This window comes from Candidatus Polarisedimenticolia bacterium (assembly GCA_036004685.1).
In the GTDB taxonomy this organism is placed as follows: Bacteria; Acidobacteriota; Polarisedimenticolia; order Gp22-AA2; family AA152; genus DASYRE01.
In genome coordinates this window covers 1-57,671 of sequence record DASYRE010000043.1, presented here as the reverse complement: position 1 = coordinate 57,671, position 57,671 = coordinate 1, and the positions used below count along the sequence as shown (strand labels likewise).

The window sequence follows — 57,671 nt, the reverse complement described above, 5'->3', positions numbered from 1 at the left end:
TGAAGGTGTTCGCGAAGAGGGTCTCGCCGCCCAGGACGGATCGCGTGATCGCCCCGAGGATGCCTCCCTTCATCGAGGTCGCCACCTCGATGTTCGAGGTCATGCTCACCATCGCGCCGGCTTCCGCCTGAATCGACTCTTCGGCGGCCAGGGCCACCAGGGCGAGCGAATAGGCGGGCTGATAACGCACGTCGATCTGCATGGAATCCTCCTGTCAAGCGAAGAACGGGCGGTAATCTCGGACGAATCGCTCGAACGGCGTCGGCTTGCGCCCCGTGATCTCCTGCACCGACGCCAGCACGTCGGCAGCCTGGCCGTCCAGGGCGTAGCGCATCAGATCGTTGACGGCGTCGGGCTGCCACTCCGGGGCCCCGAGCCGGAGCATCGCTTCCTTGAATTGCAGGTCGGAGACCCCTGCGCAGGTGATCTTCTTGCCGGCGACGACGGAAAGCGTGTTCGCGACCTGGTGGTAGTTCAGCGCTTCCGGCCCGCTGAGATCGTAGGCGCGGCCTTCGTGCCCGTCCCGCGTCAGGGCCACGGCGGCGGCGGCCGCGACGTCGCGCGCGTCGATGTGGCTCACGCGGGCCGCCGGGGCCGGGATCCAAAAGGTTCCGTGCTCCTTGATGCCCGCCGAGAAGACGTTCACGAAGTTCTGCATGAAGCTGTTGGGCCGCAGGAAGGTGTAGGGGATCCCCGCGGATTCCACCTGTTTCTCGCCTTGCCGGTTCCAGCGGGCGAACGTGAAGGACTCTTCCGAAGCGCGCCATACCGAAAGCTTCACCAGACGCCGCACGCCCGCTTCCCGGGCCAGCTCGACCCACGCCGCTTCCTGCGCCGGCATGGCCGGCGTCGCCGGAACCACCAGGAAGAGGCCATCCGCTCCCGTGAGCGCCGAGCGCATCGTCTCGGGTTTTTCGAAGTCGACGGCCGCGGCCTGCCAGCCGTTGGCGCGGGCCGCCGCGGCTTTGCCCTCCGAATGATAGGCGGCGCGGAACGGCGCGCCCTCGGAGGCGAGCCGCTTGGCCAGCTCGCCTCCCACCGTTCCGCCGGCGGCGGTGATGAGGATCATGCCTCTCTCCGGGGCGTGAGGCGGCGGCGCCGGCTCGGCCGCTTCACCGGGCCGTCTCCGCCACGACCCGGTAGAGCATCTCGTTGCCCCAGGTGAACGCCTCCAGCGAAATCTTCTCGTCGTTGGCGTGCATCGTGCGAAGGTCCTCCTCCTGGATGGGAAACGGGAGCACTCCGTAGGCGACCATCCCCCGCTGCCGCAGGACCTGGGAGTCGGTGCCTCCCGGCGACATGTAGGGAACCACCGGAGCGCCGGGGGCCATCTGCCCCGCGACCTTGCGGATGGCGGCATAGAGCGGCGTGTCGGTCGTGGAAGGGCCCGCCGGAGGATTGAACTCGCGCGCCGGGACGACCTCCACCTTGGGATCGCTCACCGCCTTGCGGAGCTCTTCCGTGAAGGCCTTCACGTCGGTTCCCGGCAGGAGCCGGCAATTCAGATTGGCCCGGGCCTCGGCCGGGATCACGTTCTCTTTGTAGCCGGCCTTCAGGATCGTGGGCGTGCAGGTCGTCCGGAGCATGGCGTTGAAGTTGGGGTTCCGGGAGAGGATCTCGGCGCAGCGCAGCGCCGCCCGGGAATCCTCCAGCTTGGGGACGCATCCGGCCATCTCGCCCGGGAGCGTGGAGGCGATCCCCCGGAAGAACTCTCGCGTCTGCGCGTTGAGGCGCGCCGGGAAGTCGATCGCCGCGATCCGCCCGAGCGCCGCCGCCAGTCGGGAGACGGGGTTCTCGCTCGTCGGGATGGAGGAGTGTCCGGCGACTCCGCGCGCGATCACGTTGAAATCCTGATAGATCTTCTCGCTCGTCTGGATCGCGACGTATTGGACCTTCCCGCCGCTCCAGATGACCCGCCCTCCTTCGTTCAGGACCAGCTCGGCGTCGAAGAGATCGGGGTGATGCTCCAGGAGCCAGTCCATCCCGTAGGTCCCGCCCGCCTCCTCGTCCGCCTCGGCCAGGAAGACGACGTCCCGCGCCAGCCTCATCCGGTTGCGGGCGAGCGTGAGGATCGTCGTCAGCTCCGCGGCGGCCATGCCTTTGTCGTCCAAAGTGCCGCGTCCCCAGAGGAATCCGTCCCGGATCACGGCGTCGAACGGCGGCACGCTCCACAGGTCCTTCTCCACGGGCACGACGTCGATGTGCGACATGATCAGGAGCGGCTTGCCGCCGCCGGTCCCCTTCAAGCGGACCATCAGGCTGCCGCGCGAGGGCGCCGACTCGAAGAGCCGCGGCTCGAGGCCGGCCGCCTTGAGCTGCTCGGCGAGGTAGGCGGTCACGCGCGCCTCGTTCCCCGGCGGATTGCTCGTGTCGAGCCGGAGGATGGCGCGGAGATGCTCGAGACCTTCCGCGCCCATCTTCTTGAAATCGATCGGCTCGGCCGCCGGCGCGAGACCGGCGAAGCCGCAGACCAGGAAGGCCGCGATCGCCGCGCCGCGCAGCCGCTTCCGTCTTGGCCTCGAATCGCTCATCGCGCCTCCTCCAGGAACGCCGCGGCGAAGTAGCCCGGCGGAATCGATCCCTGCATCAGGAATCTCTCGTGGAACTCCCTCGGGGAGAACTTCGCCCCGCCTGCTTTCTGGGCGGCGGCCCTCAGATCCTGGATGGCAGATTTGCCCAGACGGTAGGTGATCGCCTGCGTGGGCCACTTGGAATAGCGATAGATGGCCCGCCGCGCCGTGTCGCACGACGCTCGTCTCACGTCGTCCTCCTTCGGCGCCCGGCAGGCGTGCGGCAGGAAGTCGACGTTCTCCGTGTAATAGTCGACCGCCTCGTCGAACGTGAGACGCCCGGTGTGGAGGCCCGTGTCGAGCCGCACCCGCGCGTCGCGCAAGAGCTGGCCCTGGAGCTGATAGAGGCGCTCCTCCGGGGTGTAGAAGCCGTCCGGCGCGCCCGGCTGGGGCTCGGCCATCAGCGCCTCGGCGTACAGCGCCCAACCCTCGGCGGAAATGCTGTCTTCCCACATCGACGAGGAATCTTCCACCGCCCCCGGAGTCAGCCAGCGAATCGGGGAAATCGAGGCGCTGCGCGGCCGCATGAACTGATAGTACCAGTCGTGCCCCGGGAATCCCTCGTGGGCGCAAAGATCGGCCATGGCGTGATAGTTGTTCTCCTTCAGACGGCCGGCATCGTTCCCCGTCGGAGTGAGATAGAAGCGGCCGACTCCGGTCTTCTTAAAGGGCGGGGCCGGGTAATAGGCGGCGTCGACGCTGTCCCGCAGGACCGGCGGAGTCTCCACGATGTCCAGGCGGTAATCGGCCGGAAGGTCGAACATTCCTTTCTGCCGGGCGAACTCGACCAGCTGCAGGGCCTTCTCCCGATAGCCCTTGAACATCTCCTCGTCGGATCGAGGAAAGTCGCCCGACAGCAAGTCCATGACCTTGCGCACCGCGGCGCGCTCCGCGGTGGGATTGGAAAAGTCGAGCGTCAGCCGGCGCTTCTCGCCGATGCGCCGCGCCGTCCTCGCCATCAAGGCCTGGGTCTCGGCCACCTTGCCGGCGGCGTCGTCGAAGAGCTCCCGCGCCGTCTTGTCGACGCGGAGGTTGTGGGCGACCGCCCAGTCGTACTCTTTCTCCCCCAAGGCGTAACGATCGGCGCGGAAAGCCTCCTTGAAAACGAGCTGGTCGCCGTCCTGCCGGTCGACGAACATCTGAGAGAGCTCGTGCGCGAAATCGGCGTAGGCGGAGGCGGCTTCCAGCGCTTGGGGGCCCACGAGGCTCTCGATCGCCTCCTGGTACGGCTGCCCCGAGAGATAGGTCTTCACCTGCTCGGGAAGCTTCTTCTCGAAATACTCGGCGTTGGCCTGCGCCGCTTTGATGCCGTCGGTTTCGATCATGCGGTGATCCGGAAAGTCGCCGGCCGCGACGCCCGAGCGCAGGTTCTCCAGCGCCTGATCGAGATACCTCGGGATGCGATCCAGGCGCTCCCCCAGGGCTCTCCATTCCTCCTCCGTGCCGTAATTGCCGCCGCCGAGGTCGGTCATCTGCTGCATCTGCCAGTCGACGGCCCGGAAAGGCTCCACCACGTAGGTGTCCAGGCTGCGGCGGTGATACTTCCGGTCGACCGTCTGATGGAGAAGAAACTCCAGCTGCGATTTCATGACGGCGCAGTCGATCTTCTCGGCCGCGGAGAGCGAGTCGAGCGGGACGCTTCCGAGCTCGGCGGCGATCTTCCGGTAGAACGCGACCTCGTCCGAGATTCCCGCTTCGGAGTAATCGCGCAGCGTCCGGAGGGTCCGCGAGAGCCGCGGGTTGTAGGCGTCGCCGCCCAGGTAGGTCGAGGTCACGGGATTGCGCTGCAGGAACCCGACGAAGTACTCCTCGCGAAGCGCCTGGAAGCGGGGCGGCGGGGGGGCCTTCCGAGCGCAGGAGGCGAGGGGAAGCGGAACGAGCAGCAGCGCCAGCGCCGTGATGCGTGCGACGGGAAGTCGGCTCATGCGGTCTCCGGGAAGACGTCAGTTGCGCGCGCCGGACATCTCCAGGATCGCGTCCCAGTGGGCGGGGCTCACCGGAACGAAGGACAGGCGCGGCAGGCGCAAGAGATCGAAGCCCTTCAGCTTCGGATTCCCTTTCATCGCGTCGAGGCCCACCGGACGGGGCAGGGCCTTCACGGGCTCGATCTCGATCGCGTGCAGGGCCGGATCGCCGCGCTTCGGATCGGGGTAGCTCTCCCCCAGGATTCGGGCGATCCCGATCGCCGCGCGCTCGCGTCCGGTATGGTAGATGAGGGCCAGATCGCCGCGGCGCGCCGCGCGTAGGTGCTTCAGCGCCAGCGCGTTCGTGATCCCGTCCCAAATCTCCCGTTTCCGGCGAAGCAGGTCGTCGAAAGAATAGACAGTCGGCTCGGTCTTCAGAAGCCAGTGCTGGATGGGCATGGGGCCGCCATTCTCCGCCAGCCGCCGGAGCGTGTCAAACGCTCCGGCCGGCGCGCGGGGAAGGACTCCGGACGGCCGCGCGGAGGCGTTGTCAGGGTTGGGGAAAGACGATATCATCCGACCACGCGCGGCGTTTCGGCGGGAACGCGCGCCTTCGGGGCATTGCATGAGCGGTGAGCGGGGGAAAATGGGCGGTGAGCGGCGGGAGAACCGTCTGGCGCGCGAGACCAGCCCCTATCTCCTGCAGCACGCGCACAATCCGGTCGACTGGTATCCCTGGGGAGACGAGGCGCTCGCCCGCGCGCGGGACGAGGACAAGCCGATCCTCCTGTCGATCGGCTATTCCGCCTGCCACTGGTGCCACGTCATGGAGCGGGAATCGTTCGAGGACGAGGAGACCGCGCGCCTGATGAACCAGCACTTCGTCTGCATCAAGGTGGATCGCGAGGAGCATCCCGACGTCGACATGATCTACATGAACGCGGTCCAGATCATGACCGGATCAGGAGGCTGGCCCCTGAACGTCTTCCTCACGCCCGATCGCAAGCCGTTCTACGGGGGAACCTACTTCCCGCCCGAGGAGCGCCACGGCATGCCGTCGTTCCGCGCCGTGCTGGAGCGCGTGGCGCGGGCCTACCGGGAGCAGCGGACGAAGGTCGAGTCGAGCGGCGATCAAATCACCGGCTACGTCACCCAGATGGGCCGCGTGACCGCTTCCCGGGAGATGCTCGACGAGGAGCCTCTGCGCGAGGCGCTCTCCGACTTCAAGGTCCGGTTCGATGGGCGCTTCGGAGGGTGGGGAGCCGCTCCCAAGTTCCCCCACGCCGCCGGCATCTCGCTGCTCCTGCGCCTGCACCGCCGGCGACACGATCCGGAGGCGCTCCACATGGCCGAGCTGACCTTGGAGAAGATGGCGCGGGGCGGGATGTACGATCAGCTTGGCGGCGGGTTCCATCGATACTCGACCGACCCGCGCTGGCTCGTCCCCCACTTCGAGAAGATGCTCTACGACAACGCCCTGCTGGTTGGCGCCTACCTGGACGGATTCCAGGTCACCGGCAAAGCCCTGTTCTCCCGGATCGCACGGGAATGCCTCGACTACGTCGAGCACGAGATGACCTCCCCGGAGGGGGCGTTCTACTCCGCCCAGGACGCCGACAGCGAAGGCGTGGAGGGCAAGTATTACGTCTGGACTCCCGCGGAGATCCGGGAGGTGGCGGGTGAAGAGGCGGGCAAGGCTTTCTGCGCCTTCTACGACGTCCAGCCGGGAGGGAACTGGGAGGGGAGTTCGATCCCGAACGTCCCGCGCGCCATCGACGAGGTGGCGCGCGAGCTGGGCTCGACGCCGGAGAAGCTCCAGGCGACCCTGGCGGAAGTCCGCCCGAAGCTGCTCGCCCGGCGCGGCCGGCGGGTGGCGCCGGGGCTCGACGACAAGATGCTCACCTCCTGGAACGCCCTGATGATCTCGGCCTTCGCGCGCGGCTATCAGGTCCTGGACGAGCCGCGTTACCTCGAGCGCGCCCGGAAAGCGGCGCAGTTCCTGCTCTCGACGATGCGGGCACCCGACGGCACCCTGCGGCGCACCTTCCGCAAAGGGACGGCGCGGCTCGACGGCTGCCTGGATGACTACGCGTTCGTGACGGCCGCCCTGCTGGATCTCTATGAGAGCGATTTCGATCCGGTCTGGGTCGTGGAAGCCCGCGCGCTCGCCGATCGGATGGTCGCCCGGTTCTGGGACGAAGCCGAGGAAGGGTTCTTCTTCACCCCGGAAGGCCAGGCGGATCTGATCACCCGCTCGAAATCGGGCTACGACGGGGCGCTTCCCTCCGGGAACTCGGTCGCGGCGCTCGCCTTCTACCGCCTGGCCCGCCTCACGGGGGAAGAGGGCTACGCCGCCCGAGGGACCGCGATCCTGCGCGCCTACCGCGATCTGATCGGACAGATGCCGGCCGGATTCAGCGCCATGCTCTGCGCCCTCGATTTCTACGTCGATCGGGCGCGCGAAATCGCCCTGGTCGGCCGCGACGCGCAAGGCGCGCGCCAGATGCTCGCAACCGTGCGCCGTCTCTTCGTCCCCAACAAGGTCGTCGCCTTCTCGGAAGAAGGGGACGCGGGAGCGGGGGAGCATACCGCGATCGTCCCGCTGCTCGCGGGGAAGGTGGCGAAGTCGGGGAAGGCGACCGCCTACGTCTGCGAGAATTTCCAGTGCAAGGCGCCGGTCACCGACACCGAGATGCTGGAGAAGGTCCTCGCCGGCTCATAGGCCAGCAGCGCGTCGCCTCGAGGAAGGTCGTCATGGCGGTCAAGCGGGCCGAGATCAAGGTCGGTTCGGAGCGCCGGGTCCAGGTCCTGAACGTCACCCTGAAAGTGGCGGAGGCGTGCGCCAAGCTCCGAGTCCGCGAGGGGATCCTGCTTGTCAGCTGCCGTCACACCACCTGCGCCCTTCTGGTCAATGAGGACGAAGAGGGGCTCCGGCGCGACCTCGAGCGGCTCGGGGAGAGCCTGCTCGATCCGTTCCGCGGCCGCGACGGCTACCGCCACGACGCCATCGACGACAACGCCCAGGCCCACCTGACCTCCGTCCTCCTGGGCCACTCCCTCACGCTGCCCGTCGATTCCGGCAAGCCGGTCCTCGGGACTTGGCAGAGCCTGCTGATGCTGGAGATGGACGGACCCCGCTCCCGAACTCTCGACCTGACGCTTCTCGGAGATTGAGGTCGTCAGGGTTGCCTCTGCGAAATCGCGCTAACATCGAGGCCGTTGAGGCGCCCGGATCGCAAGACGCGGCATCGCGTGGCTTACCCGAAGCGGTACGTGAGCGAGGGCGCAACGCGGCGAGCCGGGATGGATCGACGGCCGAATTGGGACCGGCTTGGACCCGCCGGCTGCAAACCGCCGCGGGTCAACCCGGGTCTTTGGACCCGGCTCGAGCCCGCCGCGGTACACCCGCCGAAATGTAGAAGTATTCTTGGAGACCCGACCCTAGTATTTCGCGAGGTCCACGATCGCCTTGTGGATGTCGGAGATCTGCGGCAGCGTCACGTCCTCGAGAAGCGGCTGGTAGGCGCAGAACACGTCCGCGGCGCCGACCCGGCGCACGGGGCCGTCGAGATCCTCGAAGAGGCGGCTGGCGATCAGTGCGGCGATCTCGGCGCCGAACCCGAACGACAGCCAGTCCTCGTGGACGATCAGGGCCTTCCCCGTCTTCTTCACCGAGGCCTCGATGGCGTCCCAGTCGAACGGCGAGAGGCTGCGCAGGTCGATCACCTCGACGCTCGCTCCGATCTCCTCCTGGGCCTGCCGCGCGGCGCGCAGCGATCGCTCCAGCGTGGCGCCGTAGGTGATCAGGGACAGGTCCTCGCCCTCCTGGACGACGCGCGCCTTGCCGAACGGGATGCAGAAGTCGGGGCCCGGATAGGGGGACTTGTTGTAGGTCTGGCGGTAGAGGTGCTTGTGCTCGAGGAAGATCACGGGATCCTCGCAGCGGATGGCGGTGCGCAGCAGCCCGTTGGCGTCCAGCGCCGTCGCCGGCATCACGACGCGCAGTCCCGGGTTGTGGGCGAACAGAACCTCGCCCGACTGGCTGTGGTAAGGAGCGCCCCCGCCGAGGTAGCCGCCGGCGGCGGTGCGGATGACCACGGGGCAGGCGAAGCCGTTGTTGGAGCGCCAGCGGAGGACCGACAGCTCGTCCCGAATCTGCATGAAGGCCGGCCAGATGTAATCGAGGAACTGGATCTCCACGACCGGCTTGAGCCCGCGGGTCGCCATGCCGATCGCCCGGCCCACGATGTTGGCCTCGGCCAGCGGCGAGTTGAAGACCCGCTCCTTGCCGAAGCGCCTTTGCAGATTGTGCGTGACCTTGAAGACGCCCCCTTTCCCCTTCACTTCCTCGAGGACCTCCTCCCGGGTGGCGTCCGCGACGTCCTCCCCGAAGATCACGATTCTCGGATCCCGCTGCATCTCGTCGCGCAGGCAGGCGTTGAGGAGATCCACCATCGTCTTGGGATCCCCCTCGAGCGCAGGCTCGGTGTCGAACCGGCCGGAGGTCGGGTCGACGTCGGGGGAATAGACGTAGTGGTAGATGCTCTCGACCGCGGGCGGCGCCGCCGCCATCGCCTCGTCCGTCGCCGTGTTCACCTCGTGATCGATGCTCTCCTTCATCCGGGTGAGGAAGGCCTGATCGGCGACCCCCTCCTGGAGCAGAAGCTTCTCGAAACGGGCGATCGGATCCTTCTTCGCCTCCTCCTGCCGCTCGCGCTCCGGCTTGTACAGGCGCTCGTCGTCCGACAGCGAATGCGAGTAGGGGCGGATGACGTGGGCCTGGACCAACGCGGGCCCTTCGCGGCGCTGCCGCATGTCGGAGACGATTTCGGAGAGGACGCGGTGGCATTCGATCGGATCGCAGCCGTCCAGCTCCTCGTAGCGGAGATTCGGCCACTGCTTGACGAGCCCGCCGATCGTCCCGCCCGCCGTCTGGACCTCGACCGGCACCGAGATGGCGTACTTGTTGTCCTCGATCATGAAGAGCATCGGGAGCTTGAGGTTGCAGGCGGTGTTCAGCGCCTCCCAAAACTCGCCTTCGCTGGTCGAGCCCTCGCCTCCCGAGACGTAGGTGATCTCGTCGTCGGCTCCCTTCAGCCCCCGCTCCCGGCACTCCTTCACGATCGAGAGGTAGCGCCCCGCGTGGGCGCAGCCGACCGACTGGAGGTACTGCGTCCCGGTGCAGGACGACTTGGAGACCACGTTCAGCCGCGGATGGCCCCAGTGGGAGGGCATCTGGCGCCCTCCGGAGTTGGGATCGTCGGCGCATCCCAGCGCCTCCATCTGGATTTCCTTGGGGGTCATGCCGAGCTGGAGCATGAGCGCCATGTCGCGGTAGTAGGCGTAGAACCAGTCGTGGCCCGGCTTCAGGACCATGCCCGCCGCCGTGAGCACCGCTTCGTGCCCGGCCCCGGCGATCTGGAAGAAGATCTTGTTCTGCCGCTTGAGCTGAATCTGCTTGTCGTCGATCCGGCGGGAGAGGACCATGTTGCGGTAGATTCCGAGGAGAGCCTGCCGGTCGAGGCCGAGGTCCTTGACTTCCGCCCGGCTCCCTTTTCCCTTGTTCTTCATTCCATCTCCTTCGTCACGCCGCTCGCGGCCTCCTCGGGCCGGCCCGGATGCTCTCGGAGGCTTCTCAGAGCCTCCTCGGCCGCGGCATCGATTTCCTGGATCACCTTGGTCTCGATGGACGTCAGCTGACCTGGCGAAATTCTACCATCGCGCGGGGAGTTTTTCCCTTGCTTCAGGAGCCAGGCTTCATAGCAGCCGATCGGATCGCGCTTTCCCCAATGCGCGAAGGTCTTGGCGGGGAACAGGTTGCGGGCCTCCTGCTCGTCGTGCGTGGCGTGCCCTCCCATCCGGAAGGTCTGGGCGGTGAGGAGGACCGGCCCCTCCCCGCGGCGGCAGAGGCCGGCGGCGAGCCGGGTGGCGGCGAAGACGTCCAGAACGTTGTTGCCGTCGCAGGTCAGCCCGGGCGTGCCGTAGGCCTTCGCCAGGTGGGTGAGGTCGCCCCGCTGGTGCTCCGACAGCCGCGTCCCCAGGGCCACCTGGTTGTTCTGCAGGACGATCACCAGGGGAAGACGCAGGGGCGCGGCCAGGCCGTACCCTTCGTGGAACTCGGCGGTGTGCGAGGCGCCGTCCCCCACCCAGGTGAGGGCCACCCGCTTCTCGTCGCGCATCTTGAAGGCGAGGGCCGCCCCCGCGAAGACCGGAACGAGCGAGGCGACGAAGGAGATCGGCGGAATCACGCCGCGCTCGAGGTCGCCCGTGTGCAGGTCGCGCCCACGCGTGATTTGATCGCTCGTTCCGAGGTAGGCCTTGAGCATCTCGGCCACCGGCATGCCGCGCTCGTGAGAGGCGCCGGAGTTCCGGATCATCGGACCGACGAGATCGCCCGGCTCCAGGGCATGGGCGTTCCCGACCGCCACCGCTTCCTCGCCCGTTCCCAGCCAGGCTTTGGAAAGCACTCCCTGGCGGACCCAGCGCTTCAAGGCGATGTCGTGGAGCCGCGCGCGCAACAGCCCCTCGTAGAGGCGAAGGAGCGCCTTCCGATCCATCGCCGCGATGATCTTCCGCCGGCGCGGATCGCGCTTGGTGGCGCGGTCGAATTCCCGGAGAACCCCGGGATCGGGCTTCCAGCGCACGTACTCGGGCGGATCGTAGGCCGGATATCTTTTCATCGCGGCGATTATAGCTTCCCGGGGGAATTCGAACGCGCCACCTCGCGCAGCGCGCCGAGGAAAAGGTCCAGGTCGGCGAAGGAATTATGGAGACCCGTCGAGATCCGTATCGCGTCCAGCTCGGGGACCGGGCGCACGACGAAATGCGCCCGCCGCGCCAGCGCCGCGGCCACCGCGTCCTGCGGGATTCCCTCGACCCGGAACGCCGTGAGCCCCCCCGAAGCGCCGGGCGCCGCCGGCGTCAGGATCTGCACGCGCGGCAGCGCCAGCAGCCCATTCCGGAGATGCGCCGAGAGCGACCGGATCCTCCGGGCGGCGCGCTCCGGGCCGATCCTCCGATGGAACTCGGCCGCCGAGCCCTGGGCTAGGACTTCGGCGAGGTTACGCGTGCCGAAGTCGTCGTAGCGCCGCGCGGACGGCTGGGTGAAGCCGGTGCCGGTGAACAGCCTGGGGGCGATCCGGGCGCGCGCCCCGTCGCGCACGACGAGCAGTCCCGTTCCCGGCGGGGCGAGGAGCCATTTGTGGGAAGACGAGGCGTAGGTGTCGCATCCGAGCGCCGCGACGTCCACCGGCAGCATCCCCGGAGGGTGCGCTCCGTCGACGCAGAGCAAGGCGGAACGGGCGCAGGCCAGCGCCGCAATCTCGCGCAAGGGGAGCAGGTGCCCGGTTCCGTACGTCATGTGAGGCAAGGCGAGCACGCGCGTCCGGGAGGAAAGGGCCTTCTCGAGCCTCTCCAGGAGAAGATCGGGAGGATCGGGGGGAAGGGGCAGGGCGACCTGCGTCCTGAGGATTCCGAGAGTCTCGAGGTACTGCCAGGCGCCGGCGCCGCCCGGATGCTCCTGATCGGTCGTGATCACCTCGTCTCCGGGCTTGAGCCCGAGTCCGAGCGCGACCGTCCCGACTCCCTCGGTCGTGTTGCGTGTCAGCGCGAGATCTTCAGGCGGGACGCCGACCAAGCCCGCCAAGCTCTTGCGGACCGCCTCAAGCCGCGCTCCGAGCGGCCCCCACATCTTCTCCGAGGGGGAGCCGGCCAAATCGGCGGCAAAAACCGCAAGATCCTTCAGGACCGGAAGCGGCGTGGGCCCCAGCGATCCGTCGTTCAGGTAGACGACGCCCGGGTCGAAACGGAAGCACCGGCGCACCGCTTCCCAGAAGGGCTCGTCCTCGCGCTCCGCGAAGCCCGACAGGTCGGGGGATTCGTCCCCTCCCGCCGGGCCGGAGGCCGCCGCTCGCCGGATCGCCGGAAGCGCCGCGAGCCCAGCCAGACCCCATTTCAAAAGGCTCCGGCGATCGGCCGTCACGTTGGCAGCCTCTGCTTCGGCGAGCCGGAGGTTGCCGTCATGAGCCCGGCTTCTCCGCGACGTGCGGCGCCCCGTCGCGCGGGCGGCTTCCCGCATAGGTTTGGACGAGGCGGTGCATCTCGTCGAACCCTTCCACCGAGTCGATGACGAACCGCGGCCCGGAGGCGATGTCGAGGAACAAAGCGCTCGGGGCGCTCTCCCGGACGCCGTGCGCGAAGGCGCGGTGCGTCCGGACCGCGACGATTTCCTCCCAGCGCACGCGGCGATCCAGCCGCACGCCCAGCCGCCCGAGGACGGGGTTGGCGTAGGAAATCCCCTCGTCGTCGATCCGGAATCGATCGCCGAGGTTGAGCAGGCTGGCGCAGCCGCCGAGCAGGAGCAGGATTCCCAGGGCGATTCCCGGAAGGGACCAGAGCCTTCCCCCCGCGAGCAAGTGATACGTCCAAAGCGCGGAGAAAAGGAGAAGCGAGCCGACGCTGAGAATCCGCATCCCCAGGGATCGCCGGAAGACTTTCAACGCTCTATCCGGGAGGCCAGGTGAAGGTCCGGCCGCCGAGGAGGTGGATGTGGACGTGAAAGACCGACTGGCCCGCGCTGGCGAGGCAGTTCGCCACCAGGCGGTAGCCTTTCTCCTTGAGCCCCTTCTCGCCCGCCATCTTCGTGGCGACGAGGACCATGTGGCCCAGGAGCTGCTGCTCCTCGGCGGAGACGTCGTTCAGCGTCTCGTGATGCGCCTTGGGAATGATCAGGACGTGGACGGGGGCCTGGGGATTGATGTCGGAGAAGGCGAGCACGAGCCGATCCTCGTACAGGACGTCGGCGGGAATCTCCTTGCGGGCGATCTTGCAGAAGAGGCAGTCTGCCATGGGTGGCTCCTGGTTTCAGCGAATCCGTTCCACGTCGGCGCCCACGCGCCGCAGCTTCTCCTCGATGCGCTCGTAGCCGCGATCGATGTGATAGGCGCGATCGATCGTCGTCTCGCCGTCGGCCACCAGGCCCGCCACGATGAGGCAGGCGGAGGCGCGCAGATCGGTGGCCATGACCTCGGCGCCCGCCAGGCGCGTGCCGCCGCGGACGAGCGCGGAGCGTCCCTCGACGCCGATGTCGGCCCCCATGCGGCGCAGCTCCCCCACGTGCATGAGCCGGTTCTCGAAGATCGACTCGGTGATCCTCGACGTCCCGCGCGCCTGGGTGACGAGCGCCATGTATTGCGCCTGAAGGTCGGTGGGGAACGCGGGATAGGGGGAGGTGACGAGATCGGCCGCCCGCAGCTCGCCGTCGGGGAGGACTTCCACGAAATCGTCGCCCGTCTTCATCTTCACGCCGATCTCCTGGAGCTTCTCCAGGACGGTCTCGAGGTGGGCCGGACGGCAATGCTCCACGCGCACCCCGCCGCGGGTGATGGCGGCGGCCATCACGAACGTTCCCGCCTCGATCCGGTCCGGGATCACGCGATGCATGGCGCCGTGGAGCGCCGCCCCTCCTTCGATGCGGATCGTGTCGCTGCCGGCCCCCTCGATGCGCGCCCCCATGGCGTTGAGCAAGGCGGCGAGATCCTCGATCTCCGGCTCCCGGGCGGCGTTCTTCACGACGGTGAGGCCGCGCGCGCGGGTGGCGGCCATCATCACGTTCTCGGTCCCCGTCACAGTCTTCGGATCGAAGGTGATTTCGGCGCCGCGCAGATCCCGTCCTTCGGCCAGGATGTAGCCGTGCTCCACCCGGAGCCGGGCGCCGAGCTTCTCCAGCGCGGCGAGGTGGAGGTTCACCGGCCGCGCGCCGATGGCGCACCCTCCGGGCAGGGACACCCGGGCCTCTCCGCAGCGCGCCAGGAGCGGGCCCAGGACGAGCACGGAGGCCCGCATCGTCTTGACCAGATCGTAGGGCGCCACGGGCGAGCGGAGCTCGGGAACCCGGAGCACCATCCGGCCGTCCTCACGAACCGGATCGGTCGCTCCCATCCGCTGGAGCACCCGGATCATCGTCGCGACGTCCCGGACGGCGGGCGTGTTCTCGAGGACGACCGGCTCGGGCGTGAGCAGCGAGGCGGCCATCGCGGGCAAGATGGCGTTCTTCGCGCCGCTGACGGCGAGGACGCCTTCCAGGCGCCGGCCTCCACGAATCCTTATCTTGTCCATAAGCGGGGAGTCCAGGAGTGCGTTTGGAGCGAAAATCGAGTGCGCCGGATTATAGGAGACGGGATCGGGGCGGTCAAGGCGGAAGGCGCGCCGAGCCTTGACAAGGCGCGATCCGGGAAAGATAATCCCCGCGCCGGAAAGCGATTGCGGCGCTCTTTCCGGCGGAATCGGCATCCGGGAGACGTCGTTGCCTCTCTACGAATATGAATGCGAGAAGTGCGGCCACCGTTTCGAGAAGATCCAGAAGTTCTCGGATCCCCCGCCGAAGGGCTGCCCCCGCTGCAAAGGGCGCGTGAGGAAGCTGCCCTCGGCGCCCGCGATCCAGTTCAAGGGGTCGGGATGGTACATCACCGACTACGGGCGCAAAGGCTCCTCGGGGGGAGACGAGAAGGGGGGGAAGGGATCCAAGGACACTTCCTCCAAATCCGAGGGCAAGGAGGCGTCGAAGTCTTCCGAAGGGAAGGAGAAGTCCGGAGAGAAGGACAACAAGAAGAGCTCCGAAGCGCCGAAGAAGAGAGACTCCTCCGACTGAGCCCCGCCGCCGAAAACCCCTCAGAGCTTCAGCGATCTCAGGTATTCGCGAAAATCCGTCCCCAGATCGCCGCGCTTGAGCGCGAACTCGACGGTCGCCTTCAAGAACCCCAGCTTGTTGCCCGTATCGAAGCGCTTCCCCTTGAACTGGTAGGCGCCGATGGGCTGCTTTTTGAGAAGCGACCGCAACCCGTTGGTCAGCTGGATCTCCCCCTTGGCGTCCGGCCCGGTCTTTTCGAGGTGGCGGAAGATCTCCGGCGTGAGAATGTAGCGGCCGATGATCGCGAGATCCGACGGCGCGTCCTCGGGCGCCGGCTTCTCCACGAGATCGGTGACCCGGTAGACCGAGTTTCTGGGGCGTCCGTCGTGCGCGATCACCCCGTAGTCGCGGGAGCGCTCCCGGGCGATCTTCTCCACCGCGAGCAGGCTGGACTGGCGGCGCGCGAAGATGCTCATCATCTGGCGCATCACCGGCGTGCGCGCGTCGATGATGTCGTCCCCAAGGAAGACGGCGAAGGGCTCGTCTCCGACCAGGTTACGGGCGCACAGGACGGCGTGTCCCAGGCCGAGCGGCTCCTTCTGCCGGACGTAGGAGATCTGGATGAGATCGGAGATCGAGCGGACCTGCTTGAGCAGGTCCTTCTGGCCGCGCTCCGCCAGCGTGCGCTCCAGCTCGAACGCCACGTCGAAATGATCCTCGATGGCGTTCTTGCCCCGGCCGGTGACGATGATGATGATCTCGATGCCGGAGGCCACCGCCTCCTCGATGACGTACTGGATCACCGGCTTGTCGACGAGGGGGAGCATTTCCTTCGGCTGGGCTTTCGTGGCCGGCAGGAAGCGAGTTCCCAGCCCGGCGGCGGGGAAGACGGCCTTGCGGATCTGCATCGGGACGTGACCTCCGGGAAATCGGCGCGATTATACCATCGCGCCGCGCGTTGACCTCGCCGATCCAATTCGATAAACTCCGGCGCCTGCGTCACATCGGCCACGTTCGTCGGGAGCCCGATCGCCATGCTGGACATCGGCCGCGTCCGGGCGCATCCGGAAGAGCTGGAAGCGGCCCTCAGGAACCGCGGGATGGCGGCCGACCTGCAGGATTTCCGCCGGCTGGACGAGCGCCGCCGCGCGCTGCTCAGGCAGACCGAAGACCTGCGCGCCCGGCGCAACAAGTCCTCTGAAGAGATCGCCCGCCTCAAGAAGCAGAAGCAGGACGCCGGCGCGCTGATCGCCGAGATGCGCGCCGTCGGCGACGAGATCGCAGCGATCGAAGCGGAGCTCGGCACGATCGAGCAGTCGCTGCGCGAGCTTCTCCTGGCGATCCCGAACATTCCCCACCCCTCCGTGCCGGTCGGGCCCGACGCGTCGTCCAACCAGGAGATTCGCGTCTGGGGGAAGCGCCCGGAGTTCGGTTTCGCGCCGTTGTCCCACGACGAGCTCGGGACGCGGCTCGGGATCCTCGACTTCGAGCGCGCCGTGAAGATCACCGGCGCCCGCTTTTCGCTGTCGATCGGCGCCGGCGCGCGCCTCGAGCGGGCGCTGATCAATTTCATGCTCGACGTCCAGACCAAGGAGAACGGCTACACCGAGGTCCTGCCGCCTTTCATGGTCAACTCCGCGAGTCTCGTGGGGACCGGAAACCTCCCGAAGTTCGCCGCCGATCTGTTCCACGTCGAGGGGACCGACTACTACCTGATCCCGACGGCCGAGGTGCCGGTGACCAACATCTACCGCGACGAGATCCTGGATGGGGAAACGCTTCCCCGGCGATTCGCCGCCTACACCCCCTGCTTCCGGAGCGAGGCGGGATCCTACGGGCGGGACACGAAAGGGCTCATTCGCCAGCACCAGTTCAACAAGGTGGAGATCGTCCGGTTCGCCCGGCCCGAGAGCTCCTACGACGAGCTGGAGCAGCTGACCCGGGACGCCGAGTCGATCCTCCAGCGCCTCGGCCTCCACTATCGCGTCGTCTGCCTCGCCACCGGCGACATGGGCTTCTCGTCCGCCAAGACTTACGATCTCGAAGTCTGGCTGCCGAGCCAGCAGGCCTTCCGGGAGATCTCCTCATGCTCCAACTTCGAGGACTTTCAAGCGCGGCGCGCCAACATCCGCTTCCGCCCTCGCCCCCAGGCCAAACCCGAGTTCGTCCACACCCTCAACGGCTCCGGCCTGGCCGTCGGGCGCACCCTCGTCGCCATCCTGGAGAACTTCCAGGAGCGCGACGGCTCCGTCCGCATCCCGCCCGCGCTCGTTCCCTACGCGGGGTTCGAGCGGATTGCCTCTACATCTTAAAAGGCCACGTCAAAGCGGCTGATTACGCCAAGACCTTCCGGAATGGCACTTTGCGGGGAATCGAGTGTCGATTGGGAGCCTAGCCGTTTTGACTCTAGAGCGCCGGGGTGCGGGCAGGGAGGACCGCTTCCATCCACTTCCGGATGCGGTTAGCGTCACCGAGGCGGGTGTATTTTCCCCAGGAGTCGAGCAGCACGATGATCACGGGCCGGGCGGCGATGTGCGCCTGCATCACCAGGCAGCGGCCCGCCTCATTGATGTATCCGGTCTTCGAGAGGCCGATCGTCCAGGTGGGGTTCTTCACCAGTCCATTCGAATTGTGGAACTCAAGAAGCTGCCCGTCGGGCATCAACACGACGTGCGAGGGGGATGTCGTGAACAGGCGGATCTGCGGGTAGCTGTAGGCGGCCCGGACCAGCCGGGAGAGGTCTTGGGCAGTGGAGACGTCCTCGCTTGACAGGCCCGTGGGGTCGGCGAATTGAGTATGGCGCATCCCCAGCCCCTTGGCCTTCCGGTTCATCGCGGCGACGCACGCGGCCGTCCCTCCCGGAAAGGTGCGGGCCACCGCGGCGGCGCCCCGGTTTTCCGAGGCCATGAGGGCGAGCCACAGAGCGTCCCCACGCGTCAGCTTCGTTCCCACCCTCAGCCGGGAGGGGGTTTGCCGGGCCCCCCTCGTGTCTGCCGGCTGGATCGAGATCATCTGATCGAAGGGAAGCTGGGCGTCGATCGCAACCATCGCCGTCATCAGCTTGGTGATCGAGGCGATGGGGACGACCTGCTCGGAGTTCTTGGCATAGAGAGTAACCCCGAGCGCCTCGTCGATGACCAGAGCGGCGTTCGACTTGAGATCCAGGCGGAACCTTTCCCCGTGCGAAGGATGGTGGGCTTTCGTCGAGGGGTGCCTGGGCTTAGGAGGCTCGGCGGGCACGGGGGGCTCGGAGGGCGGGGCGACATGTGGCTCGTCCGGCCGTTGGGATGGTTCGTCCTGAGGTTGCGCGGGTTCTGGGGGCGGCTCGGCCTGATCGTCGGGCTGTGCCCCAGGATCGTCCGGCTGATCCGCCTGGTCGCCGGGCTGGTCCTGGGGCTGGTCTTCAGGTTCATTGGAGGGCTGGTCTTGCCCCGCCGGCGGATCGGGCTGATCCTCTTGAGCGAAGAAATGTCCTCCGCTGACCGAGAGGACCAGAATTGCCATCAAGATTGCCGCCGCCCGAAGCTTCAGGAGACCCTCCTCGCGCCGAAATCTAGTGTCCCGTCACGCGCCCTCGCAACAAGATAAAGGAAAAACGGAGAAAAGAAAAAGGCTGCGTCGGCCCGTATGATTCGGCAAGGCCGAAGACGTGGGCCCGATGCGAGGCTCCGCGGAAGCACCGGCCGTCGGTTCGCGGCTCGAAAGAAACGGGGCGATAATAGGGGCTGATCCTTTGCACGGGAAATACCGAGATCGAGCGACGAAAAAAGCGACAAGCGGGCCACCCGCGAGATGATGGCGATGGACCGGATGATCAACGAGGAATTGAAGAAGATGAAAAACCTCGAGGACAAGCCCGAGGATCGGGCGAGCAACTGCTCCACCTGACATCGCGGCGCGGTGAATCCGATGGAAAGCGATCGTTGAATTCCTCTTCCTGCATCGGCAGGGCATCGGGCTCTCCGACGGGCAGGGCACGGCCGACGGCGATCTCATGGACCGGGCGTTCGCCGCGGAGGGCCAGGAAGGCCGGAACCGCGTGCAGCTGCAGTTGCTGGAGAACGACGAAATGAACGAAGCGCTGGCGGCCCTCGCGTTCCTGCGGAGCCTGCCGGAGGTCGACGCCCAGCGGATTGCCGTCGCCGGGCATTCGTTCGGCGGCTCCCTCACGCTGCTGCTCGCCGCACGCGATTCGACGCCGCGCGCGACGGTCGTGTACGCCGGCGCCGCCTACAGCTGGGAGCGCTCGCCGGCCCTGCGGGAGCGGCTCCTTGCCGCGGCCGGCAAGATCGCAGCCCCCGTCCTTTTCATGCACGCCGCGAACGACTATTCGACGGTGTCGGGCAAGGCGCTCGCCGAGGAGAGGCAGCGGTTGGGAAAGCCCCACGAGCTGAAGGTATATCCCCCTGTGGGGAAGACGACCAAAGAGGGGCACAACTTCTTGTTCCATAGCGTGCCCACGTGGGAGGCGGACGTGTTCACGTTCCTCGATCGTCACGTGAAGCAGGGAGCGTCCGTTCAGACGCGCCCCTGATTTATGGAATCGACCTTAGACTCAAAGGAGACTGCATGCCCTACGTCGATGGTTTCGTCTTGCCGGTGCCGAAGAAGAATATCCCGACCTATCGTCGGATGGCCGAGAAGGCCGGAAGGATATGGCGCGAGCACGGCGCGCTGGAGTTCCGGGAATGCGTCGCGGACGACGTGAAGGTGGGGAAGCTCACCTCGTTCCCCCGCAGCGTCAAGATCAAGCGCGGTGAGACGGTCTTCTTCTCATGGATCGTGTTCAGGTCTCGGGCTCATCGGGATCGCGTCAACGCCAAGGTGATGAAGGACCCGCGCCTGGAGGCGATGATGGATCCGAAGGCGGTGCCTTTCGACGCCAAGCGGATGATCTATGGCGGATTCAAAGTGCTCGTCGACCTCTAGAGGGTCGCTGGCGGCTGCGAGAGGGTATTCCCGAAGACCGCGAACGCGTTAAGATGCCTCAATCGGCCGGGCGGAAGGTCAAGGAGTCTGACGCTCCAGAGTTTACCGTCAGTCGTGACGCCTGTCTCGAGTAATCCTGAGCCGACGTCCCGGAGAAACCCTCGGGGGAAGCTGCATGCACATTCTGCGATCGCGCGCCGCCAGCCTCGTCTTCACGAGCGTTCTGTCGATGGGGCTTTCGCTTCCGCCCCTCCCGGCCCAGGACTCCGCGCCCGAGGCCGGCAGCGAGCAATACACCATCGACCGTTATCTGAACATACGCACCTCGTCGTCGCCGACTTTCTCCCCTGGCGGGGAGCGGGTCGCTTTCCTGACCAACATCAGCGGGACCCCCCAGGTCTGGATGATCGACGCGGCGGGCGGCTGGCCGGAGCAGATGACGTTCTACGCCGATCGCGTCGATTTCGTCCGCGGGTCGCCCCGGGGCGACGCCCTCCTGTTCGCCAAGTCCTCCGGCGGCGATGAAAACGCGCAACTCTTCTGGCTCTCGACCGACGGCTCTCGCACCAGGGCGCTGACCAACGCCCCTGGCGTCCGGCACAATTTCGGCGGCTGGTCGCACGACGGCCGCAAGATCAGCTACGCCTCGAACCAGCGGAACAAGGACTATTTCGACATCTACGTCATGGACGTTGGCACCGGGCGCGAAGAGCTGGTCCGCCGGCAGGACGGCTCGAACAGCGCCTTGGCGTGGTCGTTCGATGACCGCAGCCTGATCGTCTCCCATGCCAACGAGAAGCTGAGCCTGGACAATGATCTCTATCTCGTCGACACGCAGACGAAGCGGGAGACTCATCTGACCCCCCATCGGGGGGCGGCGCAGTTCGGCGACGTCTACTTCACCCCATCGGGCCGCTCGATCCTCTTCGGTACGAACGACAAGCGGGAGTTCTACTCGCTCTCCCGCATGGATCTGGCGACCAAGAAAGTCACGCTGCTCGACGACGCGCCCTGGGACCTGGCGGCGACCGCGATTTCCCAAGACGGGAGCCGGTTCGCCTACACGATCAACCGGGAAGGGTTCAGCGAGCTGTACGTCCGGGAGGTGAAGGATTTGGAGGGGCCGCGGGCGAGGTCGAAAGCCAGGGCAGCGCCCCTCGAGCTGCCCGGCAAAGGCGTCGTCACCGGCCTCGATTTCTCCGCGGACAATCGACAGCTGGCGTTCATCTTCAGCGGCTCGCGCTACAACGCCGACGTGTGGCGCTACGATTTGGAAACGAGGCGGCTCACGCCGGTGACGCGCAACTCGACGGCGGGGATTCCGCGGGCTTCCTTCGTCGAGCCGGAGCTGATCCGGTACAAGACGTTCGACGGCCGCCAGATTCCCGCCTGGTACTACCGGTCGGCCAGGCGGCCGGTGGGCGAGGCGAACCGGCCGATGCCCGTCATCGTCAGCGTCCACGGCGGACCGGAAGCGCAGGAGCAACCGGGCTTCAACGCCGTCTACCAGTACTTCCTGTCGCGCGGCTACGCCATCCTCGCGCCCAACGTGCGCGGCAGCACCGGCTATGGGAAGACCTACACCCATCTGGACGACGTGCAAAAGCGCGAGGATTCGGTCAAGGATCTGGCGGCGGCGGTCGGGTGGCTGAAGAGCGAGGGAGGGGCAGATCCGCGCCGCATCGCGGTTTCGGGTGGATCCTACGGCGGCTACATGACGCTCGCGGCGGTCACGCTCTACCCCGATCTGTGGGCGGCGGCCGTCGACACCGTCGGCATCGCCAGCTTCGAGACCTTCCTGAAGAACACCTCCGGCTACCGGCGCAAGCTGCGCGAGGTCGAGTACGGGTCGCTGACGCGCGACCTGGCCTTCCTGCGCTCCGTCTCGCCGCTGGGCAAGGTGCAACGCATCAAGACGCCGCTCATGGTGATCCAGGGGAAGAACGATCCGCGCGTGCCGTACACGGAAGCCGAGCAGATCGTCAAAGCCCTGCGCGACCGCGGAGCCCCCGTCGAATACAAGCTCTTCGACGACGAAGGGCACGGCATCGTCAAGCTCTCGAACCGCCTCGTCGTCTACCCCCTCGTCGCGGACTTTCTCGATCGGCACATGAGGTAGCCGCCAGAGCGCCTCCGGAAGGGATCGCAGGCCCGTCTCGGCCAGGACGGCGTCGTGAGAGGGATGCAGGAGATCTCACCGCTGGAGACGATGTTCATGCGTTGCGCTGTTGCTCTGCTCGCGATCGCCTTGATCGGTATCGTTCTCGGAGACGCTTTCGAGACGATCGTCCTGCCCCGGCGAGTAGCCCGCCGCTGGCGCCTGGCGCGTTTGTTCTACCGGCTGACCTGGACGCCCTGGGCGGCCGTCGCGCGTCGGATCGGCCCGGGCGCGCGACGCGAGTCCTTCCTCGGCATCTATGGACCCCTCTCGGTCCTGTTCCTTCTGGCGATGTGGGGCACGAACCTGATGCTCGGGTTCGGAGTGCTGCACTGGTCTCTCGGCACGACCATGAACACGCCCGGCGGACCGCCCTCCTTGGGCACCTATCTCTATCTGAGCGGCACGACCTTCTTTACCCTCGGGCTGGGCGATGTGACGCCGCGCGGGCCGCTGGCGCGCGGCCTGATCGTTCTGGAGTCCGGGCTCGGCTTCGGCTTTCTCGCTTTGGTAATCGGGTACTTTCCCGTTCTCTACAGCGCCTTTTCCAAGCGCGAGGTGCCGATTACGCTGCTTGATCTCAGGGCTGGCTCTCCCCCGAGTGTCGGCGAGTTGCTGCGTCGCCACGGCCGGGACCATCTCCATCACTTGGACCAGTTTCTGCGCGAGTGGGAGCGTTGGACGGCGGAGCTGATGGAGAGCCACCTTTCGTACCCCGTCCTGGCCTATTTCCGCTCCCAGCACGCGAATCAATCGTGGCTCGGGGCCCTGACGACGATCCTCGATGCTTGCGCGCTGCGCATGGCCGGCGCCCGGGATGGTGAAGACTGGCAGGCGGGCGCTACGTTTGCGATGGTCCGGCACGCGGTCATCGACCTGGCCAGGGTCTTTCACCTCGATCCGCGGACGCCGTCCCCGGATCGTCTCTCGTCCTCGGATCTTGCACGGATCTTCGATTTGCTCTCCGAAGCTGGCCAGCCCCCTTCCGACTCCAAGGAGATGGCGCGGCGCCTGTCAGACCTGCGCCGGAGCTACGAGCCGTACGTCAACGCTCTCGCCGATCGCTTTCTCATGCCTCTCCCCGCGTGGGTCCACATCGGTAGCCACTCGGTGGACAGAGATGCCCCTCCTTCCGTAGGATCTGGCAAGGGTGCTCAATCCTCAAGTGACTGAAGGGACAAGAAGCGCCCTATCGTGGAGGGATGGCCGAGCGGTTTAAGGCGGTGGTCTTGAAAACCATTGAGCGAAAGCTCCGCAGGTTCGAATCCTGCTCCCTCCGCCACTTTTCGCGGAGGTCCTTCCGGGGAAAACATTGAGTGAGAAGCTCCGCAGGTTCGAATCCTTCCGCAATCCGAATTCTCAATCCATGAACTAGCCGACACGCTCGAGGTCCTCCTCTTAGGCAGGGAACGGCCCTAAGCCGCATGGCCCAAGGCCATTGCCGTGCTCCCTCGGGAAAGCCATCGGAGAGAGGATCTCGAAAGGACCCAGCCGCGTGCCGATTGAAAGAGGCCTGGCGCGGCGACATTTTACGGTCGTTTCCCAAAGAAACTTCGCGTTCGGTCGTAACCTTCGGCCCGGTCAATCCGACCGTGCTGGCATCGGGGCGGTCCGCCCCCGTCTCGAACACCGATGCGACAGGAGGGTGTGATGCGATCGAAGTCGCGGCTGTGGGTCCTGGTGTTCCTTCCGCTCTTGCTGGTCCTTCCCATCTCGACGCTGGGGGGCATCGGGCCGAACAAAAACAAGGATATTGTGCCGGGCGACGGCCCGAAATTCGTAGCGGGCGAGCTGATCGTCAAGCTGAAGGAAGGGGTCGAACCGGCCGCCTCCGCCGCGCTGCGCGCCCTGGAGACCCGCCATCCCGGGACCCGGACCGACCGGCTCTTCCCCCTCCTCCTCGATCGGGCCGAGATTGACCGGCGCAACCCGGCGCGGGCCGCGAGAGCGCCCGGTCTGTCGCGCCAGCCGGGACTCGACCGGATCTATAGGGTCACGCTCGGCGGCCAAGCCGACGTCCTCCGCGCGGTACACGATCTGCGGCAGGACCCCGGGATCGAGTACGCCGAGCCCAATTTCCTCATGCAGGCCAGCATCGTGAACGATCCCTACTACTCGTCCTCGGGATCTTGGGGCCAACCCTATGCGGACCTCTGGGGGGTGAAGAAGATCCGTGCCGACGTGGCATGGAGTCAGGCGACCGGCCAGGGTGTCGTCGTCGCCGTGATCGACACCGGCCTCGACTACAACCACGAGGACATCCGGAACCGCGTCTGGGTGAACCCGGGGGAGGATCGGAATCATAACGGCGTCGTCGACGCCTCCGACTTCAACGGCCGGGACGACGATCACAATGGGTACGTAGACGACTTGCGCGGTTGGGACTTCCAAAATCTCGACAACGACCCCGCCGACGACCACTACCACGGGACCCACGTTTCGGGGACCGTCGCGGCTGAAGGGAACAATGCGCTCGGCATCGTCGGAGTGGCGCACCAGGCGCGGATCATGCCGATCAAGTTCCTGGACGATCAGGGTTTTGGCTCGACGGCGGACGGAGCGGCGAGCATCATCTATGCCGCCGAGAACGGGGCCGACGTCGTCAACATGAGCTGGGGGGGACCCGCGAACCAGGTGACCGCCGACGCGGTGGCCGATGCCTACGCCCTCGGGGCCGTCCTGGTGGCGGCGGCCGGGAACAGCAACACCGATGCCGCCGGGTTCTCCCCGGCGACGCACCCGGAGGTGATGGCGGTCGCATCGACCGACCAGAACGACGTCAAGTCCGACTTCTCCAGCTGGGGCGAGGTGATCGACGTGGCTGCGCCGGGAGGCGGCAGCTTCGATCCGCTCGACACGCAGGAGACTTACGTCAACATCCTGTCCCTGCAGATATTCGGCGGCTATTCCCGTCTGCGTGGAACGAGCATGGCATCGCCGCACGCCGCGGGAGTGGCGGCCCTGGTCCTGTCGCGGCAGCCGGCGGCGAGCAACGGCCTGGTGCGCGCGATCGTAGAGGGGACGGCCGTCGATCTCGGCGCCCCCGGCTTCGACGTCTATTCGGGGTACGGGCGGGTCAACGCGGAGCTTGCGGTCAATGCCGCCGGGAACGCCCAGACCATGCCGGAATTACGCGTCCAGGTCGCCCCTCAGAAGCCGGTGGCGGCGGTCGGCGGCCCGGCGGCCGTCGACGTCAAAGTGGAGAACCTCGGATTGGTCGGAACCCAGAATGTGAGCGTGGAGTTGTTCGACGGCGACCCAGCGCTCGGGGGCGTTCTGCTCCGCGCCTGGTCGGTGGCCTCACTGCCGGCTGGAACGTCGCAGACCTTCACGGCCTACCCCACTTTCCCCAGCGCGGGCGTGCGCGCTCTCGTCGGCTTCGCCGATCGCGCCGGCACGATCGCGGAGCTCACCGAGGCCAACAACCGGCACGCCGCCCAGCTCGGCATCACGACGCGGACCTCGTTCGCCGAGAGCCCGCTGATTACCGCCGCCGGGCAACAGCTCAATCCGTCGATGTCGGGCGGCATCGTCGTTTGGGAAGACCACCGCAACGAGCTGACTTTCCCGAACGGCGACATCTATGCCTACGACTTCGCGACCGGAGTGGAGAGGGCGATCTCTTTCGACGCGGTCCTCACCGCCAACCCGAACAATCAGCTCAACCCGACCAACTCGGGAACCCAGATCGTCTGGCAGGACACGCGCAACGGCAAGCTGGACATTTATCGCTTCGACACGGCGACGATGATCACGGGCCAGGAGGAGCTTCTGACGCCCTACCCCGCTTTCACCCAGCACTATGTGTTTCCGGTCATCGGGGGCAATCGCGTGCTGTTCAAGGCGCCGGCCTCGTACTACGATTTTAACAACCCGTACGGTTCCGGCGAGCTGAGCCTGATGGATCTCACCACGCGGCAGGTGACGCCGCTCGGCACCGCGAGTCAGTACGATATCGACGGTGATCGGATCGTCTATGCCGGAGCTGGAGGGATCCACCTGCGCGATCTCACGACCGGGCAGGACCTCGTCATCGGGGACGGTCGGGATCCCGCACTTTCGGGAACGCGGGCAGCCTGGATCGGGATGGATGGAGCGACCGTGTTCGTCCACGACCTGGGCACGGGTCTTGAGAGCGTTGTTCCGGCGGGACCGGGAGAGATGCGCATCGACCTCGACCTATCGGGCGACCTCGTGGTCTGGACCCAGCGGACCGACTTTGGAGGAGGCTACTTTTCCAACTGGAACATCCGCGCCCGCGACCTCTCGGCCGGGCTCAGCTATCAGGTGTCGAATGGGGAGGTGGCCCAGTACCAGCCGGCGGTTTCCGGAGATCGCATCGTCTGGCAAGATTGGCGCGGCGCGACCGACCTTTATGCGGCGACGGCGAAGCTCTTCCCGGTGGCCGTCGCCAACCTGACCGGCGCGCGCGCCACGAACAAGAGCGCCCGCCTCAACTGGAGCGCGAGCCCCGAGCCGGACGTCGTGGACTACGTCGTCTACCGCAGTCTGGCCCCAGGAGGTCCCTATGCGCGCATCGGGGTGGCGAACAACCTCACGTACCTCGATCAGAACCTGACTCCTGGAGGGACGTACTACTATCGCGTGGCCGCCCGCAACCAGGGCGGCTGGGAAGGCGCGTTTTCAGTGGAAGTGCGCGTGAATCTCTGAACCGCTCCACTGCGACGTTGCGCCTTCCAGGCGTTGACGGTACTCTGATGCTCACCGATTTCTCTTCTCGCCGCGCTCGCGGAGGAGTGGTGAGTGTCGATGCCGCCCGACGCGGATCAGGCGCGTCTGATCGAGGCCTTCCTGCGAGGGGATCGCGAAGCCGCGCGTGTCGTGGATGGCTGGATCGAATTCGCCCTGCGAGACGGCTTCCGGTCGCTGCGCGAGGAGTGGGAGGACCTCAAACAGGAGATCCGGCTGCGTATCGTCACGAACCTTCGTGGCGGCCGGTTCGCCGGGGAGTCGTCGCTGCGCACCTATGTGCACCGAATCAGCCGCAACGCCGCCATCGACCTCGCGCGCCGGGCCTATCGGCATCGGGAGAGGGGCGGCCGCCTCGCGGCCGACGGCCCGGCCATGCCGGCGCTCGATGAGCCGGCGGGAGTAATGAACCGGGATCTCCTGTCGAAGCTGCTCGAGGTCCTGCCGGAGCGAGATCGGCGCCTCATCGACCTCGTCTTCGCGCAGCACCTTTCGTATGCCGAGGTGGCGGACCTGCTCGGTGTCAGAGAGGGAACCGTGAAGGCGAGGGTCTTCCGCAGCCGGTCGCGCCTGTTGCGGCGCTGGTCCGAGCTGATGTCGGCAACCAAGGATCGAACGTGAGGCTCGGAACGCGTTTCCTGGTCCATCCTGGATGCCGGTCCGCGCAGGGGCTTCTTCCCCTTTACGTCAACGGCAGCCTGGAGGAGGACGAGGCGGCGGGCGTGCGCGCCCATCTCGACCGGTGCGCCGATTGCCGGCGCGAATTGAATGTTCTCCTGCTCCTGGCCCGGGCCGTCGAGGCGCATGGGGCGGAGGCCGTGGCGCCCGCGGCCTCAGGGGAATCCGCGCGGTCTGCACCGGAACGCGTGGCAGTCCGGTCCATCACCGTCAGGCGGGCCTCCTGGCTCGCGGCCGCCGCCGTGATCCTCCTGATCGCGGCCGGCCTCTGGCCCCGCTTGAGGCCGGGTGGCGGACCGCCCGATCGATTCGCCGAGCCGTACTTCCTGGATCTCGGGAACGGCCCCGACCGGGGTGACGGCCATGCGCCGACTCTGCCGTCGCGCCTCAACGACCGTTCGCTGACCTTTGCATTCCTCGTCCCGGTCAGCCCGGAGGCCAGGTACTCGGCCGAGCTGGTGGATGCCGGCGGACAAGTTCTCGCCCGCGCCGACTCGGTCGGTCCGCCTGATGCGCTGGGCCGCATCTCGTGGACGGTGCCGGCGGGCCTGCTGCGGGCGGCCGGAGAGCACGAGGTCGTCGTCTCGAGGACGGACCATGCCGGTGAACGTCGTATCTATCGGTACCCATTCCGGGTCGGCCCCCCGACCGCGGGAGAGGACCGGACGGTGCCGTAGCTGCGACAGCAGCCGGGCCCGGCGCGGCGATCGTCGTCGGCGCCGCTCGCGCCTGCGGACTCTCGCGCCGGCCGCTGCGGTGGCGGCGCTCCTGTGGAGCGGTCCCGCCGCGTCGCCTTCGATGCCAGCCGAGGAAGCGTCCGTCGCCGGCCTGCCGGGCGTCTACGACCTGGTGGACCAGGGCCGCTACGCGGACGCGGAGAGTCACGGGCGGCTGATCCTCGCCCGCGCCGAGGCCGAGTCGGGGCCGGATTCCCTCGCGGTCGCCGACGCGCTCATGGCGCTCGTCACCGCCGTGCTGCCCGCCGGCAAAGCGTCCGAGCCCGGCACCCTCACATGGGCTCAGCGAGCCCACGCCATCCAGACGAGCCATCTGAATGACTCCGATCCCGCCCTCGCGGCGAGCCTCCAGACCCTCGGGGACGTGTACTTCATGAGGGGCGACTATGCCTCATCCCGGGCCGCGCTCGAGCGGGCGCTCGCCCTGCGCGAGCAGGCCCACGTCCAGGACGACCAGAGGACCGTCAAGCTCCTTACAGGACTGGCGAATACCAATGCCGAAACGGGCGATTACACGAAGGCGCGCACCTTCTACGAGAGAGGCCTCGCGGTCCTCGAGCGATTGACGACGAACAAACCATCCTTCGTCGTAGGTTTTTTGAGCAACTACGGCACCATCCTGCATGATCTGGGCGATTTGGAGAACGCGCGGGCGATTTTCGAGCGCGGCCTCGACCGCGCCCGTGAGGGACTCGGCAAGGACCACCCGCTCTACGCCCTGGTGCTGGACAACCTGGGCGGCGTGCTGCAGGAGCTCGGAGACCTCGCTGCCGCGCGTCAGGCCTTCGAGCGCGCCCTCGCGATCCGTGAGGCGAAGCTGGGGCCGGATCGACCGCCGGTGGCCGTCAGCCTCTCCAATCTAGGAGGCCTCCTGCTCGACGTGGGAGAGGCGGCAGCGGCTGTTCCGCTGTTCGAACGCGCCTTGCGTATTCGCGAGGCCGCGCTCGGTCCCGAACATCCGCTGATAGCCATTACGCTCACCGGCTTGGCGCGCTCGCTCATCGAGCTGGATCAACCGGAGAAGGCCCGCCCGCTCCTCGAGCGGGCCCTCGAGATCCGCAAGAACAGGCTCGGCACTGAACACCCGTTCTTCGCCCGGAGCCTGATCTACCTCGCGAACCTGGACTACAGGACCGGGAACGAAGAGAGGGCTCTGGACGGTGCGCTGCGGGCGGAGGAGATCCTGCGCGCCCACATCGCGCGAACGGCCCATTATCTGTCCGATCGCCAGGCCCTCGACTACAAGGCGATGCAGAGGTCGGGGCTCGACGTGGCGTTCGCGGCAGGGTTGGGCGGCGGGGACGGCCACGGGACCGCGCCGCGGGCGCGCCGCGCCTGGGAGGCGCTCATCCGGTCACGGGCCGTGATCCTGGACGAGGTGGCCGCACGGCACCGCTTCCTCCTCGATGCGGCCGAGCCGAGCCTGTCACCATGGGTGCATGCATGGGACGACGCCAGGGCGCGTTTCGCCGCCCTCGTCGCCACCGGTCCCGGCGCGGGGACCGCCGGCGAGTACCGGGACCTCCTTCGCCGGGCCCGGGCCGCGACCGACCGGGCCGAGCGCGATGTGGCGGTCCGCAGCGCCGCGGCCAGGCGGGATCTCCAGGCGCGTTCGGCCCGCCTCGAGGATATCCGGCGGGCTCTGCCCCCCTCCACGGCGCTCGTGGCCTACGCGCGGTTCGAAAGGCCTCGCCAGGGGCATCACGCGGCCGAGACCCGCTACGTCGCCTTCGTGCTGCCGCCTGGCCGCGGCGGCATCGCCATGGCCACGCTGGGGTCTTCCGGCGTGATCGACGATCTCGTCCGGCGCTTCCGCGGTGAAGTCGGCGCGCCGCCTAAGAGCGTCGCATCGCTCGCGACCTGCCGGCAGGTCGGCGAGAAGCTGAGGCGGCTCGTCTGGGACCCGCTCGCGGGGAAGATCTGCGGCGCTCGCGCCGTATTGCTGGTGCCCGATGGCGATCTGCACCTTCTCAACTTCGCCACGCTCCCGGTCGGGCAGGACGGTTATCTTCTCGAGACGGGGCCCGTCCTGCATTACCTGTCGGCCGAACGGGATGTCTTGGCGCTCTCCGCGGGTGATCGGAACCTTGCCGGAATAGCCCGCCCCGGCGGTCTGCTCGCCCTGGGAGGGCTCGACTTCGGCGATCGGCCAGTGGCTGAAACGAGCGTGGCTTCCCGCGCGGGGATTCGCCTGTCGGACTGCGCCGGGTTGGGCGCTCCGACGTTTCTCCCGTTGCCCGGCTCCAAAGCCGAGGTCGAGGAGATCGCGGCGCTGTGGGTCGCGCACGAGTCCCTTGACCCTCCCGGGAGCCCGTCGCGAGGCGTCGCCCTCGTGCTGACCGGGCGCCAAGGCGGCGAAAGCGAATTCAAAAAGCGCGCCGCCGGCCGCCGGGTCATTCATTTGGCAACCCACGGATTCTCTCTCGACGACGTCTGCCCAACTCTCCCGGCGACACATGGTGACAAAGTCGCCGGCGGTCCCGAGGCGAGCGGCAGTGCCTTCCCCGTTTTCGGGCTGGCGCTGGCCGATGTCAATCGGAGCGCAATCGCCAGACACGCGGAGGCCGAGGACGGCATCCTGACGTCGGACGAGATCGCCGCGCTCGATCTGAGAGGTGTGGAGTGGGTCGTCCTGTCGGGCTGTCAGACCGGTGTCGGGCCGGCCCTCCGCGGAGAGGGCGTGCTCGGGCTGCGACGCGCCTTCCAGGTTGCGGGCGCGAGGACCCTCGTCATGAGCTTGTGGGCCGTCGGGGATCACGACGCACGGGAGTGGATTCTCGAGCTATACCGCGCCCGTCTCGCGGGCGGGACGACGGCCGAAGCGACCCGTGCCGCGTCGCTGCGCGTTCTTGAGAACCGGCGCCGGGCGGGCGCCCTCGCCCACCCGTACTTCTGGGGCGCCTTCGTCGCCGCCGGTGATTGGAGGTAAACGGCGCTTGATCGTGTTACACAAGGGTCCCGGCCGCTTTCAGCAACACCGTTGCGTGTGTGATCTATCCAGGTTCGTAGCCTTCCAATCGACAGTTGGCGCTCGTTCGGTAAGCGATGGGACTTCGTGCTCCGCGGGGACGCCGGCGCCGGCGACACCGAGCTGACCTGGAACGCCGTCGGGACCTTCGGTGTCCAGGTCGGCAAATCGGGCAAGCACAGCGTGCGGTTCGGCTATCGGCACCTGCACAGCAAAATCGAACAGGAGGGTCGCAACGGCTCGGAGCTGGAGACCGAGATCACCTTCAGCGGTCCCCTCATCGCTTACGTATTCAAGTGGTAGGGGAAGGCGCAATCAGTTGCTTTCCGGCTGCGGCGCGAACGGGGTCAGGATCCCCGGCCGGGTCGCGGTTCCCGTGGAGGTAGCGACGAGTTCCTCGATCGCCCCATGAGTCAGGCAGCATAGGCTTGGGGTCTTCAGGCGGAAGGGCCGGTCAATTGCTCATGGCTGCGGCGATGGCCCGTTCGATGTCCTCGATCTTGAAAGGCTTGAGGATCATCTCGTTGCCCGTCTCACGCACGAAGCTCTGCGTCTCGGCGGTTATCCCCATGCCGGTGGTAAAGATCACGCGCCGCGCCAAGCTTGGGGACTTTTCAAGAACGGCCTGATAGACGTCTTTCCCGGTGCCGCGCGGCATGTTCATGTCGGTGATGATCAAGCTGTGACCGTTCGTCTCGATCTTCCGGAGAGCCTCCGGGACGTCGGAGGCCGTGTCCACCTTGTAGCCCCTGCCTCCCAGCAGCTCGGCCAGCATGTTTTGCACATTGGGCTCGTCATCGACGATGAGGATCCTCAGGCTGGGTCCTGACTCTGGAGAAGTTTCCGGGCCGGCGCTTCCGGCCGGGCCTTTTTCCTCCACGATGGGCAGCTCGATGACAAAGATCGTCCCCTGACCCGGAGTGCTTTCCACCCGGATCGTCCCCCCGTGCTCTTGGATGATCCCATAGCAGAGCGACAGCCCCAGGCCCGTGCCTTTCCCTTCCTTCTTGGTCGTGAAAAACGGTTCGAAGATGCGAGCCTGAATGTCGGGAGGAATCCCGGGGCCGTCGTCGGAGATGCGCATCTCGATCGTCTTCCCCAGCTTTGCCGTCCCGATCCGAATTCTTTGCCCGCGGCCCGCCTCGGTCATGGCCTGTTCGGAGTTGTTCAACAGATTGAGCAGGACCTGCTGAATCTGTTGAAAATCGAGCATCGTCATCGGCAGATCGGGCGCGGTGGCCACCTCCACCTCGATCTTCTGTCTCCGCAGGCTGTACGCCTTGAGCTCGAGAGTCTTCTCGATGATTCCGTTGAGACCCAGGTACTTCCGCTCGGGAGGCTGTTTCCGGGCGAAGGTCAGGAGGTTGCGGACGATTTTTCCGGCGCGCTCGGCTTCCGAAAAGACGGTTTCGAGACGCCTCCGGACGTCCGCCGAAAGCTCCCGCATCAGGACGAGTTGCGTGTAGCCCATGATGCTCGCGAGAGGATTATTGACCTCATGAGCGACTCCCGCGACCAGCTCCCCGAGGGCGGTCATCTTCTCCGCCTGGACGAGCTGCTGCGTGGCCCTGTCCAGCCGCTCCCGCGTTTCGCGGAGCTTCTCCTGGGACTGCACGTGCGCGCGACGGATCTCCGAATCTCGGAGCTCTCTCGCGACCGCCGTGCACAGCCGGGTCAGACGACCCTTCAAAATGTAGTCGTGGGCCCCCGCGCGCATCGCCTCGACCGCCACTTCCTCGCCGACCGTTCCCGAGACAATGATGAAGGGCACGTTCAGCTTTCGCTCCAGCGTCAAGGCAAGGGCATCCGGAGCGCTGAAGCGGGGCATCGAGTAGTCGGAGATGACGATGTCCCAGGACTGTCCCGACACCGCCGCCGCCATGGCCTCGGGCGTGTCGACGCGCTCCCAGATCGGCTCGTAGCCGCCCCGGCGCAGCTCCCGCACGAGGAGGTCGGCGTCGTCTTCACAGTCTTCCACGATGAGAACGCGGATCGGAGTGCCCATCGTCGGCCTCAGCTCCTACCGTGGCGGCGGAACGTTCAAGACGAGCCAGTACAGGCCGAGCTGCCGGACCCCCTCGGTGAATTCAACGAAGTCCACCGGCTTGCGCACGTAGCTGTTCGCCCCGAGGTTGTAGCCCCTCAATCGATCCTGCTCCTCCTCCGAGGACGTGAGGATCACGACCGGGAGGCGCTTGGTCGCCTCTTCCTGCCGGAGCTGGCGGAGCACTTCCAGCCCGTCGACCTTCGGCAGTTTCAGATCCAGCAGGACCACCTCGGGAAGCTCCTGCGTATCCCGCCCCGCGTATCGTCCCCTGCCAAAGAGGTAGTCGAGGGCTTCGACGCCGTCGTGGGCGACGACGATTTCATTGGCGATGTTGTTCTTCCGAAGCGCCCGGATCGTCAGGTCTTCGTCGTCGGGGTTGTCTTCGACGAGCAGGATCATCTTTTCCCTCATGCTGCGCTCCTTGAAAGGCTCCCCTCGAGCGTGAAATAGAACGTGGCGCCCTTTTCGATTTCAGCCTCCGCCCAGACCTTCCCGCCGTGCCGGCGGACGATGCGGGCCACCGTGGCGAGCCCGATCCCCGTCCCTTCGAACTCTTTCGTGGAGTGCAGGCGTTGAAAGGCGCCGAAGAGCTTGTCCGCATAAGCCATCTCGAACCCCACGCCGTCGTCCCGCAGGAAAAAGACACGTGTGCCATCCTGGTGCAGGCAGCCGAACTCGATGTGCGCGACCTGTCGCTTGCGGGTGAATTTCCAGGCATTCCGGAGGAGGTTCTCGAACACCACATTCAGAAGCTGACCGTCCGCCTGCGCCGACAGTCCCTCCGCCACCTTCAGCTCCACCTTGCGCTCCGGCTCGCTGCGAAAGATTTCCGCTGCGGTCGCTCTGGCAAGCTCCGTGAGGTCGACCCTTCCACGCTTCAACTCGCCCCGGGTCAAGCGCGACAGGCTCAAGAGGTCGTCGATCAACTGCCCCATCCGCTTCGCGGCGGCACGCGTCCGCTGGAGGTGCTGCTTGCCCTGGTCATCCAGCTTGTCGGCGCTGTCTTCGAGAAGCGCCTGGCTGAACCCGTCGATGCTCCGCAGAGGGGCGCGAAGGTCGTGCGACACGGAATAGCTGAACGCCTCCAGCTCGCGATTCGCCGCTTCGAGCTGCGCGGTCCGATCGGCGACCCGCCGCTCGAGCTCGTCCTGGGCGGCCCGGAGCGCGGTTTCTCGTTTACGGATCTCTTCGAGCATCTCGTTGAATGCGGTGACGAGGGTCCCGATCTCGTTGCGGCTCTCACCGGAGGCCCGCACCGAGAAGTCCTTTTCCAAGGAGATCCTTCGGGCGGTCTCCGCAAGGTGAAGCATGGGTCCCGAGATGTGACGCTGCAGCCTCGATGAGATGAGCAGGGCGACCAGGAGGGACACGACGAGAACCCCCGCGACGATCGCGACGTCGCGCGTCATCTTTGCGGAAATCTCGCCGAGATCCGAGACGATGACCAACGTGCCGATCGCCTCCCGGTCGAAGAGAATGCTCCTGGATAGCAGGAGCCGTCCCTTCTCGAGGCGATGCCCTTGAGCGGCGGCGATGGGTCCTTCACCCGTCGGCGCCAGTGCGTTCGATGGGTTGCTGGAATAAGTCGCGAACAGCCGTCGGTCCGGCGTGTAGAGTCCCGCGGCGAGAACCGTCGGGTCGGCCTTCAAGGCCGCGAGGGTGTCCGCCGCGGACTTCGAATCGTTGAAAAGAAGGGCCGAGAGGCAGTTGGCCCCCACGATGTCCGCCTGGACCGTCATCCTTTGCACCAGGGAGCGGCGCAGCCCCATGAGGTCATAGCTCGTAATCACGGCGCCCGCAATCAAGAGAGCGGCGCCGCAGCCGAGCACGCTCGCGAGGACCAGCTTGGTCTTGACCGACGCGTCGCGGAAGGACGGCATCAAGCCTCAGCCTCCATGGCGTTCCGATTCCCGGACGATCCTGCCCAGCTTCATGAGCTGGGCGCTGACTTTCAGCTGGGCGCGTTCTACGGCGTCGACGTTGATGTCGAAGCGGACCTTCTTGTCCTCGGTGCGGAACGCGATCTGCCCGCCGCGCGACGCGAAACCCTCGGATTCTCCCACCGTCAAGACCGCGGCGCCCTCCAGGACTTTCAGGATGGATGCGAGGCGATCCCGCTCGGAAGAGCTGATAAAGAGGACGTTGCTCTCACGGACGTCTTTGACGTTGCCGAACCTTCTGACGACGAGCTTGCGATTGCCGACGGTTTTGCCTCGCAGAGTTTCATCGAGGATCGCACCGAACGGATCCTCCCCGAGCACGCCAATGACGACTTCGTCTCCGGCGTTGTGAAACGCCTCCGGGGGCCAGTTCACGAAGGTGGTGAAGTAATAGAGATAGGCTGCCTTGACGCGATACTCCGACAATGTGGCCGAGGGTGCTTCTTCGCCGCGAGCCGGGCCGTCTGCGACAGCCAGGCCTGCCGCAAAACAGAGCAGCAAAGCGCGCGAGCGCATCCAGCCCCCCCCTACCATCGCCGTACGAACCTTCCCAGGAAACTGCGCTCGATTTCGGTGGCGCCTCCGGCGAATTCCGCGTGGTGACGCGAGAGAAGGTTCTGCCCGGCGAGCGATACCTCGATGCCGTGCGTCAGACGCCGGCTGAACATGACGTCCATCTCGGTGTAGCCTTCGACCCGTTGGCGCGGCAGGCTGCCGACGTATCGGAGCGTCATGTCCAGGCTGAAGCTTCGAGGAAGATCCAAGGCGGAGCGGAGGCCTGCCATGTGCCTTGGACTCGATCCTTCGATGGAGCCCGCGGTCGTGGTGTCTCCGCTATCCGCGGCGCTGACGGCGTTCAATCGGAGGTAGGAGTAGGAGCCGCTGAGGCGCCAGACGTCGAGGGGCTGCCACTCGTACGCCAGCTCGGCGCCGCCGGCTTTCGCCGTCATCTTGTTCCGGAAGAAAATCGGGATGACGGTGTGATTCGGCGGAGGAGACGTCTCGGTGAAGGGGGTACCGGGCTCCAAGCTCAGGAGCTGGTCGTAATCGTTGTAGAAGACGGCGAAATCGAGGAACAGGCGCTTGGCCGCCTCGACCCGGTAGCCGGCTTCGTACGCGACGAGGCGCTCCGGCTCGAAGTCCTTCGTCCCGACGACGCGGATGAACGTCGGGGTCGTGGGCTCGAGCAGCGCAGTGATGCTGAGGTCGCTCTCGACCCGCGAGGGAATCCGCAAGGCGCGCGAAATAGCCGACCAGAGCACGTGTCTCGGCCCGGGGCTGAAAAGGAGCCGGATGTTCGGTTGGCAGTCGAACCCGTTGTAGTCGTTGTGCTCGAATTTCGACCCGATCGTGAGGGTCCAGCGCGACGGGACGAGCCTGATTTCGTCTTGCACGAAAGCGCTCCAGACGTCGTCGGTCCGATCGGGAGGAGAGAACTGGATGGTCGGCACCGATTCGGTGTCCCCGGACGTGATGCGATATCCGGCGCCCCACAGGAGATCGTGGCGCGATCCGACTTGAATCAGATGCCGGAAATCGACGTCGAAGGTGTCTCGATCCTCTTGAAAGGCGGACTGGCTTCGGTGCGTGCGGTCGTAATAGAGCTGCAGCGTCGTTTCGGAATTCCCCCCGAGCCGGTGCTTCCACTGTCCGAGGAGATCCGCACCCCAAAGATCGGTGTCTTCCTCGTCAATCCGGAGGTAAGGAGAAGTGTAGGTCGTGATCGTCGAACGGGCACCCGCGCTGCCGCTATAGGCGCTTCCCTGAAAGGAGAGGTGATCCTGGTTTTGGGGATCGGCGTCCAGGCGGAATCCCGCGAGCGCCATGTGCCAGCCGTCGTAGTCGTCCCCGTCCGCATGGAATTGCGCGTCGCGATCGGAGAATTTCGCGAACGTCCGGAAGGCCACATTCCCCGACGTCTTGCTTCCGAACCGCCCGGTGGCCACCAAGCGATCTTCGTTTCCGAGCCGCAGCGACGCGTACGCTCCCTGGGTGGCCTGCGCGCTCTTGGTGATGATGTTGATGACGCCGTTCACTGCGTTGGCCCCCCAGAGCGTCGCCCCGGGACCCCGAATCACTTCGATCCGCTCGATGTCGTTGAAGAGCGTGTCCTGGGCGTCCCAATAGACACCCGCGAACAGCGGCGAGTAGACGCTTCTTCCATCAATCAAAACAAGCAGCGATCGGGACAGGGAGCTGGTGAAGCCCCTGACTCCGACGGCCCATGTGCTCGAGTTGACCCGCGCCACCTGGACGCCGGGCACCAGGCGAAGCAGGTCCGGAAGGCTCGTCGCTCCCGAACGTCGAATATCCTCCGAGGTGATGACGTAGACCGCCGCAGGCGAGTCCCGGAGCGTCTCCGGCTTCTTGGAGACGGAGGTTACCTCCATGTTCATCACCGCCTCGATGCCGATGGAGGTGAGATCGACCGAGGAATCCTGGCTTCGGGCCGCGCCGGTTGTGCCGGCGAGGGCGAGCAGGAGAAGGGTCAGAATCCGGTTCGGATGGCACCGATGTCGGCTGCCGAAGCGGAAGTCTGGCACTTTGGCTGTCTCCCTCACTCTCCAGATGCGAAACCAGTCAACGATATGGCCCGGCCCACCTGGTACCTCTATCGGGACGCAGTTTCCCCGTAGAATTCGGCAAACCCGGACGGCCGCACCGTTTCGCATCCTCACGGGCGTCCGATGAGGTTGTAATCTAGTCGGCGAGGCCGCCAAGTCAAGGCGGAACATGAATTTGCGCAATACCCGACGAAGTATCCTCCTGCCACCGCATCTTTCGGAAGGCAAAGGAAATGCGGGACGGGTTCTATTCCACGGCCTAGGGGACGCGGCCTCCGCCAAGCGGGTCGCTCGGCTCACGTCAAAATCCCGACGTCCCTGCTCGGTGCGGGCTCGCTCGCCCCGGCGCGCTGCTGTATCCGCACCGCTCGACACCAGTTCGGAATTGGTCTTCTGCGACGATGAGGCCGAGAATGTTTGTTGTGAAGCCACACGCCCGAGCTTGTCGAAGAATCTCAGTCATGACGTTGATTGCCACCCTTCTGCTGGCCGGCTTCCCGCATGATTTGGCCCGAGCTGGCGAGCCGCCTTCTGGCGAAGCTGCTGCCCCCGTCGACCCGGAGCCACCGGCTGCCGTTCCGGACAACGCGACGCCTGCTCCTCCTGGATCATTAGAGGAGGATTCGATCGATCCCGCCAACCCAGGGCAAGATGCGGTGGATCCTTCCGAGGCCGCCGAAACTTCCGAACCTGCACTGGAAAAGCCCTACTGGCGGACGAATTTCTTCCGGCGCTTCTTCACAGATCAGCGATTTTTCTTCAGGACTTGGGCTCCTTCAGAGGCCAGGAACCCGGCTTTCTACGCCCCGTTCGTCGTGACGACCGCGCTTGCCTATGCCTCCAGCCGGGACGAGAACGGCGGCGTCGACGCCCAGCTCGAGGCCGATTTCCATTTGGATACCCAGGGAACTCCGAGGCGATGGGCGCGCTATTTTTCCGACTTGGGGGACGCGGGAACGGGGATCGTGCTGCTGGGGGTTGGCTACTTTGCGGGCCGGTGGAGCGGACACGACCGGTTCGCCGAAGCCTCGAGCCTCTCGGCGGAGGCCGCCCTCAGCGCCGGACTGTGGAGCTCAGTCCTCAAAGCCGTGACGGGACGGAACCGTCCCTCCTCGTCCGGCGTCGGGGACTTCGGCGACTACGACCGGACCCGAGGGGAGCACGTCGGCTCGTTCCCCTCGGGACATGCCACCGGGGCGTTCGCCGTAGCCACGGTTTTCTCGGGCGTGTACTCCGATCATAAATGGGTGTCTTGGCTGGCCTACGGCACGGCAGGCTTGATCGGCGTCTCGCGAGTGGCGCTCGCCCGGCACTTTCCTTCGGACGTCATCGCCGGCGCCTTGCTGGGCAACAGCATGGGACGAATGGTGCTCGCCCGGAGGAACGGGTCCGACCCGCCGCGCTCCAGCCTTCAGCCCATCATCGGCCCGGACCCCGGTCAGGTGGGCCTCGCCTGGAACTATTCCTGGTGACAGCCAACGGCGCATGAGGAAGTTCCTTCAGAGCCTCTTTCGAATCACGTCCGCAGTAATCGTCGTCACGACCGCGTTGGGGCTGGCGCTTGGATGGGCGCTTCGCCAGCCGAACCTGGGCGCTGTCCCTTACTCGGCGGCGCTCCACGCCGATCCCGGCCGCCTCGAGGCCCACGTGCGCTTCCTCGCCTCTCCGGATCATTCGCGCTGCGCCGACGACGCCGATGGGCTCGAGAGGGCCGCGACCTACATCGCTTCCGCGTTCCGCCGCACGCGCGCCAGGGTCTCGGAGCAGGTCTATCAAGCCGGAGGGCGCCCGATGCGCAATCTCATCGCCCTCTTGGGTCCCGCCGCCGGGCCGCGGGTCGTGGTCGGCGCCCACTACGACGCTTTCGGCGACTTTCCGGGGGCGGACGACAACGCCAGCGGCGTCGCCGGAATCCTCGAGCTGACCCGCTTGCTGGATCCGCAGACCCTGGCCACTCCCGTGGAGCTGGTCGCCTATTCCACGGAAGAGCCCCCCTATTTCGGCAGCCCCGACATGGGAAGCGCGATTCATGCGGGAGCGCTGTCCAAGTCGGCGGCGCAGGTGCGAGCCATGATCTCCCTGGAGATGATCGGCTATTTCAGTCCCACGCAGCCGAAGGTCAATCCGCTCATCCATCTCCTCTATCCGGGAAACGGACGCTTCATCGCGCTCGTCGGCCGGTGGGACGATCGAGACCTCGTTCGCACGGCCAAGAAATGCTTCCGCGGCGCCACGGAGGTACAGGCAGTCAGCTATTCGGGACCGGTGAGCCTGGGTTCCGACCTCTCCGACCAGCGTAATTATTGGGCCTTGGGATATCCGGGCTTGATGGTCACCGACACGGCGTTCATGCGCAACCCGAACTACCATGGAAAGACCGACACGGCCGACACGCTCGACTATCGGCGGATGGCCGGCGTCGTCGATGGCATCGCCAACACCGCCGTCCACCTGGCAAACGACCCGAGGCGTTGAAGGCCGTTTCGGGGCGCGTGCCGATACCGCGCCCCCCGACTAGTGTTGCGTTTCGGAAATCATGTTAAACACCGAGGTCGCCGAGGCGCCCGGATCGCAAGGCGCGCCAGAGCGTCGCCCAAGGCGGTACGCAAGCGAGGCGCAACGCGGCGAGCCGGGATGGATCGGGGGCCGAATGTAACATGATTTTTGAGACGCGACACTAGCAGGCTTTGGGTCAGAGGATCCGGCTGGGACGAGCCGGTTTCCGGATGGGCGTCTTACGCGGCGACCGGCAGGTGGACGACGAACTCGCTCCCCCGGCCCAGACCGGCGCTTTTAGCCTCGACGCTCCCCCCGTGCAGCTCGACCAACCCCTTGACGAGCGATAAGCCGATGCCGATCCCGCCCTGAGACCGCAGCAGACCCCGTTTCGCCTGTGAGAAAATGTCAAAGATGCGTGGCAGCATCTCAGCCATGATGCCGATGCCGTTGTCCTTGACCGACACGGTCACTTCATTTCCCTTCCGCTCGACGCTCAGACAGATGCGGCCGCCTTTCTCGGTATACTTGGCGGCGTTGTTCAGGAGGTTGGCGAAAACCTGGGCCAGTCGCACCGGGTCGGCCTTCAAGTGGATCGGCTCGGACGGCAGGGCGACGTCGAACTCGTGACCGCAGGCTTCGATGACCGGACGGCTGGTTTCCAGGGCAGCTTCGAGGACGGACGCCAGCTCGATCGGCTCGGTGCGCAGCTCGAGGGTGTTGCGCGAGATGCTGGACACGTCGAGCAGGTCGTCGAGCAGCCGGGCCATCAGCTGCACCTGACGGTCGATGACTCCTTGCGCCCATTGCAGCTCCGGCAAGGGCGGGCACTTGACCTTGAGAATCTGCGCGGCGTTGCGCAGCGGGGCGAGCGGGTTGCGCAGCTCGTGGGCGAGGGTGGCGAGGAACTCGTCCTTCTTGCGGTCGGCGTCCTTGAGCCGCTCTTCGCTGGCGTGCAGGGCCGCCTGGGTGCGCTGCAGCTCCTCGTAATGCCTCCGCTCCGTCAGATCGGTGACCATCAGGCACAGGCCCAGAGCGCCTTCGCGCAACGGGCTGACGCCGAGGCAGGCCGAAGCCGGCGAGCCGTCGTCGCGCAGCAGGGTGACCGTATCGTGGACCTCAATCGTTCTGCCGTCGTGCAGCAGCGCTTTGAGGCTGGCGATGCTCTCGGGAGCCGCGAAGTCGCCGATTGGGCGGCCGCGCAGGGAGGCGGGCGGCCGCTGGAGCAGGTCGGCGAAGCGGCCGTTGCAGCAGATGATCGACCCGTCGTCGGTGAGGGTGGCCGCCGGGTAGGGCACCCGCGTGACCAGCAGGCGATACGGATTGTCGGCTGTCTCCAGCGTGTAGACCTGCTCCCGCTCGGTTTCGACGAGGACGGCGTCTACTTCGCCGGCCCGGATGGCCTGGATGGCCTGCTCGGCTTCTTCCAGTCGCTGGCGCAATTCCTCGTTGTCGCGCTGCAAATCGTCGCTGATGGGCGTCATGGTCGGGTCCTCTTGAATATCGCCCGCCGCGGAAGTTTCGTCGGGTGCGTGACGTGTTGCTCCTAGGTATTGACTGGACGCAGTTGCAAACCTACCAGGGTCCGTTCCGTGTTCGACAGATCGCCGATTACTTTGCGGATCGGCTCGGGCAGCTTGCGGACCAGGGTGGGGATGGCGATGATCTGGTCGCCCTTGGCCAGCTGCGGGTGGATCAGCAGATCCACCACTTCGATCTTGTACTTGCCGGCAAGGTGCTCCTCGCACAGCCTGGTGAGGTTCTCAAAGGCGGCGACCGACTTGGCCGTTTTGCCGGCGACGTACAGTCTCAGCTCCCACACGTCCGGGTTGGCGGCAGTCAGATCGTCCAGGCTCTGCGGTATGCTGCGCTCATCTTCCATGGGCATCCTCCTGGGACGCAATTCGAGGAGTACGGTTCCTTTTGGTCTTGGCCGGCGCGTCGGCCTTGCGGCTGCGGGCCATCTGTTCACGCTCCTGCCGAATCTGGGCAATGGCCGCCTGCTCCTGGGCGATGAACCGCTTCAGCTCTTCCTCCTCCGCGTCGAACTCTCGTCGCTGGACGGCCATCTGGGCCTCCACGGACCGGCGCTTGCGCTCCAGGTCGCGTTGGCGACGGTCGATCTCCTGCTGCCGGCTCAGCGCGGCGGCCAGCTCGCGCGCCTCCTGGGCAAGCCGCAGTGATCCGGTGAGCACTCCCTCCGGACCGACGTAGATGTCCTGCAGATCGACGCCGTGGTCCGTCAGGAGGAACTCGCGGATCTGGTTGGAATGGGCCATGCCACGCGACTTCAGGACGTAAATGCCGCGGTTGCGCTCGCCGCCCAGCTCGATGTCGCGCATCAAGATCCAGGTGTCGATGAGGGAGGAGATGCCGACTCCGGTCTGCTCCAGAGCGATGCCGTCCTCGCCGTGGGTCAGGCTGGTGAACAGGGCGGTGATCTGCTTGTCCTTGAGGAAATCGATCAGCCGCGTCAGCATCGCCACGGATTCAGTCTGCGTGCTCGCTTTGAGGAAGTTGGTGATTGGGTCCACGATCACCACGCGCGGCTGGAAGTCGTTGACCAGCTTGTGCAGCATAGCCAGATGCGCCTCCAGCCCGTAGGACGTGGGGCGGGTGGCGTGGAAGCGCAGAAGGCCCTTCTCGAGCCACGGCGCCAGGTCGAGGCTGATGGAGCGCAGGTTGCGGACCATCTGGCTTTCCGACTCCTCGAAGGCAAGATAGAGGCAGCGCTCGCCGCGCCGGCAGGTGGCGTCGGCGAAATAGGCCGCCAGGCTCGTCTTGCCGGTGCCCGCCGTACCGGAGAGGAGCACGGTGCTGCCGCGGTACACTCCCTCGTCTCCGAGCATGGCGTCGAGCCGGGGGACGCCGGTGGAGATCCGTTCCTCCGATACTTTGTGCCGCAGGCCCAGCGAAGTGATCGGCAGGACGGAGATCCCAGTCTCGCCGATGACGAACGGGTATTCGTTGGTGCCGTGGAACGTGCCCCGGTACTTGACGATGCGCAGCCGCCGGGTCGAGAGGTTCTCGGTGACGCGGTGGTCGAGCACGATGACGCAATCGGAGACGTACTCTTCCAGTCCCTGACGGGTGAGCATTTCTCCCCTGCCGCGCTCGCCGGTGATGACCGCGGTCACTCCCTTGTCTTTGAGCCAGCGGAACAGCCGCCGCAGCTCCGAGCGCAGGATGGTGGAGTTGGACAGGCCGCCGAAGAGCGTCTCGATGGTGTCGAGCACGACGCGCTGGGCTCCCACGGTGTCGATCGCGTGGCCCAGGCGGATGAACAGGCCTTCGAGATCGTACTCGCCGGTCTCCTCGATCTCGCTCCGCTCGACGTGGACGTAATCGACCAGCAGCTTGTTCCGGGCAGCCAGCTCCTCCAGGTCGAAGCCGAGGGAACGGACGTTCTGGGCCAGCTCCCCGGCAGTCTCCTCGAAGGCCATGAAGACGCCGGGCTCGCCGAACTCGGTGGCCCCGTGAACGAGAAACTCCATGGCGAACAGGGTCTTGCCGCAGCCCGCGCTGCCGCAGATGAGCGTGGGCCGGCCGCGCGGCAGCCCGCCGCCGGTGATTTCATCGAGACCCTCGATCCCGGTCGGTGTCTTGGGGAGGGAACGGATAGCCGGGTTCTGCTTGACTGTGCTTTTACTCATCACTTCATCCAGACGCGCGATGGGCACTGCGTCCGCAATGATTGGTTCAGCCTCTGCTCCGGCCGGGGCAGCGACATTGCGGCCAGGCAGGCCCCGCTGCCTAACTGTCCGCCAGTATGCAAGATGACGCCTAGTGTACACCAACCTAGCGCGCGCAAGCACGCTCTATTTCTGATATGGAACGACCGGTCAAGTTGGTGCGGTCATTGGGGCCGACTCCTCCGTTTGCGGGCATAGGCGGGGCGGAAGACGATCGAGGAGCTTCTTTCGACGGTTGATCACTCTGATATTCGCGGATCGGGGGGTCCGCCGTCATGGTCGTGATCCGTCGGGAGCTGCCTCGGACTGAGAACGCAGGTCGGGCCGGGGGCCTGTCGCATAGAAATCACGAGGGTTCTCCTCTCCTTCGCAAGTCCACAAGGAACCCGAGGACAATCCTCGGTCTGGAAGATTGAAGGCCGATTCTCGGAAGTGATTCGCCAAGGTCTTCTTTCAGCGCGAAGAAAACAACAACCAGAAACATAGGCGTAGAATTACAGAAACCGGGCTGGGCCCGGCGGACGGAACCGTGGAGGTGGCCAAATGCTCTCGGTAAATTGCGATCTGGTGTTCGTGCAGGGAAAGGGGCTGGACGACCTCAACGATCGGCTGCGCGCCAATCCCCGCTTCGTCTTTTGGATCGACAAGAGGAAGCGCGGCAAGGAGGGCTGGGCCTTGTGGCGTCACAAGCAGGCCGTGACGCACAAAGGGGACGTCAAGCTCATCCAGAGCGGCGGCAAGTTCCGGGGCCGGATCCAGGATCGGTCCAACGGGATGCTCACCGGAGCCTTCCTCGGCTGGATCCTCCGGAATGCCAGCGATCTCATCTACCGGATCGAGTTCCGTCTGGAGTGAAAGCGCCTCCTGAGTCAGGGAAGGAGGCGACTGGCTTGGCGGGTGGCCGACCGCGCGAGCGGCAGTACTCGGGGAGCTACCGGCGCGAGACCGACGGCGAGAGGCTCATGACTTCAGGGCGGAGGCCACGACTTCGGAGAGCTGGCTCATCTGATAGGGCTTTTGCAGGAACCCCGCCATCCCTTCATCCAGGATTTCCTGCGCGGCGACGTTGAAACCGTACCCGGTGCACAACACGGCGCGAACCTCGGGATTGATCTCCTTCAGCGCCCGGAAGCATTCCCGTCCTCCCAGCCGCGGCATCACCAGGTCGAGGATGACCAGGTCGATCTCCTCGGCGGACGCCCGGTAGGTCTCGACCGCCTCCTGCCCGTCCGCCGCCGTCAGCACCTGATATCCCAGGCGCTTCAGGAACTCCCGGGCGACGCCGCGGACCGTCTCCTCGTCGTCCACCACGAGAATCCTTCCGGTTCCCTGAATCGCCTGGCCTCGCGGCGGGCGGCGATCCACGCCGGCTTTCGGAGAGGCCTCGGGCAGGTAGATGAAGAACTCCGTGCCCTGCCCGATCCGGCTGTCCACCTCGATGAAGCCGCCGTGGTTCTGGACGGTTCCGTAGACCATGGCCAGCCCCATGCCGCTTCCCTTGCCGTCCGCCTTGGTGGTGAAGAACGGCTCGAAGATTCGCCCGCGAATCGATTCGGGAATGCCGGTCCCGGTGTCGGCGATGTGAAGCAGCAGGCGGCTGCCGGGATCGAAGCCGGGGTGGCGGCGCAGTATTTCCGCGGAAGGCTCGACACGCCGGGTCCGGATCGAGAGAACGCCTCCATGCGGCATCGCATCGGCGGCGTTCATCCCCAGATTGAGAATCACCTGGCTGAGCTGGACCGGATCGCCGCGCACCCAGAACGGATCGACCGCGAGGTCCGCCTGGACGCGGACGTCGGCTGGCAGGCTGCCGGTCAGGAGCGTCACGACTTCCTGGACGACGGCATGGAGATCGATCGGTATGTTCTGGTTCTTCCCCTTACGGGCGAAGCCGAGGAGCTGCTGCGTGAGCTTCGCCGCGCGGGTCGCCCCCTTGGCGATCACTTCCGCCGCGTGGTGCACCTTGTCACCCGGGTTCGATTGGATCTGCAGGAGATCGGCGTAGCCGAGGATCCCCGTCAGGATGTTGTTGAAGTCGTGCGCGATCCCCCCGGCCAGCGTTCCGACGGCCTCCATCTTCTGGGAGTGGCGCAGCTGTTCCTCGCGCTCGCGCAGCGCCGCTTCCGTGCGCTTGCGCTCGGTCAGGTCCCGGATGTAGCCGGTGAACGCGGGAGGTCCGGTCAGAGGCACCCGGTTGAACGCGATCTCGACCGGGACTTCCGAGCCGTCCTTGCGCCGCGCCGTCAGCTCCATGTGCTTCCCAATGAGGTTGGACTCGCCGCTCGCGAGGTAGCGGTGGAAGCCTTTCTGATGCGCTTCGCGCAGGGAAGGCGGAATGACGAGCTCGGCCATCCGGGAGCCCAGAGCCTCCTCTCGGCAGTAGCCGAAGAGCGATTCCGCGGCCGGGTTGAATTCGGTGATGCGACCCTCGTGATCGATGGAGATAATCGCGTCGAGCGCCGTGACCAGGATGGCCCCCTTCCTGGCCTCGCTGCTGCGCAGCTCCTGCTCGGCGCGCTTCCGCTCCCCCACGTCGAGGATCAGCGCGACCGCGTTGCGCGGGCGGCCCGATTCGTCGACGAGCCACGAGGCGCTGACGTGGGCCCAGGCGATCGTGCCGTCCTTGCGAATGTAGCGTTTCTCGAACTCGATGGTGCGCGGATAGCTCCCGTCCGGCTGCGGGAAGGCGTTGTGGGTCTTCTCCAGATCCTCGGGATGGGTGATGTCCATCACGGTGCGCTCGAGAAGCTCCGCCTCCGTGTAGCCGAGGAAGCGGCAGTAGGCGGGATTGACCATGATGAGGCGGCCTTCGGGGTTCACCATGACGACCCCGGCGGCGGCGTTGAGGACGATCGATCGGAACTTCTCTTCGCTGGCGCGGAGCGCCTGCTGCGACTGCTGGAGCACCGTGAGGTTGGAGACGTCCTGGACCATGACGATGACCTGATCGGTCTCCCCGGTCATCGATTTGATCGGCATCGCCGTGGCGTACAGATAGCGGGGACGGCCGTGGATCTCGATCTTGAGCTCGTGATGCGCGACCTGCGCCGACTGGAACGGGCGTGCGGCGGGACACTCCTCGCAGGCGGCGTCGCGGCCGCACAGGACGCGATGGCACGGCTGCCCGAGCAGCGCGCCGGGATGGGAGCTGTCGAGGAAGCGGCGGGCGAAGACCGAGTTCGCCCAGATGACCTTCGGCGCCGAGTCCATGACCAGGAAGCCGGCGTCGGTCTGGTGGACGACGGCCGAGAGCTTCTGGCGCTCCCGCTCCAGGATGCGCATCTGCTCGTCCAGCAGCCGGAAGCGGCGCTCGTATTCCTCGATTCTGCAGCGCAGCGAGTCGACGCTCTCTTCGGGCTCTACGGTAGCGCGATCTTCCAAAGGGGAACCTCCCGCGAACCGTCGTGGGCTAGGCGGAACTCTTCGGAGGGCCGCCGTGGGAGGCGTTCTCATAGGCGCCGGCGAGGAAATCGGCCACCTTCTCGACCTGGGCGACCGCATCGCCGTCGAACGCATCGAGCTCGTGGCTGTCGATATCGATCTGACCGAAGATCTTCGGCCCTTTCCGGATGAGGACCACCAGCTCCGAGCGGGTCTGTGTGGAGCAGGCGAGGTAGTTCGGAGCCTGGCTGACGTCGGGGACGTTGATGTTCCGCCGCTCCGCCACCGCCGTCCCGCATATCCCGCGCCCGACGGCGATGAACACATGATCGGTCGGGGCGCCGATGAAAGGTCCGAGACGCAGCATGTTGTCGGGGAACAGCTCGTAGATTCCGGTCCAGTGGAAGCGCGGATTCGATTGGTGAATCAGCTCCACCGCCTGAGCGAGGAGCCGCTCGAAGCGGGCGCCTTGGGCCTGCGAGGCCTCCAGCTGGCGGCAGATTTCTTCTCCGTTCATCGGCTTTCCCTTCCGTGGCGTGCCCGTCCAATACGCTCGGTCCGCGGCGCCGTCCCCCGCGGACCGACTCCAGACAAACTCCGGCTGGGTGGGAATTTAGAGGCCAAACCGGGCCCGCGCAAGCCCATGCAGCAGTGGATCGGCGGGCTGGGCGGCCGCGACTCGAAGATCAGTCTGAAAACAAAGTGGGTTAGCGCCCCCCGACCACCCAGCCGACGCCGATCGAGAGCTGGTTGTTGGTGAAATCCCGATCGCTGAGCACGACGTTGTCGCCGCTGAAGGAGACGGCCCGGGCGTCGATCCGGAAATTGAACACCTTGGTGATGAAGAACCGGACACCCCCGCCGATGCTGAACAGCGGGTCGGTCTCCTCGTCGCTGCCGAAGACCGGATCGTCGACCTCGAGACGGATCGCCCCGATTCCCGCCGTGAAGTAGGGGACGACCGGCTGGTGCCGGTCGAAGATGAAGTTGAAGACGTAATTCGCCTGGAACTGGGTCACCGAGACGTCGATCTGGTTGAAGACGTCGTCCTGGGTCTCGACGCCCTCGAAGGAAAGCTCGACCTCGTGCATCGGCACGAAGTTGTAGCCGAAACGAAACCCTCCGCCCCATTTGTCCTCGATCTCGATGTCGCGATCGAAATCGAAACCGACGAGATAAGGGCCGAACTCCCAGGACTCGGAGCGGTTCTGAGCGCGCGCGGCGGGAGCGGCCAGCGCGCAGACGACGAAGATGGCGGCGAGCAGCGGAGCCTTGAGCTTCATGATCCCTCCCTGGTGGTCGGCGACCGGCTCGGATGTCGAACGATTCGCCGGGATTTTACGGGCGCCGGACGGGCGGGTCAAGGCGGCGCTTCGGGCCGACTCGACGCGCGGACTCGACGCGTGGACAAGAAAAGCGATCTCACGCTAGACTAGGCGCTCCCGGGCCAGCCTTGAAGGTTGCGGAGAGGTGCTGGAGTGGCCGAACAGGGCGCACTGCTAATGCGTTACCTGGGTAAAACCGGGTCGGGGGTTCGAATCCCCCCCTCTCCGCCATTTCAGTTTCCGATTGCCGCTCGGCTTCACGGCGACGCCGCGTAACGTGAGGACGCGCGCCGGCGCCGGGCGCGCAGAGGGAGGATCGATGGCAGTCGCTTCCTCCAAGAGGCCGAGGCGGCCCCGGGTCGCGCTGGGCTGCGACCACGCCGGATTCCATCTCAAGAAAGCCCTCCTGAGCTGTCTCGGCGAGAAGCGCTATCCCCTCGTCGACGTCGGGACGCGCAACACGCGGCCGGTCGACTACCCCGACTACACCTTCCGACTCTGCCGGGCGCTACTCGACGGGCGCGCCGACGTCGGCGTCATGATTTGCGGCAGCGGCGCCGGGGCGTGCATCGCGGCGAACAAGGTCAAGGGAATCCGGGCGGCACTCTGTCACGACCATTACACCGCCCACCAGGCCGTCGAGCACGACGACGCGAACGTGCTCTGCCTGGGCGCCCGCGTGATCGGCGAGTCGCTGGCGCGGGAGCTGGTGGAGGCGTTCGTGGAGGCGCGGTTCAGCGGCGAGCCGCGCCACCGCAGGCGCCTGGAGAAGGTGCTGGCCATGGAAAGGGGAGGGAAGCCTTGAGTCCCCTCACGAAGCTCGGCGCGCTTGAGAGAGCCGTCCGGAGCCGGCTGAGCCGGCTGCAATACGATCGATTCCTCGAGAGAATCTGGAAAAAGGACTCGACGCTTTGGAAGAGCGATCCGGCCCACGCGGCCGTGATCCGCAACCGTCTCGGCTGGCTCCCCGTCGTCGAGGCGATGGGCGGGGAGATTCCGCGGGCCCAGCGTCTGGGGGAGACGCTCCGAGGGGAGGGGGTGCGCGACGTCGTCGTCCTGGGGATGGGAGGATCGAGCCTCTGCCCGGAAGTGCTGAGCCGCGTTTTTCCGCCGCCGCCGGGAGCGGCGCGTCTCCGGGTCCTCGATTCCACCGATCCCGCCTCCATTCTCGATCTCGAGCGGGATCTGGATCCGGGGAAGTCGTTCTTCGTCGTCTCCAGCAAGAGCGGGACGACGATCGAGACGGAGTGCTTTCAGAGGCGGTTCGACGCCTACCTCCGCTCCGCCGGCATTGACGGCGCGGGGCGCCACTTCGCCGCCATCACCGACCCCGGGACGCCGCTCGAGAAGCTGGGCCGGAGCGCCGGGTACCGGGAGGTGTTCCTGAACCCGGCGGACATAGGCGGCCGGTATTCGGCCCTTTCGCTCTTCGGGCTGGCCCCTGCGGCGCTCGCGGGGCTGGACGCGGAGGGAATCCTCGACCGGGCGCGCGAGATGCTGAAGCTCTCGGCGGCCGACAGCCCCCCCGAGCGCTGCCCCGGGATGATCCTCGGGGCGATCCTCGGGGAGGCGGCGCTCGCCGGCCGCGACAAGCTGACGATTCTCGGTCCTCCGCCCCTGGACAGCTTCGCGATTTGGGCGGAGCAGCTGGTCGCGGAGAGCACCGGGAAGGAAGGGAAGGGCCTGATCCCGGTCGCCGGCGAGCCGCCGGGCGATCCGGAGAGCTACGGCGAGGACCGGCTCTTCGTGGTCCTCGAGCCGGAGAGGGTCGCCGAGGATTGGGGCCGCCGGATTCGCGCCCTGGAGGAGGCCGGGCATCCCGTCGTGCGGATCCCCGTGGCGGCGCCGTGCGACCTGGGGGCGGAGTTCCTGCGCTGGGAGCTGGCCACCGCTGTCGCCGGGTCGATCCTGGGGGTCGATCCGTTCGACGAGCCCAACGTTCAGGAAAGCAAGGACAACACCCGGGCCCTGCTGGAAGAATTCGTGAAGACCGGGTCGTTCCAGGAAGAAGAGCCATTGGGGGGCGACGAGGTCGCCACGTTCTACGGCGAAAAAGGAGGGGGAAGTCCCCGGGCGATCCTCCGCTCGTTTCTCGAAGCGCTCCGGCCGGGCGATTACTTCGCCCTGCAGGCTTATCTGCCGACGCGCGAAGCTCTGGAGCGGCCGCTGGGACGGCTTCGGGACGCCGTCCGGCAAACCCGGAAGACCGCCACCACCTTGGGCTACGGGCCTCGCTACCTCCATTCCACGGGGCAGCTTCATAAGGGCGGCCCGCCGCGCGGCGTCTTCCTGCAGATCGTGGCGGAAGGCGGCGAGGAGGCGGCGATTCCCGGCAAGCCGTTCGGGTTCTCCATCCTCGAGCAGGCCCAGGCCCTGGGGGACTTCCGGGCGCTGCGCCGTCACGGCCGCCCGGCGCTGCGGGTCCGGCTCAGGGAGGTGGAGGCGGGCCTGGCGTCGCTCGCCGAGCAGGTGGAGAAGGCGTTGTGACGCTGCGGGTCCGTTTCGCCCCGAGTCCCACGGGGTACCTGCATGTGGGAGGGGCGCGGACGGCGCTCTTCAACTGGCTCTTCGCCCGCGGCCGCGGCGGCACTTTCATCCTCCGGATCGAGGACACCGACGTCGAGCGCTCTCGCGAGGAGATGACCGAGGCGATTCTCGACGGAATGCGCTGGCTCGGGCTCGACTGGGACGAAGGGCCCTTCTACCAGTCGCAGCGCCGCGGCTTGCATCGGTCGATGGCGCTGAAGCTCCACGAAAGCGGCAAGGCCTACGCCTGCTTCTGCGATCCGGAGGCGATCCGGGGGCGCCGGGAGGAAGCGGAGCGGCGCGGCGCCGCCTGGAAATACGATCGCGTCTGCCTGGGACTTCCGGCCGAGGAAGCGCGGCGGCGCGCCGTCGCCGGCGAAGCCCACTGCCTGAGGTTCCGGGTCCCCGAAGGCAGCACCCGGTGGGACGACCGGGTCCATGGCGAGACCTCGTTCGCCAACGAGACGATCGAGGACTTCGTCCTGGCGCGCTCCGACGGCACGCCGACCTACCATCTTTCCGTCGTGGCCGACGACGTCGAGATGAAGATCACCGACGTCATCCGCGGCGACGATCACCTGAGCAACACGCCCAAGCAGATCCTCCTCTACCAGGCGCTCGAGCAGCCGATCCCGACCTTCGCGCACCTTCCCCTGATCCTGGGGCCGGACAAGAAGCGGCTGAGCAAGCGGCACGGCGCGGTGGCGGTGACCGAGTACCGCGAGGCCGGCTATCTGCCGGAGGCGCTGTTCAATTTCCTGGCCCTTCTGGGATGGTCGCCCGGCGACGGTCGCGAGTACCTGCTTCGCGAAGACCTGATTCGCCTGTTCTCCTTCGACGGCGTCGGGAAAAAGGGGGCGGTCTTCGACGAGCAGAAGCTTGAATGGCTCAACAGCCAGTACATCAACGCCATGCCGGCGGCGGCGATCCGCGAGGCGATCCGCGACGATCTCGAGCGGGCCGGAGGGTGGGATCCTTCCCTGGAGAAGGAGAGGCAGGAGTGGTTCGAGAAGGTCCTGGAGATGCTCAAGCCCCGGTCGCGAAAGCTGAGCGATCTGTCCCGCGACAGCGCCGTCTTCCTCAGCGAGAGCTGGGCATACAATCCCGACGCGGTCGCCAAGCACCTCAAGGATCCGGAAACCGCCCAACGCATCTCGGCGTTGAAGGAAGCGCTCGCCGCGGTGTCGCCCTTCGACGAGCCCTCGACGGAGGAGGCGCTGCGGAAAACGGCCGAGCGCCTTGGGGTGGCGGCGGCGAAGCTCATTCATCCGCTGCGCGTCGCCCTCACGGGGCAAGCCGTCTCCCCGGGGATCTTCACCGTCCTGGTTCTCATCGGCCGCGATCGCTCCCTGGCGCGCATCGATCGGCTCCTAAGTCATCTCGCCGGCGACCGGTGCTGAGCGGCGAAGCCGGCGCCCCTTCCGCCCCGGAGCCGGGGGAGGTCGGCGCGATACTCGATCCACCACGGGAGGACCGGTTTTGTTGACACCCCGCGGGAGCATTGGCTAGAATCCCCGCTCCGATCCGGGATCGTCCAATGGTAGGACACATGGCTCTGGACCATGGTATCGGGGTTCGAATCCCTGTCCCGGATCCACCTTATTAATAGGCGCCGGCGGAGCGTCTCCGCGGGCCCCGTCTCTTGACAGCTTTCGCGTCGCGTCGGTAGACTTTTGGCGGCTCGGAGGGAAGATCCTTCGGGGCGTCCTGGGAGGCGCTATCGTCTAGGGGTTAGGACGGGTGGTTCTCAGCCATCAAACCGGGGTTCGAATCCCCGTAGCGCTACCAGCCTTGTTCGAGGCCCGCGTCTGAGAAGCGGGCCTCTTCTTTTTGGGGCGTCCGCCGGCCGGTCCCGCGGAAAAGGGGAGTTTCATGGCGCTCATGCCGGAGAATTCCTACGCCATCGTCCTGCTCTTTCTGCTCACCGTGGCGGTTCTCGCGGCCGCTACCGCCGCCCTTCTCTGGTCGCTCGGCCGGGGCGGCAGGCGGCGGGCGCGGCGGATCCTGGAGGGAATGATCGTCGTCCTCGTCCTGTACTGGGGCGCCCTGCTCACCCATTCCCTGACCAGCCGGGAAAGGATCCTGGAGCCGGGCCAGCAGAAGTATCTTTGCGAGCTCGACTGCCACCTGGCCTATTCGGTGGCCAGCGTCTCGACCGCCTCGGCGCTCGGCTCGGGAGCGCACCGAACGCCGGCTCACGGAGTCTTTTACGTGGTGACGGTCCGGACCTGGTTCGACGAGAAGACGATCTCACCGCGCCGCGGCAGCCCGGCGCTCTGGCCGAACCCGCGGCGGGTCGTGGTGCAGGACGAGCGCGGGCGCGTCTACCATCCCTCCCGGGAAGGACTCCGGGCCCTGGCCTCCGACCGGATGACCGGCATCCCCCTGGATCGCCCCTTGCGTCCCGGCGAGGCGTACAGCACCAGCCTGGTGTTCGACCTGCCCGGCGCGCCGCAGCGTCTCCGCCTGCTGATCGGCGAAGACGATCTGCTCACGCGCTTCCTCATCGGGCACGAGAACAGCTTCTTCCACAAGAAGATCTGGCTCCAGATCCCGGACACGCGCCAGGCGCTCCGGGCCTCCTGACGGCGTCGCGCGCCGCGCGGCGACCCGGCGAATTCCTGTGTTACACTCCGTCGCCATGGAAATCCTCGCCTCTTCCATCGACACGCAGTCCGCGCGTTTCCGCCAGAACGACGCCTTTCACCGAGCGCTTTCCGCCGAGCTGAAGCAGCGTCTCGCGCAAACGCGGCAAGGGGGCGGAGAGGCTTATCGGAAGCGGCACGCCGGGCAGGGGAAGCTCTTCGTCCGGGAGCGGATCGATCGCCTGCTGGATCCCGGATCGCCGTTTCTCGAGCTGAGTCCTCTGGCGGCCTGGGGGCTGTACGACGGGGAGGCGCCGGGCGCCGGAATCGTGACCGGCGTCGGCCGCGTCAGCGGCCGCGAGTGCCTCGTTGTGGCGAACGACGCGACGGTGAAAGGCGGGACCTACTACCCCCTGACCGTCAAGAAGCACCTGCGCGCCCAGGAGGTGGCGGCCGAGAACCACCTTCCCTGCATCTACCTCGTCGACTCGGGCGGCGCTTTTCTGCCGCTGCAGGCCGAGGTCTTTCCCGATCGCGAACACTTCGGAAGGATCTTCCACAATCAGGCCCGCCTCTCCGCGCAAGGGATCCCGCAGATCGCGGCGGTGATGGGAAGCTGTACGGCGGGCGGCGCCTACGTCCCGGCGATGAGCGACGAGGCGGTGATCGTCCGCGGGACCGGAACGATCTTCCTCGGCGGGCCGCCTCTGGTGAAGGCGGCGACCGGGGAAGAGGTGTCGGCCGAGGACCTCGGCGGGGCCGAAGTGCACACCAGCCGCTCGGGAGTGGCCGATCACTACGCCGAGGACGATCTCCACGCTCTGGAGCAGGTCCGGGGGATCGTGGCGACCCTGGGGAGCCGCAAGACGGCCTCTCCCGACGTCGCGCGCCCCGAGCCGCCGCGCTTCGACCCCTCGGAGATCTACGGCGTGCTTCCGGCGACCTTCCGGGAAGCCTACGACGTGCGCGAGGTGATCGCCCGGCTCGTGGACGGCAGCCGGTTCCGCGAGTTCAAGGCCCGCTACGGCTCGACCCTCGTCTGCGGCTTCGCGCGCCTCGAAGGCTACCTGGTGGGGATCGTCGCCAACAACGGCGTCCTGTTCAGCGAGTCGGCGTTGAAGGGGACGCACTTCCTCGAGCTCTGCAGCTTCCGCGGCATTCCGCTCCTCTTCCTGCAGAACATCACCGGCTTCATGGTGGGACGGGAATACGAGGCGGGCGGCATCGCCAAGGACGGCGCCAAGATGGTCCACGCGGTCGCCAACGCCGACGTGCCGAAGCTCACGGTCATCGTGGGGGGCAGCTTCGGGGCGGGGAACTACGGAATGTGCGGGCGGGCCTACTCGCCCAGGTTCCTCTGGATGTGGCCGAACGCCCGCATCAGCGTGATGGGCGGCGAGCAGGCGGCGAACGTCCTGCTGACCGTCAAGCAGGAGCAGAACGCCCGGTCGGGGAAGCCCGAGATGTCGGCGGCCGAGGCGGAGGCGTTCAAGCGTCCGATCCTGGAGAAATACGAGTCGGAAGGAAGCCCCTATTTCTCCACCGCGCGGCTCTGGGACGATGGCATCCTGGATCCGGCCGAAACGCGGCGGGTCCTGGCTCTTGCGCTGTCGGTCTGCTTCAACGCGCCGGCCCGCCCTACGCGGTACGGCGTCTTTCGGATGTAGCCCCTCCGTGCCGCCTCCCCCCTTCACCCGAATCCTGATCGCCAACCGCGGCGAGATCGCCGTGCGTCTCATCCGCGCCTGCCGCGAGCTGGGGATCCGGAGCGTGGCGATCCATTCGGAGGCCGACGCGGACGCCCGGCACGCGCGCGAGGCCGATGAGGCGGTCGCGATCGACGGCCCCTCTCCCGTCGAGTCGTACCTGAACATCCCGCGCATCGTCGGCGCGGCGATCGGCGGCGGCTGCCAGGCCGTCCATCCCGGCTACGGGTTCCTCTCGGAGAATCCGCGGTTCGCGAAGGCGGTGGAGGAGGCCGGCCTGGCTTTCATCGGGCCCTCCGCCGAAACGATGCGCCGCCTGGGCGACAAGACGGAGGCGCGGGCGCTGGCGCGCGCGATCGGCGTTCCGGTCGTTCCCGGATTCGAGGGGTCGTCCAAGAAAAAGGACTTCGCCCGGGAAGCCGGACGCCTCGGCTATCCCGTCCTGATCAAAGCGGCGGCCGGCGGCGGAGGCCGGGGGATGCGCCGGATCGCGTCGGCGGCGGAGCTGGAGCCGGCGCTCGAATCGGCGCGCCGGGAGGCGGAGGGGGCCTTTGCCGACGATCGCGTCTTCCTGGAGAAGTACCTGGAGTCGGCGCGCCACGTCGAGTTCCAAATCCTCGGCGACGGCCGCGGCCGGGCGATCCACCTCTTCGAGAGAGACTGCTCCTTGCAGCGCCGGCATCAGAAGCTCGTCGAGGAGTCTCCGTCGCCGGCCCTCTCCGCGGCGCTGCGCGAGCGGATGGGGGAGGCGGCGGTCCGGCTGGCGGAAGCCGCGGCGTATCGAAACGCGGGGACGGTGGAGTTCCTCCTCGACACCGGCACCGGAGAATTCCATTTTCTCGAAGTGAACGCGCGCCTGCAGGTCGAGCATCCGGTCACGGAGCTGCTGACCGGAGTCGATCTGGTCGCGGCGCAGATCCGGATCGCTGCCGGAGACGCGCTGCCGTTCGAGACGGCCGATCTGCGCCCCCGGGGGCACGTCCTGGAATGCCGCGTCTATGCCGAGGATCCGGCGGCGGGATTCCTCCCGTCGGCGGGCCCCATCCTGCGCCTGGTTCTCCCGGAGGGGCCGGGAGTGCGCGTCGACGCCGGCTACGCCGCCGGCGACGAGGTCTCGGGACACTTCGACGCGATGCTGGCGAAGGTCGTCGTCTGCGCGGCAGATCGGGAGGCCGCGCTGCGTCGCATGGACCGGGCCCTCGCGGAGATGGTCGTGCTGGGCGTGATCACCAACATCGACTTCCTGCGCGCCCTTCTGGCCGAGCCCGATTTCCGCGAAGGCCGGGCCGGAACCGATTTCATCGGGCGGCGGATGGGCGGCTGGAAGGGGAGCGGGGGGGAGGTTCCGGACGAGGTCCTGATCGCGGCGGCGGTGGCCGAGATCGGCGCGGGTTCCTCTCGATCGGCGGGCTGGGGAAGCGCCGGCGACGCGGCCGACCTCCACGATCCCTGGGATCGCTCCGACGGCTTCCGTATGGGGACGTAGCATGGCGTTCGAGCGCCGATACCGCGCCGAGGGCGCCGAGTTCCGCGTGAGCCTGGAGCCCTCGGGCGGAGGGCACCTGGCGGAAGTCGACGGCCGGGCGCATGCGGTCCGCGTGCTGCGCTTCGAGGAAGGGGTTCTCGATCTGAGGGTCGGGGACCGGATCCGCCGGTTCCACGTGGCTTCCGATCCGCAGCGTCTGTTCGTCTTCTCGGCGGGGCGCTCCTACCGGCTGGAGCGCGTCGATCCGATCCGTCGCGCCGCGGGCGCGCGGGGCGCCGACAAGCCGCTCGAAGCGCAGATGCCGGCGCTGGTGCGCTCGGTTGTCGTCCAAGAGGGGGATCGCGTGGAGCGGGGGGCGACGCTGGTCGTCCTGGAGGCGATGAAGATGGAGATCCGCATGACCGCGCCGCAGGCCTCGGTCGTGGCGCGCATCCGCTGCCGCGAGGGAGAGCGGGTCGAGCGCGGCCAGGTTCTCGTGGAGATTCACCCCGCCGAGGACTCTCCCTAGTGTCGCGTCTCAAAAATCATGTTACATTCGGCCCCCGATCCATCCCGGCTCGCCGCGTTGCGCCTCGCTTGCGTACCGCCTTGGGTACGCGACGCTCTGGCGCGCCTTGCGATCCGGGCGCCTCGGCGACCTCG

47 protein-coding genes and 4 tRNA genes (1 of these 51 running past the window's edge) are annotated in these 57,671 nt (G+C 66.7%); 27 read left to right on the top strand and 24 right to left on the bottom strand.

What is annotated here, in order from left to right:
- The 5 genes in view from VGR67_11770 to VGR67_11750 are tightly spaced (at most 43 nt apart) and all read right to left on the bottom strand, a layout consistent with a single transcriptional unit that may run on beyond the window.
- Positions 1 to 202, bottom strand: the 5' portion of a protein-coding gene (locus VGR67_11770; protein ID HEV8337086.1) for a TIGR00266 family protein. 527 nt of this gene lie to the left of the window's left edge; only the first 202 of its 729 coding nucleotides appear in the window; the start codon lies at positions 200 to 202; its stop codon lies beyond the left edge, outside the window.
- Between the two features lie 12 nt (positions 203 to 214).
- Complete coding sequence (locus VGR67_11765) at positions 215 to 1,069, bottom strand: NmrA family NAD(P)-binding protein (protein HEV8337085.1); 855 nt, start codon at positions 1,067 to 1,069, stop codon at positions 215 to 217.
- A 43-nt stretch (positions 1,070 to 1,112) separates the two neighbouring features.
- Positions 1,113 to 2,531: a M20/M25/M40 family metallo-hydrolase gene (locus VGR67_11760; GenBank protein HEV8337084.1), complete on the bottom strand. Its 1,419-nt coding sequence runs from the start codon at positions 2,529 to 2,531 to the stop codon at positions 1,113 to 1,115.
- Entirely contained in the window at positions 2,528 to 4,495 is a 1,968-nt protein-coding gene (locus tag VGR67_11755) for a DUF885 domain-containing protein (GenBank protein ID HEV8337083.1), read from the bottom strand. Before VGR67_11755 ends, VGR67_11760 begins: the two co-directional genes overlap by 4 nt.
- 18 nt (positions 4,496 to 4,513) lie before the next feature.
- Complete coding sequence (locus VGR67_11750) at positions 4,514 to 4,933, bottom strand: EVE domain-containing protein (GenBank protein HEV8337082.1); 420 nt, start codon at positions 4,931 to 4,933, stop codon at positions 4,514 to 4,516.
- Positions 4,934 to 5,099: 166 nt separating this feature from the next.
- Here VGR67_11750 and VGR67_11745 point away from each other — a divergent pair, with 166 nt between their 5' ends.
- Positions 5,100 to 7,196, top strand: coding sequence for a thioredoxin domain-containing protein (locus tag VGR67_11745; GenBank protein HEV8337081.1), 2,097 nt, complete (start codon positions 5,100 to 5,102; stop codon positions 7,194 to 7,196).
- A 32-nt stretch (positions 7,197 to 7,228) separates the two neighbouring features.
- Positions 7,229 to 7,648, top strand: coding sequence for a secondary thiamine-phosphate synthase enzyme YjbQ (locus VGR67_11740; GenBank protein HEV8337080.1), 420 nt, complete (start codon positions 7,229 to 7,231; stop codon positions 7,646 to 7,648).
- Between the two features lie 267 nt (positions 7,649 to 7,915).
- Here VGR67_11740 and VGR67_11735 read toward each other — a convergent pair whose 3' ends face one another.
- Genes VGR67_11735 through murA form a run of 6 tightly spaced genes read right to left on the bottom strand, consistent with a single transcriptional unit; the run spans position 7,916 to position 14,590 of the window.
- On the bottom strand, positions 7,916 to 10,045 hold the full coding sequence (locus VGR67_11735) for a thiamine pyrophosphate-dependent enzyme (protein HEV8337079.1): 2,130 nt from the start codon (positions 10,043 to 10,045) through the stop codon (positions 7,916 to 7,918).
- Positions 10,042 to 11,154, bottom strand: a complete 1,113-nt coding sequence (locus VGR67_11730) for a thiamine pyrophosphate-dependent dehydrogenase E1 component subunit alpha (protein HEV8337078.1) — start codon at positions 11,152 to 11,154, stop codon at positions 10,042 to 10,044. Before VGR67_11730 ends, VGR67_11735 begins: the two co-directional genes overlap by 4 nt.
- Before the next feature lie 8 nt (positions 11,155 to 11,162).
- Complete coding sequence (locus VGR67_11725) at positions 11,163 to 12,455, bottom strand: aminotransferase class V-fold PLP-dependent enzyme (GenBank protein HEV8337077.1); 1,293 nt, start codon at positions 12,453 to 12,455, stop codon at positions 11,163 to 11,165.
- Positions 12,456 to 12,492: 37 nt separating this feature from the next.
- Entirely contained in the window at positions 12,493 to 12,972 is a 480-nt protein-coding gene (locus tag VGR67_11720) for a hypothetical protein (GenBank protein ID HEV8337076.1), read from the bottom strand.
- Between the two features lie 4 nt (positions 12,973 to 12,976).
- Positions 12,977 to 13,321 (bottom strand): histidine triad nucleotide-binding protein, encoded by a 345-nt coding sequence (locus VGR67_11715; protein HEV8337075.1) that lies wholly within the window; start codon positions 13,319 to 13,321, stop codon positions 12,977 to 12,979.
- Positions 13,322 to 13,336: 15 nt separating this feature from the next.
- On the bottom strand, positions 13,337 to 14,590 hold the full coding sequence (gene murA, locus VGR67_11710) for a UDP-N-acetylglucosamine 1-carboxyvinyltransferase (GenBank protein ID HEV8337074.1): 1,254 nt from the start codon (positions 14,588 to 14,590) through the stop codon (positions 13,337 to 13,339).
- Between the two features lie 187 nt (positions 14,591 to 14,777).
- Between murA and VGR67_11705 the strand changes: the two genes are divergently transcribed.
- Positions 14,778 to 15,122 carry an FmdB family zinc ribbon protein gene (locus tag VGR67_11705; protein HEV8337073.1) on the top strand — a complete coding sequence of 115 codons (345 nt, stop codon included), beginning with the start codon at positions 14,778 to 14,780 and terminating at the stop codon, positions 15,120 to 15,122.
- 20 nt (positions 15,123 to 15,142) lie between these two features.
- On the opposite strand, the gene galU is transcribed toward VGR67_11705, so the two are convergent.
- On the bottom strand, positions 15,143 to 16,009 hold the full coding sequence (gene galU, locus VGR67_11700; protein HEV8337072.1) for a UTP--glucose-1-phosphate uridylyltransferase GalU: 867 nt from the start codon (positions 16,007 to 16,009) through the stop codon (positions 15,143 to 15,145).
- 126 nt (positions 16,010 to 16,135) lie between these two features.
- Between galU and serS the strand changes: the two genes are divergently transcribed.
- Positions 16,136 to 17,413: a serine--tRNA ligase gene (gene serS, locus VGR67_11695; GenBank protein ID HEV8337071.1), complete on the top strand. Its 1,278-nt coding sequence runs from the start codon at positions 16,136 to 16,138 to the stop codon at positions 17,411 to 17,413.
- Between the two features lie 94 nt (positions 17,414 to 17,507).
- On the opposite strand, the gene pbpG is transcribed toward serS, so the two are convergent.
- Positions 17,508 to 18,341, bottom strand: coding sequence for a D-alanyl-D-alanine endopeptidase (gene pbpG, locus VGR67_11690; protein HEV8337070.1), 834 nt, complete (start codon positions 18,339 to 18,341; stop codon positions 17,508 to 17,510).
- A gap of 754 nt (positions 18,342 to 19,095) precedes the next feature.
- On the opposite strand from pbpG, the gene VGR67_11685 reads away from it, so the two are divergent.
- From VGR67_11685 to VGR67_11640, 10 genes are all read left to right on the top strand, one after another.
- The gene (locus tag VGR67_11685) at positions 19,096 to 19,635 is read left to right on the top strand and encodes an alpha/beta fold hydrolase (protein HEV8337069.1); all 540 of its coding nucleotides are present in this window, start codon (positions 19,096 to 19,098) and stop codon (positions 19,633 to 19,635) included.
- Between the two features lie 35 nt (positions 19,636 to 19,670).
- A complete protein-coding gene (locus tag VGR67_11680) occupies positions 19,671 to 20,030 on the top strand; it encodes a DUF1428 domain-containing protein (protein ID HEV8337068.1) in 360 nt (119 codons plus the stop codon).
- 175 nt (positions 20,031 to 20,205) lie between these two features.
- On the top strand, positions 20,206 to 22,149 hold the full coding sequence (locus VGR67_11675) for a S9 family peptidase (protein HEV8337067.1): 1,944 nt from the start codon (positions 20,206 to 20,208) through the stop codon (positions 22,147 to 22,149).
- A gap of 63 nt (positions 22,150 to 22,212) precedes the next feature.
- Positions 22,213 to 23,361: a potassium channel family protein gene (locus tag VGR67_11670; protein HEV8337066.1), complete on the top strand. Its 1,149-nt coding sequence runs from the start codon at positions 22,213 to 22,215 to the stop codon at positions 23,359 to 23,361.
- 23 nt (positions 23,362 to 23,384) lie between these two features.
- A tRNA-Ser gene (locus VGR67_11665) sits at positions 23,385 to 23,470 on the top strand.
- Positions 23,471 to 23,838: 368 nt separating this feature from the next.
- Positions 23,839 to 26,859 (top strand): S8 family serine peptidase, encoded by a 3,021-nt coding sequence (locus VGR67_11660; GenBank protein ID HEV8337065.1) that lies wholly within the window; start codon positions 23,839 to 23,841, stop codon positions 26,857 to 26,859.
- 99 nt (positions 26,860 to 26,958) lie between these two features.
- Complete coding sequence (locus VGR67_11655; GenBank protein ID HEV8337064.1) at positions 26,959 to 27,519, top strand: RNA polymerase sigma factor; 561 nt, start codon at positions 26,959 to 26,961, stop codon at positions 27,517 to 27,519.
- Entirely contained in the window at positions 27,516 to 28,253 is a 738-nt protein-coding gene (locus VGR67_11650) for a zf-HC2 domain-containing protein (GenBank protein ID HEV8337063.1), read from the top strand. Before VGR67_11655 ends, VGR67_11650 begins: the two co-directional genes overlap by 4 nt.
- Positions 28,254 to 28,374: 121 nt before the next feature.
- Positions 28,375 to 31,242: a CHAT domain-containing tetratricopeptide repeat protein gene (locus VGR67_11645; protein ID HEV8337062.1), complete on the top strand. Its 2,868-nt coding sequence runs from the start codon at positions 28,375 to 28,377 to the stop codon at positions 31,240 to 31,242.
- Between the two features lie 126 nt (positions 31,243 to 31,368).
- A complete protein-coding gene (locus VGR67_11640) occupies positions 31,369 to 31,584 on the top strand; it encodes a hypothetical protein (protein ID HEV8337061.1) in 216 nt (71 codons plus the stop codon).
- A 151-nt stretch (positions 31,585 to 31,735) separates the two neighbouring features.
- Here VGR67_11640 and VGR67_11635 read toward each other — a convergent pair whose 3' ends face one another.
- From VGR67_11635 to VGR67_11615, 5 genes are all read right to left on the bottom strand, one after another.
- The gene (locus VGR67_11635) at positions 31,736 to 33,286 is read right to left on the bottom strand and encodes a response regulator (protein HEV8337060.1); all 1,551 of its coding nucleotides are present in this window, start codon (positions 33,284 to 33,286) and stop codon (positions 31,736 to 31,738) included.
- Between the two features lie 15 nt (positions 33,287 to 33,301).
- Positions 33,302 to 33,739, bottom strand: a complete 438-nt coding sequence (locus VGR67_11630; GenBank protein HEV8337059.1) for a response regulator — start codon at positions 33,737 to 33,739, stop codon at positions 33,302 to 33,304.
- Entirely contained in the window at positions 33,736 to 35,208 is a 1,473-nt protein-coding gene (locus VGR67_11625) for an ATP-binding protein (protein ID HEV8337058.1), read from the bottom strand. The genes VGR67_11630 and VGR67_11625 overlap by 4 nt, the downstream gene beginning before the upstream one ends.
- A gap of 6 nt (positions 35,209 to 35,214) precedes the next feature.
- A complete protein-coding gene (locus tag VGR67_11620; GenBank protein HEV8337057.1) occupies positions 35,215 to 35,694 on the bottom strand; it encodes a YfiR family protein in 480 nt (159 codons plus the stop codon).
- Between the two features lie 101 nt (positions 35,695 to 35,795).
- Positions 35,796 to 37,811, bottom strand: coding sequence for a TonB-dependent receptor plug domain-containing protein (locus tag VGR67_11615; GenBank protein HEV8337056.1), 2,016 nt, complete (start codon positions 37,809 to 37,811; stop codon positions 35,796 to 35,798).
- 677 nt (positions 37,812 to 38,488) lie between these two features.
- On the opposite strand from VGR67_11615, the gene VGR67_11610 reads away from it, so the two are divergent.
- Together VGR67_11610 and VGR67_11605 are read left to right on the top strand one after the other, a co-directional pair.
- On the top strand, positions 38,489 to 39,304 hold the full coding sequence (locus tag VGR67_11610; GenBank protein ID HEV8337055.1) for a phosphatase PAP2 family protein: 816 nt from the start codon (positions 38,489 to 38,491) through the stop codon (positions 39,302 to 39,304).
- A gap of 13 nt (positions 39,305 to 39,317) precedes the next feature.
- Complete coding sequence (locus tag VGR67_11605) at positions 39,318 to 40,307, top strand: M28 family peptidase (protein ID HEV8337054.1); 990 nt, start codon at positions 39,318 to 39,320, stop codon at positions 40,305 to 40,307.
- 260 nt (positions 40,308 to 40,567) lie between these two features.
- Here the strand turns inward: VGR67_11605 and VGR67_11600 are convergent, their stop codons facing one another.
- The 3 genes from VGR67_11600 to kaiC form a co-directional block, all read right to left on the bottom strand.
- Positions 40,568 to 41,812, bottom strand: a complete 1,245-nt coding sequence (locus VGR67_11600; protein HEV8337053.1) for an ATP-binding protein — start codon at positions 41,810 to 41,812, stop codon at positions 40,568 to 40,570.
- 62 nt (positions 41,813 to 41,874) lie between these two features.
- On the bottom strand, positions 41,875 to 42,210 hold the full coding sequence (locus tag VGR67_11595; protein HEV8337052.1) for a circadian clock KaiB family protein: 336 nt from the start codon (positions 42,208 to 42,210) through the stop codon (positions 41,875 to 41,877).
- Positions 42,200 to 43,981: a circadian clock protein KaiC gene (gene kaiC, locus VGR67_11590; GenBank protein ID HEV8337051.1), complete on the bottom strand. Its 1,782-nt coding sequence runs from the start codon at positions 43,979 to 43,981 to the stop codon at positions 42,200 to 42,202. Before kaiC ends, VGR67_11595 begins: the two co-directional genes overlap by 11 nt.
- Positions 43,982 to 44,563: 582 nt before the next feature.
- Between kaiC and VGR67_11585 the strand changes: the two genes are divergently transcribed.
- Positions 44,564 to 44,875 carry a hypothetical protein gene (locus tag VGR67_11585; protein ID HEV8337050.1) on the top strand — a complete coding sequence of 104 codons (312 nt, stop codon included), beginning with the start codon at positions 44,564 to 44,566 and terminating at the stop codon, positions 44,873 to 44,875.
- Positions 44,876 to 44,980: 105 nt separating this feature from the next.
- Here VGR67_11585 and VGR67_11580 read toward each other — a convergent pair whose 3' ends face one another.
- The 3 genes from VGR67_11580 to VGR67_11570 form a co-directional block, all read right to left on the bottom strand.
- Positions 44,981 to 47,401, bottom strand: coding sequence for a PAS domain S-box protein (locus tag VGR67_11580; protein ID HEV8337049.1), 2,421 nt, complete (start codon positions 47,399 to 47,401; stop codon positions 44,981 to 44,983).
- Between the two features lie 28 nt (positions 47,402 to 47,429).
- Complete coding sequence (locus VGR67_11575; GenBank protein ID HEV8337048.1) at positions 47,430 to 47,918, bottom strand: GAF domain-containing protein; 489 nt, start codon at positions 47,916 to 47,918, stop codon at positions 47,430 to 47,432.
- A gap of 190 nt (positions 47,919 to 48,108) precedes the next feature.
- Positions 48,109 to 48,684, bottom strand: a complete 576-nt coding sequence (locus VGR67_11570; GenBank protein HEV8337047.1) for an outer membrane beta-barrel protein — start codon at positions 48,682 to 48,684, stop codon at positions 48,109 to 48,111.
- Between the two features lie 181 nt (positions 48,685 to 48,865).
- Between VGR67_11570 and VGR67_11565 the strand changes: the two genes are divergently transcribed.
- The 10 genes from VGR67_11565 to VGR67_11520 all read left to right on the top strand — a co-directional run bounded on the left by VGR67_11565 (position 48,866) and on the right by VGR67_11520 (position 57,537).
- Positions 48,866 to 48,957 (top strand) — tRNA-Ser (locus tag VGR67_11565).
- 88 nt (positions 48,958 to 49,045) lie between these two features.
- Positions 49,046 to 49,531 carry a ribose 5-phosphate isomerase B gene (gene rpiB / locus VGR67_11560; protein ID HEV8337046.1) on the top strand — a complete coding sequence of 162 codons (486 nt, stop codon included), beginning with the start codon at positions 49,046 to 49,048 and terminating at the stop codon, positions 49,529 to 49,531.
- The gene (locus tag VGR67_11555; GenBank protein HEV8337045.1) at positions 49,528 to 51,213 is read left to right on the top strand and encodes a glucose-6-phosphate isomerase; all 1,686 of its coding nucleotides are present in this window, start codon (positions 49,528 to 49,530) and stop codon (positions 51,211 to 51,213) included. Before rpiB ends, VGR67_11555 begins: the two co-directional genes overlap by 4 nt.
- Positions 51,210 to 52,652, top strand: coding sequence for a glutamate--tRNA ligase (gltX, locus tag VGR67_11550; GenBank protein HEV8337044.1), 1,443 nt, complete (start codon positions 51,210 to 51,212; stop codon positions 52,650 to 52,652). The genes VGR67_11555 and gltX overlap by 4 nt, the downstream gene beginning before the upstream one ends.
- A 123-nt stretch (positions 52,653 to 52,775) precedes the next feature.
- A tRNA-Gln gene (locus tag VGR67_11545) sits at positions 52,776 to 52,849 on the top strand.
- A 116-nt stretch (positions 52,850 to 52,965) separates the two neighbouring features.
- Positions 52,966 to 53,040: transfer RNA gene (locus VGR67_11540), tRNA-Glu, on the top strand.
- Positions 53,041 to 53,124: 84 nt separating this feature from the next.
- Positions 53,125 to 53,838 carry a hypothetical protein gene (locus tag VGR67_11535; protein ID HEV8337043.1) on the top strand — a complete coding sequence of 238 codons (714 nt, stop codon included), beginning with the start codon at positions 53,125 to 53,127 and terminating at the stop codon, positions 53,836 to 53,838.
- 55 nt (positions 53,839 to 53,893) lie between these two features.
- Positions 53,894 to 55,504, top strand: coding sequence for a carboxyl transferase domain-containing protein (locus tag VGR67_11530; GenBank protein HEV8337042.1), 1,611 nt, complete (start codon positions 53,894 to 53,896; stop codon positions 55,502 to 55,504).
- Between the two features lie 7 nt (positions 55,505 to 55,511).
- Complete coding sequence (locus VGR67_11525) at positions 55,512 to 57,029, top strand: acetyl-CoA carboxylase biotin carboxylase subunit (protein HEV8337041.1); 1,518 nt, start codon at positions 55,512 to 55,514, stop codon at positions 57,027 to 57,029.
- A 1-nt stretch (position 57,030) separates the two neighbouring features.
- Entirely contained in the window at positions 57,031 to 57,537 is a 507-nt protein-coding gene (locus VGR67_11520) for a biotin/lipoyl-containing protein (GenBank protein ID HEV8337040.1), read from the top strand.
- Positions 57,538 to 57,671 lie beyond the last annotated feature (134 nt).

What these genes read in the sequence shown, in the direction of transcription:
- VGR67_11645 (HEV8337062.1), top strand. Translation starts at nt 28,375, where the DNA reads ATGCCAGCCGAGGAAGCGTCCGTCGCCGGCCTGCCGGGCGTCTACGAC.
- VGR67_11760 (HEV8337084.1), bottom strand. Translation starts at nt 2,531, where the DNA reads ATGAGCGATTCGAGGCCAAGACGGAAGCGGCTGCGCGGCGCGGCGATC.
- VGR67_11585 (HEV8337050.1), top strand. Translation starts at nt 44,564, where the DNA reads ATGCTCTCGGTAAATTGCGATCTGGTGTTCGTGCAGGGAAAGGGGCTG.
- rpiB (HEV8337046.1), top strand. Translation starts at nt 49,046, where the DNA reads ATGGCAGTCGCTTCCTCCAAGAGGCCGAGGCGGCCCCGGGTCGCGCTG.
- VGR67_11600 (HEV8337053.1), bottom strand. Translation starts at nt 41,812, where the DNA reads ATGACGCCCATCAGCGACGATTTGCAGCGCGACAACGAGGAATTGCGC.
- VGR67_11530 (HEV8337042.1), top strand. Translation starts at nt 53,894, where the DNA reads ATGGAAATCCTCGCCTCTTCCATCGACACGCAGTCCGCGCGTTTCCGC.
- VGR67_11625 (HEV8337058.1), bottom strand. Translation starts at nt 35,208, where the DNA reads ATGCCGTCCTTCCGCGACGCGTCGGTCAAGACCAAGCTGGTCCTCGCG.
- kaiC (HEV8337051.1), bottom strand. Translation starts at nt 43,981, where the DNA reads ATGAGTAAAAGCACAGTCAAGCAGAACCCGGCTATCCGTTCCCTCCCC.
- VGR67_11660 (HEV8337065.1), top strand. Translation starts at nt 23,839, where the DNA reads ATGCGATCGAAGTCGCGGCTGTGGGTCCTGGTGTTCCTTCCGCTCTTG.
- VGR67_11520 (HEV8337040.1), top strand. Translation starts at nt 57,031, where the DNA reads ATGGCGTTCGAGCGCCGATACCGCGCCGAGGGCGCCGAGTTCCGCGTG.
- VGR67_11630 (HEV8337059.1), bottom strand. Translation starts at nt 33,739, where the DNA reads ATGAGGGAAAAGATGATCCTGCTCGTCGAAGACAACCCCGACGACGAA.
- galU (HEV8337072.1), bottom strand. Translation starts at nt 16,009, where the DNA reads ATGCAGATCCGCAAGGCCGTCTTCCCCGCCGCCGGGCTGGGAACTCGC.
- VGR67_11605 (HEV8337054.1), top strand. Translation starts at nt 39,318, where the DNA reads ATGAGGAAGTTCCTTCAGAGCCTCTTTCGAATCACGTCCGCAGTAATC.
- VGR67_11675 (HEV8337067.1), top strand. Translation starts at nt 20,206, where the DNA reads ATGCACATTCTGCGATCGCGCGCCGCCAGCCTCGTCTTCACGAGCGTT.
- VGR67_11655 (HEV8337064.1), top strand. Translation starts at nt 26,959, where the DNA reads ATGCCGCCCGACGCGGATCAGGCGCGTCTGATCGAGGCCTTCCTGCGA.
- VGR67_11740 (HEV8337080.1), top strand. Translation starts at nt 7,229, where the DNA reads ATGGCGGTCAAGCGGGCCGAGATCAAGGTCGGTTCGGAGCGCCGGGTC.
- VGR67_11635 (HEV8337060.1), bottom strand. Translation starts at nt 33,286, where the DNA reads ATGGGCACTCCGATCCGCGTTCTCATCGTGGAAGACTGTGAAGACGAC.
- VGR67_11575 (HEV8337048.1), bottom strand. Translation starts at nt 47,918, where the DNA reads ATGAACGGAGAAGAAATCTGCCGCCAGCTGGAGGCCTCGCAGGCCCAA.
- VGR67_11745 (HEV8337081.1), top strand. Translation starts at nt 5,100, where the DNA reads ATGAGCGGTGAGCGGGGGAAAATGGGCGGTGAGCGGCGGGAGAACCGT.
- VGR67_11715 (HEV8337075.1), bottom strand. Translation starts at nt 13,321, where the DNA reads ATGGCAGACTGCCTCTTCTGCAAGATCGCCCGCAAGGAGATTCCCGCC.
- VGR67_11730 (HEV8337078.1), bottom strand. Translation starts at nt 11,154, where the DNA reads ATGAAAAGATATCCGGCCTACGATCCGCCCGAGTACGTGCGCTGGAAG.
- VGR67_11670 (HEV8337066.1), top strand. Translation starts at nt 22,213, where the DNA reads ATGCAGGAGATCTCACCGCTGGAGACGATGTTCATGCGTTGCGCTGTT.
- serS (HEV8337071.1), top strand. Translation starts at nt 16,136, where the DNA reads ATGCTGGACATCGGCCGCGTCCGGGCGCATCCGGAAGAGCTGGAAGCG.
- VGR67_11765 (HEV8337085.1), bottom strand. Translation starts at nt 1,069, where the DNA reads ATGATCCTCATCACCGCCGCCGGCGGAACGGTGGGAGGCGAGCTGGCC.
- VGR67_11685 (HEV8337069.1), top strand. Translation starts at nt 19,096, where the DNA reads ATGGACCGGGCGTTCGCCGCGGAGGGCCAGGAAGGCCGGAACCGCGTG.
- VGR67_11735 (HEV8337079.1), bottom strand. Translation starts at nt 10,045, where the DNA reads ATGAAGAACAAGGGAAAAGGGAGCCGGGCGGAAGTCAAGGACCTCGGC.
- VGR67_11570 (HEV8337047.1), bottom strand. Translation starts at nt 48,684, where the DNA reads ATGAAGCTCAAGGCTCCGCTGCTCGCCGCCATCTTCGTCGTCTGCGCG.
- VGR67_11755 (HEV8337083.1), bottom strand. Translation starts at nt 4,495, where the DNA reads ATGAGCCGACTTCCCGTCGCACGCATCACGGCGCTGGCGCTGCTGCTC.
- VGR67_11535 (HEV8337043.1), top strand. Translation starts at nt 53,125, where the DNA reads ATGGCGCTCATGCCGGAGAATTCCTACGCCATCGTCCTGCTCTTTCTG.
- VGR67_11595 (HEV8337052.1), bottom strand. Translation starts at nt 42,210, where the DNA reads ATGGAAGATGAGCGCAGCATACCGCAGAGCCTGGACGATCTGACTGCC.
- VGR67_11750 (HEV8337082.1), bottom strand. Translation starts at nt 4,933, where the DNA reads ATGCCCATCCAGCACTGGCTTCTGAAGACCGAGCCGACTGTCTATTCT.
- VGR67_11680 (HEV8337068.1), top strand. Translation starts at nt 19,671, where the DNA reads ATGCCCTACGTCGATGGTTTCGTCTTGCCGGTGCCGAAGAAGAATATC.
- murA (HEV8337074.1), bottom strand. Translation starts at nt 14,590, where the DNA reads ATGGACAAGATAAGGATTCGTGGAGGCCGGCGCCTGGAAGGCGTCCTC.